Source organism: Clostridium sp. CTA-17 (assembly GCF_054767895.1).
This window is the reverse complement of record NZ_BAAABF010000008.1, coordinates 1-57,671: the sequence shown is the minus strand read 5'-3', so window position 1 is coordinate 57,671 and position 57,671 is coordinate 1. Positions and strand designations below refer to the sequence as shown.

The window sequence follows — 57,671 nt, the reverse complement described above, 5'->3', positions numbered from 1 at the left end:
TAATTCATCTCTTCTTGTGTATCCAACATCAAACTTTACTCTTCCAGGATAATCTATAAATATCCCAAAAGTTTTTTCTCCATATATCATTAAGAAGTTATGAGCTCCATAAAGGCTTTTTTTCTCTGGAGTATGTGAAAAATCATCTGTACAAAAACTTTCATATCTCCATCCTCTTTTATTTAATCCTCTTACATTTTCACCTAGTCCATAAACTATATCTTCCTCTTTAAGTTTTAATGTAAAAGTGTTATTCTCAAAATTTAAATACTTTAATCCTTGGTTCTCTATTTCTGAACCTTCTTTTAAAACAACTGACTCAGTATTAAAAGGAGTTCCAAAAGTATATTTAGTTATGTGATTATTAATACAATTAATTCTCATAATATCTCCCCCAATTATAATTACTATACTACTTCCTTACATGACTCTCTTTCTATTATCTTTGTTTCAAAAATTATATGCTTATGATCTTCTTTTTTAGCTAAAAGAGCTAATAGTAAATCTATGCTATTATTAGCCATATTTTTCTTAGGCTGCTTTACAGTTGTAATTCCTGGATTATAATATTTACTTATATCCATTCCATCAAATCCCATAATAGAAATATCTTCTCCTACCTGCAATCCTTGATCTATAACTGATTTTGCTGCCCCTACAGCCATAATATCTGATATTGAAAATATAGCTGTTATATCTTTTCTATTATTAATAATTTCCTTTGTAACTCTATAAGCTCCACTATAATCATAATCACCTATAAATACATTTTCTTCTGAATAAGGTATATTATTTTCCTCTAAAGCTTTTTTATAGCCTTCAAGTCTTAATCCACTTATTCCAACGTCATTTTTTTCTCCTAATAAAATTCCTATGTTTCTATGACCTTTATCTATAAGATATTGAATTGAGGCCTTAGCTGCTAATACGTTATCTATTCCTATTGATGAAAACTTACTTTTACTTTCTTTAGAAAGTGTATTAACAGAGGTTAAAACTACTGGAATATCTAAGAATTGAAAACTTTCATCATTTATATTTAAAAAGTTTCCTCCTAAGCAGATAATACCTTGAAGTCTTTTCTCTTTAACAAAAGCTATTAAATTATCCACATCATCCTCTGTGGCATAGTCATTTTGCTGTAATATCATTGTGTAGCCAGCTTCATTTATTCTATTACCTATAATGTTTATCATCTCAGCAAAGAATGGGTTAAATACCCCCTTTACTAAAACTCCTATGTTATTTGTATTATTTTTCTTAAGAATCCTAGCACTATTATTAGGTATGTAATTACTTTCTTTTATTATCTTTAAGATTTTTTCTCTCGTTTCATCCTTTACATCTGGATGATCATTTATAACTCTTGATACTGTACTAACACCAACGCCAGCAAGTCTTGCTATGTCTCTTATATTCATATAACTCCTCCTGATTTCCCCTATAATTTTTAAAAACTTGGAAATTGTTTCGGTAACGATACCAGTTTAATTATAAACCGCTTTGAAAACATTAGCAATAATACTTACAAGAGTTTAGATAAATATACTAATTTTTTATATTTTTAATTTAATAATCTTAGATACCTTTATATTTTGATGGATTGTGGAAGGCACTTTTTCTTCCACAAAATCCATCAATATATTTTATCTTATAAGAAGTATTTATTAAATTTAAGGTATTTAAGATTTATTCCACATAAAATTTCTATTATCTTAGCCTTTAACTGATCCAGCAGTTAATCCTTTAGCCATATATTTTTGTGCAATAGTAGCAAATGCAACTATTGGAATTGAAGCCATTATTGCAGCTGCTGAATATTGAGTCCAGTTAGCTGAGAAGTTATTTGTAATAAATTGTTGCATACCTACAGCAAGTGTTAAACTTTCTGGGCTCTTTAATAAGGCAGATGCAAAAATAAATTCACTATATGCCCCTATGAATGTAAATAAGAATATTACTAAAAGCATATTTCTTAATAAAGGTAGTATTATCATTGTGAAAGTTTGGAAAGTTGATGCTCCATCAACATAAGCTGCTTCTGTAAGCTCTTTTGGAATACCATCTATAGCTCCTTTAAGTAACCAAACATTAAATGCACCAGCACCAGCTTGTATTATTATCAATGTAATTATATGATCCATACCATCTAGTCTATAAGCAAGTGCTAATATTGCTGGTAATGACATAGCTGCTGGGAACATTTGAAGTAATAATAACATCATTAATCCATTCTTTCTTCCCCAGAATTTTAATCTTGAGAAAGCAAAAGCCATAGGTACTGTTAATAAAAGTTGTATTACTGATACAACTACACATATTATTAATGAGTTTTTAACCCATATTAAGAAATTTGTTTCTGTTAAAACTTTTGCGTAATTTTCTAATGTCCATGCTGATGGAATTAAAGTTGTTTGAGTAAAAACTTCTCCTTTAGCCATAGATGCAGAAACTACTGCAAATACAGGGAATAATACTACAAGTAACATGAACCATATAAATATTCTTGATATCCATACCATTCTTCTTTCAGCAGGTCTTAGTTTTCTTTCATATTTAAGTTCTGAGGTAGTTACTATTCCGCTCTTTTTTTGTACTTTACTTTGCATTCTATTCTACCTCCTCGAATTGTCCACTTAATTTCATTTGATAGTATGATATAGTTCCTAAAATTAAGAATATTATTATACTAATTGCAGATGCTATTTCAAATCTACCAAACTGTGTTGATAATTTATAGTTTACAGATGCAAGAATATCTGTATAACCAGCAAATTGAGTAGCCATTCTTGGTGGACCACCCTTAGTGATTAAGAATGCTGATCCAAAGTTATTAAAGTTAAATGCAAATGATGAAATTAATAGTGGATAAGATATTTGAGCTAATGATGGTAATGTTATTTTTCTAAATTGAAGCCATTTACTAGCACCATCAACATCTGCCGCTTCATAATAACTATCAGGAATTGCTCCTAAAGCTCCTAAACAAACATTCATCATATAAGGGAATCCTAACCATATATTAACTATTATAAGTGCTACCCTTGCCCATGTTGGATCTGTTAACCATGGAATTGGGTTTGATATTAAATGTAAATTTAATAATAAATTATTTATCGCTCCATAACTTCCGTTTAAAAGACCTTGCCATGAAAGTATTGCTACTGTAGCTGGTAAAGCCCATGGAATTATAAGTATTGCTCTATAAACTGATTTTTCTTTTATATTAGGGTTATTTACTGCCATGGCAACTATTAATCCTAAGAAAAATGTACCTGCTGTAGATACTACTGCAAAGATTATATTCCATCCAAAAACAGGTAAGAATACTTCTTTAAATGGACCTGTTAAAACTTCTATAAAATTTGCAAACCCTACAAACTTAATATTTCCTTGTGAATACATTGTGTAATCAGTAAATGCTATTACTATAGTGTAAACTATAGGAATAATAGTAAATATAATTATTGATATTACTGCTGGTAACAAATATGGCATTGCTTTTATTGTATCTTTTAATCTTTTATGCTTTTTATCTGCCCTTCTATCACTCGCAACTTGCATTATGTCTCGCCTCCTCAAATACCTCTTTTTAATATAAACTTCTATAAATAAGGGGGAATTTACATCCCCCTATTAAAACTTCTTAATTATTTTTGTTGAGCTATACCTTGTTTAATTTGTTCTACTGTCATTTCAGCACATTTTTCTGGTGTAACTTGTCCTGAAGTTAATAATTGTAAGTTAGCTCCAGCAGGTCCCCACATAGCTTGAATTTCTGGTATGTTAGGCATTGGTGTAGCGAATTTAGCTTGTTCTGCGAAAGCACTCATATACTCATTATTTTTGAAATCTGCACTATCTAAGTATTTATTTAATACTGGAATTCTGTTACCTTTATTTAATAATACATCACCTGAATTTTCTGATAAGTATTTAACTAATTTCCATGCTAAATCTTTATTTTGAGATTTTTCACTTACGAAAGCAGTTTGAACACCTAAGAAAGTTGGTACTTGTTTTCCAAATAATGTTGGCATTGGAGCTACTCCAAAGTTTACTCCTCCATCTTTAAATGCCGCTACATCCCAAGGTCCTGAAATATAAAATCCTGATTTCTTAGATAAGAAATCTCCTTTTGCTATATCTCCAGTTATATCAGCTGGCATTAATTTATCTTTTTGAACTAAATCTTGAACAAATTGATATCCTTTTATAGCTCCTGGTGTTCCTAATCCAATATCAGTTGGGTCAAGAGTTCCATTATTATCTTTATAAACATATCCTCCATCTGCTGCTATAAATCCATAAGTAGCATAGAAATTATTGATATCATATTCAAACCCAGCTCCATCTTTTGCAACCTTAACTAAATCTTCCATGCTCTTTGGAACTTCTTTAACTTTATCCTTGTTATAGAAAAGAGCTGAAGTTTCTTGTGCTATTGGAACTGCATATCTTTTTCCACCTATTGTTACAGCATCTAAAACTTGATGTGATGCATAATCAGAATCATTTATAATTCCTTCTGGAACTTCTGCTAAAAGTCCTGCCTTTTGGAATGTTCCTAAATTATCATGAGCTAGTCCAAACATTATATCTGGTCCCTTTGAACTATTTGCAGCTTGTATGTAAGCTTGCATTTCTGATTTATCTTCTACAACCTTAACTTTAACTCCATTTTCTTCTCCCCATTTTGAAGCTATTTTATTTAATTCCTCTACTTCCGGAGTTGTTAAGTGTGACCATACGGTAAGTTCTTTTCCTGAACCGTCAGCGCTACCTGAATCAGTCTTTCCTCCACATCCTACTAATGATCCTGCAAATAACATTGTTGCAGCCATTACAGTTGCTAGAATTTTTGTACGTTTTCCCATTATAAAATCCCCCTCATAACTTTTAATTAGCTAAAAAGCTATAAATTTACATTCTCATTTTCGGAAACGATACCAAAACATTCTAAAAAAATATCTTATAATAACTAATTATTAAAAATCTTTTTAAAAGCACTTCGGTATCGTTTCCAACATTATTATACAATATTAAGAAAACATTTTCAATATTTTTTTTGTAATTTATTATTATTTTGTATAAAATTTATCCATTAATTTTTTTACCATTTTTGTTATAACATTTACAAATCGTATTAAATAAAAATATATTGCAGCAAAATTTCTATTTAATATGCTAAAATACCTAATTAAACAATTTAATTTCAACTTAAAACTAGATATATAATAGAAATTAACCATAAAATAAAAACCATATCAAAGTTAATTTAATCATTTCCTTTGATATGGTTTTCTACTATCATAAATATACTTTTAATTATATTACTTACTTATTTCTTTGCCACGCCATATTAAAAAAGCTATTTTAAAGATTACAGCTTCATTAAAATTCCTTATATCATAAGATGTACACTTCTGAATTTTATCTAATCTGTAGATGAGAGTATTTCTATGTACATATAATTCCTTAGATGCATCACTTATATTAAGTCCACACTTAAAAAATGTTTCTATAGTCTTTATCATCTCTCTATCTAGCTTAGAGAATCCTAACCCAAAATCTTCATACATCTTCATCTTTAACTCCTCATCTATGGAATCAACTAAAGTTTCAAAAAGCAAATCTCTTTCTCCATAAATGACTTCGTCCAAATCATATTTTATTGCAAGATTTATCTTAGACATATTTATCTCATAAGCCTCTTTTATTTCATTTATATTATTTAATTTCATATAGCTTATATAACATTTCACATAAAGGTTTGAATCAATAGAATCCTTTATACTATTAACATGATCATCAACATCTTCTAAAGCACCAATAATTACTATGTTATCATCTTTTAAAATGCTAACTATATTTTTATTACCATAGCATTCATTGACAAGCTCTAACCCTTCTTGAATGCTTGAAGCTAAATAAACATTAATTATGTAGAAATCGTCCTTTAAAAATCCTAATTCCTTATCAATAATATTTTTTTCTATAGTAACTCCATTTAATGCCTTCCTAATAAGTTTTTCCTTGTTACTTGAAACTTCTTTAATCTTATTCTCAATTAAATATCTTAATAAAGAAGTACAGCTTTCATATTTCTTTTGAGTTATTATTTTTCCTTTTTTACCATTAACTTCGAATTCTAAAGAAACTTTATCACAATTATCAAAATCTGATAGTATAAATTCCTTATCATCAAAAATAACCATAAAAGGTATTTTAGTATTTAAATATAACTCTTCTAAGAACTTATGAAAACTGTACATATTAATTACCCCTCTATATTAAAGCTATTGTTGATTAAACTAATTTTAATTCAGTTTCTTTATCGAATATATGAATCTTATTAGCATCAACGTAGAACTTAGCTTCTTGACCATTTTGTAACTTAGTGCTTCCATTTACTCTAACTGTTATGTTTTGATCTCCAAGTTTAGTATAAATATAACTTTCTGCTCCCATTAACTCTGTAACTTCAACTTTTGATTTTATTACTGTTGTTGGATTTGCTGCAACTAATTCTTGGTCATCATCTAAATGTTCAGGTCTTACACCTATTATAACATTTTTTCCTATATATCCTTTTTCTTTTAATAATCTAGCTTTATCCATTGGCATTTCAATTTTTTCGCTTTGGAAGCAAGCAAAATATTTTCCGCCTTCTTCTTTTATAGTACCATCTATAAAGTTCATTTGTGGACTTCCTATGAATCCTGCAACGAATATATTAGCTGGGTTATTGTATATTTCTTGTGGTGAGTCAACTTGTTGAACTATACCATCTTTCATAACAACTATTCTTGTACCCATTGTCATAGCTTCAACTTGGTCATGTGTAACATATATGAATGTTGTTTGTAATCTTTGATGTAATTTAGAAATCTCAGTTCTCATTTGAACTCTTAATTTAGCATCTAAGTTTGATAAAGGCTCGTCCATTAAGAATACTTTAGGTTCTCTTACTATAGCTCTTCCTAATGCAACCCTTTGTCTTTGACCTCCTGATAAAGCCTTTGGTTTTCTATCTAATAAATGCTCTATATCAAGTATTTTAGCAGCATCCTTAACTTTTTTATCTATTTCGTCCTTTGGAACTTTTCTTAACTTAAGTCCAAATGCCATGTTATCATATACAGTCATATGTGGATATAGTGCGTAACTTTGGAAAACCATTGCTATATCTCTTTCTTTTGGTTCAACTTCGTTAACTAATCTATCTCCAATATATAATTCACCTTTTGATATTTCTTCTAATCCAGCAATCATTCTTAAAGTAGTAGACTTACCACAACCTGATGGTCCAACGAATACAATGAACTCTTTATCAGCGATTTCTAAGTTAAAGTCTTTAACTGCTGTAACATCTCCTGGATAAACTTTATAAATATGTTTAAGTGATAAATTTGCCATATTAATATTCCCCCATAAATTCCAATTATTTTCTCGAATTTCTTTTATGATTTTATTTTATACCAATTAACCGTTTTCATCTATGAGCATTATTTACAAAAGAATTCATTGTTTTTTGTATGATAATCTAAATAGAGTGTACAAATTTTATTTTTATTGTGATATTTTTAAATATAAAAAAACAGGATGTATTAAACATCCTGTCTATATTTTAAATATTATTTTTTATATTTCATGTGTAATAACTCATGAGCTCTTCCATGACCTGGTTTACCCATGTAGTTTTCATACATTTTTAATAAAGCTGAGTTTTGATGTGATTTTCTCTTCTCTAAATTCTTATCTTGATTGTAAAGAACAGAAGCTCTTACTTCTCTAATATCCATTTTATCACTATCTTCAGCTGAGATATGTGGTTGTCCTCCACCATTAACACATCCACCTGGACATGCCATTACTTCGATGAAGTGGTAGTCATTTATTTTACCAGACTTAACTAGTTCAAATACATTAGCAGCTCCACTTACAACAGCTAACTTATATTCATTTCCTGCTATTTCTACTTCTGCTTCTTTTATTCCAGCTAATCCTCTAACAGCTTCATAATCTACATTATCTAAGTTGTCATTTTCCATGAAATCTTTAGCTGTTCTCAAAGCAGCTTCCATAACTCCACCAGTAGCTCCAAATATAACGCCTGCTCCAGTGTACTCACCCATAGCTGGATCTACTTCACTGTCTTCTAATTTAGCAAAATCTATTTTAGCAGCTTTTATCATTCTAGCTAGCTCTCTAGTTGTTATAACTGCATCTATGTTTCTTATTCCTTCGTTTTCCATTTCAGGTCTATCAGCCTCGAATTTTTTAGAAGTACAAGGCATTACAGTTACTGTAAATACTTTTTTAGGATCTATATCAGCAACTTGTGGATAATAAGTTTTTGATGCTGCACCAAATATTTGTTGTGGTGACTTAGCTGTTGAAAGATTTTCTACTAATTCTGGGAAGTAGTTTTCAACTTCTCTAACCCATGATGGACAACATGAAGTTAACATTGGGAAAGGTCCGTTATTTTTTATTCTTTCTATAAGCTCAGTAGCTTCTTCCATTATTGTCATATCAGCACCGAAGTTTATATCAAATACTTTATCAAAACCTAATTCTCTTAAAGCAGTATATAATTTTCCAGTAACATCTTGTCCATAACCCATCTTGAATAATTCACCCATTGATGTTCTTACAGCTGGTGCCATAGCAACTATTACGTGCTTTTCTGGATCATTTAATGCATCTTGAACTCTTTCAATATGTGATTTTTCTGATAATGCATCAACTGGACAAGCAGCTATACATTGTCCACATAATAAACAATTTGTATCATCGAAACATTTTAACTCTTCTGGTCCTACTAATCTTACTCCATCAATTCTGTGGAATTTTATTGAGTTAGTAGCAGTTCTTGTTCTACATGCAGCAACACATCTACCACATTTAACACATTTACTTCTATCTAAAACTATTGATTTACTTCTGTCATCTACATATTCTGATTTATCTGCAACTACAAATGGTTTGTGAGCTCTTGCCTTTGTTTTAATTACAAGTTTTAAGAATTCACAATTTTCTCTTCTTTTACATGGTCCACATTTGAACTCATGCTCATCTAAAAGTTCTGCAACTCTCTCTTTTCTAGCCTCTATAACTTTTTCACTATCAGTTTTAATAACCATTCCATCTTTAGCTTTTATTGCACAAGATCTTAATAGTCTATCATTTCCTTCTTGCTCAACAAGACAAACTCCACATTGTCCTTTGTTTCCGCAATTTTTTAACTCACAAAGCACTGGAATGTCGAATCCATTCTCTCTTGCTAAGTCAAGTATCGTCTTGTCACCATCAAATTCGATAGTCTTATCATTGATTATTATTTTATTCATGCTGTTCCTCCAATTTTTGGTTTTTTAATTAATACTAAACCTCAACTCATATATTGTAAAAATCAGTTAATTTAAAAATCGTCGTTATTATTCTAACATAATATTTGTGAAATATAAATATTTCAGACTTTTATGAACACTTTTTTAAGACAAAATTTAAGGGAGAATTACAAAATTCTTCCCTTAATCAATCTAAACTATTAAAATTTATATATATTAATTTAATCTATTTATATATCTTTGCTTCTTCAACACCATCTAAAACTCTTATAGCTCCTTGTGCTAAAGCTAAAAGTTCATCTTCTCCACCATATACAACCATAGGTGCAATCCATTTTACTTTTTTATTTATAGCATTAGTTACATAATCACTATATGCAATTCCACCAGTTAATACTATAGCATCAACGTCTCCATCTAAAACTACAGCCATTGATCCTATTTCTTTTGCTATTTGATATATGAAAGCATTAAATATTAATGAGCCTTTTTCATCACCCTCTTGTGATAGCTTTATTAAATCTCTTGCATCATTTGTGTTAGCATAAGCAACAAATCCGCCTTTTCCAACTAACTTTTTATAAACTTCTTCTTTGCTGTACTTTCCTGAGAAACACATTTCTAATAATTCACCTGAAGGAACTCCACCTGCTCTTTCTGGTGAAAATGGACCATCACCATCTAATGCATTATTTACATCTATAACTCTACCTTTTCTATGTGCTCCTACTGAAACTCCGCCCCCCATATGAACAACTATTAAATTAACATCTTCATATGAAGTATTATGTTCTTTTGCATATCTCTTAGCAACAGCCTTTTGATTTAATGCATGGAATTTACTTTTTCTTGGCAATTCTGGAACTCCTGATAATCTTGCTACATCTTCCATTTCATCAACAACAACTGGATCTACTATAAATGCTCTCTTACCAATTTCTTTTGCTATTTCATTAGATAATATTCCACCTAAGTTTGAAGCATGTGGTCCTTGAACTCCAATTTTTAAATCCTCAACCATAGCATCATTGACTTCATAAGTTCCTCCTTCTATTGGCTTAAGCATTCCACCTCTTCCAACAACAGCATCTAACTCATTTATGTCAATGCCTTTTTCTTTTAATACATTTAAAATAACTTCTTTTCTAAAATCAAGTTGATCGAATATTGTATCATACTTTAATATTTCTTCTGATGAATGTCTTAAAGTTTCTTCTAATACTTCTTTTTCACCTTCATAAACACCAATTTTAGTTGATGTAGATCCTGGATTTATTATTAATAATTTATATGCCATATAACTTTCCTCCCCCAAAATTCTCTACTTTAAATCATGAGCAACTACTGCTGCTATAGCTATTGATTTAACTTTTGTTTCAAAACTATCTGCTCTAGAAGTTAATATAACTGGAGCTGATGTACCAACTAATAATCCACCATTCTTACACTCTGACATGTAAGTTAAAGTCTTGTACATTACATTTGCAACATCTATATTTGGTAATAATAATATATCTGCTTTTCCTGCAACTTCTCCTTTTACTCCTTTATGCTCTGCTGCTTCTTCTGATATAGCATTATCTAAGGCAAATGGTCCATCAACTATACATCCCTTTATTTGTCCTCTATCATTCATCTTAGCTAATAATGCTGCATCTATTGTTGCTGGCATATTAGGATTTACAACCTCTACTGCCCCTATAACGGCTACCTTAGGAACTTTAACTCCACAAGCATGTGCAACCTTAACTGAGTTATTTATCATTGCTGCCTTATCTTTTAACTCTGGATAAGTATTAAAAGCTGCATCTGTTAAGAAAAGTAATCTATCCATTCCTGGTATTTCAAATACAGATACATGTGACATTAATTGACCTGTTCTTAACCCAACTTCTTTATTTAATACACTTCTTAAAAAAGTAGCAGTATCAACTAGACCTTTCATTACCATATCAGTTTTTCCTGTTGATGCTAGTTCTACTGCTAATAATGCTGCTTTTTTATCATTAGGTTCATTTATAATTTCAAAGTCAGCTAAATTCATATCTATTTTATTAGCTATTTCTTTTATTTTTTCTTCATTCCCAACTAAAACAGCATCAGCTATTCCTAATTTTTTTGCTTCTCTTACAGCCTCTAAAACTGGTTCATCTTGAGCTACTGCAACTGAAACTTTCTTCATCCCATTCTCTCTTAGTTTTGAAAACAATTCATTAAAATTTTTAGCCATAATACTCAACCCTCTTCCTTGAATTTTGTTAAATTTATAACAATTGTAAACAAAAAAAAACTGACTATATAAATTTATCAATTCAAAATTAATTCTCCATAACTATATTCTACCAAAAAATATTCTGAAAACATTAGTTTTCAGAATATTCAATTTATTATTTTTTATTAAATTGTTAAATTTTAAACATGATATTCTTTCATTATATTTTCAGCTACTTTTAACCCATCTACAGCAGCTGAAACAATTCCTCCTGCAAAGCCAGCCCCCTCTCCTGCTGGATATAATCCCTCTAAAGATATACTTTGTAACTTTTCATTTCTTTCAATTCTAACTGGAGCTGATGTTCTTGTTTCTATACCGGTTAATACACTATCACTATGTCCAAAACCTTTTATCTTTCTATCAAAATCAGTTATTCCCTCTTTTAAACCATCTATTACGTAAGAAGGTAAACACTTTCTTAAATCTTCAAATCTATATCCATTACTTAATACACTTGGATTAACCTTTCCTAACTTAGTTGTAACTCTATCCTTCATAAAATCTCCAACTAATTGAACTGGAGTGTTATAATTTCCTCCACCTAGTTTAAAGGCAAGTTCTTCATAGTGTCTTTGGAACTTCATTCCCTCTAAAGGATGATCTCCTCCAAAATCATTTGGTCCTACAGTTACAACTAAAGCAGAGTTAGCATTTTCTTTATCTCTAGCATGATAACTCATTCCATTTACGCATAATCTTTTTTCCTCTGAAGAAGCATTTACAACTACTCCCCCTGGACACATACAGAAAGAATATACTGCTCTATCTAAAGTCTTACTTTGATATGCTAATCTATATTCAGCTGCCTTTAATCTTGGATGGTTAGCATATTTTTCTCCATACTGACTTAAATTTATAATTTCTTGTGGATGCTCTATTCTAACTCCTATAGCAAAGGGTTTTTGTTTCATAAATACACCTTCATTAAATAACATTTCATATGTATCCCTAGAACTATGTCCTAAAGCTAAAATTGCTACTTCACAAGGTACTTCTTCTCCATTAACCTTTATTCCTTTTAATTTGTTATCTTTTTTTATTATTCCTTCAAACCTTGAATTGAAATGAACTTCTCCACCATGTCTTTTTATTTCTTCTCTGATATTCTTAACTACATTTTTTAATATATCAGTTCCTACATGAGGTTTTCCTTTATATATTATTTCTTCTGGTGCTCCATTTCTCACAAGAGCATCAAGAACATAATCACATCTTGTATCTTTTATTCTAGTTGTAAGTTTTCCATCTGAAAAGGCTCCCGCTCCACCTTCACCAAACTGTACATTTGACTCTGGATTTAATTCTCCAGTTCTCCAAAATTCCTCTACAGTTTTAGTTCTTGTATCTACATCTTCTCCTCTTTCAAAGACAATTGGATTAAATCCCTTCTTAGCTAATAAAAGAGCTGCAAAAAGCCCTGCTGGCCCTAATCCTACAACTACTGGTCTATGCTGAAGTTTTTTCTCTCCAAAGTTAAAATCAAAATCATAATTTACCTTATCTATCTTTACATCCTTATCATTAAGTCTAGCTACTATTTTTTCTTCATCTTCATGTTCTATATTTATACAGTAATTAAACTTTATAAGATTCTTTTTTCTTGCATCTAAAGATTCTTTTATTATTTTTATATCTCCAATTTCATCCTTGGACATCTTTAATTTTTTAGCTACTTTATTCTTTAAAAGACTTAAGTCTTCATTTATATCTAAACTAATATTATTTATTCTAATAGTCATAAAACTGCCTCCATTTTATTTTCTTTAGTAAATTATTTTACCACAGAATACGCTTAAAGTAATCTGTGGTAAATATTTATTGTTTATTATTTGAATTTTGATTATTACTTCCATTTGAAGCATTATTATTATTTGAATTATCACTTGGTTTTGTAGGATGATTCTCTGTATTTTCTGTTGAATCAGTATTCTTTTTAAAAGTTACCTTAACCTCTGTAGGATTTGTACTAACAACCTTTATATTATCATAAGAGTTTGATATATTAGGTTTTACACTTCCTCCATCAGCTGTAAGCTTTGATATATCTATAGTACATTTAAATTTACTTAAATCAATACTATTTACTGAATCTTCAGGACCATTAATTGTTACTTTTATAGTTTTAGTATCTAATTCTGGAGTATATCCATCTAAAGTTCCTTCTGTAGTTACTGGTACTTCTATTTCCTTTTGAGCATCTTTACTAAAATCTAATTTAACTTTAATTTGAGCTTGGTCATTAGATGCTAAACTTACCCCATCTGGAATTTTTAATACTGTTGATACTTCTGAATCATCTCCATACTGTGAGACATCTATAGGTGATGTCTCAATAGAGTTAATCTTACTTAAAGCATCCTCTGATCCAATTAAACTCACCTTCGCAATACTTGGTGTTATTGATTTTAGTGCTAACCCTTCCTTAGGAGTGCCAGTTGTAATAACACTAACGGGTACTTCCTTAGATTTTTTCACTCCAAAGGATACATCTACTTTATTAGGACTTATATTAACATCCTTGATTTCATTGCCCTCTTCATCTACTGCCACAACAGGTAAATTCATATTAACAGCCTTGCTAACATCATTTATCTCACCTTTTACTTCTAAAGTCTTAACTTTACTTACTAAGGATTGAGCTCCAGATACAGTAGCATTTTGTGGATTTATATTTATTTTATCTGCATAAGTACCATGCTCTGTATTTACCTTTATTTTGCTAACAATAGGCAAACTTTTTTCTTGGTATTTATCAAGAACAACATTCACCCTCAGAAATCCATTGTTTTTTATGTTTATGTTGTTAGGATAACTTTCTATTTGTACTGGTATATTGTTGTCTCCCTCTTTTAAAACATACTCACTTAAATTAACAACTACCTTAAATTGTTCTTTTTTAACCTTATATATTTCAGTAGATGGACCTTCTAAATCTAAATCCACAGTCAGATTTTGATTAGGAACCATTACTAAATCATAATCCTTAAGTACATCATTATTAACAACCTGAACTGGTACATTATTTAATTTAAGCTCTCTCACTGGATTTTCTACATTTATTATATATAGCCAAAGAGAAAAGGATAATAATAAGCATATAAATTTTACTAAGAAATTCTTTCCTTCAATTTTTTTAAGCATATTTTCACCTTCTCTCCATAAGTTTTTCCTCTCTTATCACGTCTATTTCTCATAACTTTTAATAATATACTTTTTAATTTTTTACCATCATAATTTCTTGTTAATCTACCTTTTACAGCTAAAGATATAGCTCCTGTTTCTTCTGAAACAACAATAACTAAAGCATCTGATATTTCAGATAATCCTATAGCAGCTCTATGTCTAGTACCAAGTTTTTTATTTATAGTATTATTATTTGTTAATGGTAAGACACAACCTGCTGAAACGATTCTATCATTTCTAATTATAGTTGCCCCATCATGTAATGGAGTGTTCTTAAAGAATATATTCTCTATTAATGCAGAAGTTATTACTGCATCTAACTGAGTTCCTGTAGAAATTATTTCTGCTAATCCTGTCCCTTGCTCTATAGCTATTAAGGCACCAGTTTTAGTTTCAGCCATATCCTCTACTGCTATTATAAGCTGATCAATAACTTCCTCTAATTTTTGATCATCTTGAATAACATGAAAATCATCAAAGGCAGTACTTCCTATATGTTCTAGTGCTCTTCTTATTTCTGGTTGGAAAATAATAATTATTGATAAAACACCTATTGTCAATGTTTTTGTTAATATAAAATTTAACATTTGAAGTCTTAAAGCATAACTTATAGGAATTAAAATCAATAATAATATTACTCCCTTTAATAATTGCTCTGCCCTTGTTTCTTTTATTAATATATATCCTCTATAAAATATAAAAGCTACTATTAATATATCTATGATGGACCAAATAGATATATCCTTTAAACTATTTGTAAATATCATTATTAATTCTTGCACAAATTTCACCTCCATTACCGTAACAATTAAATTATACAATAAAAATCTAATTATAAGATACATTTTAAATGATTTCTTTTCAGTTTTACATATTCTAGGTAATGTTATTATACATTCTCTCATATATTTTAATAGAAAATTATATAAGGGGGTACTTGCTATGGACTTTAAATATAAAAAATATATTGATAATTCCTTAATATATATAATATTTGCAGTTCTTATATTAATATTTATAATAGGTTTTTTATTTTTCAGATCACATAATGAAAAATCTAAACTTGAAGACCTAGGAAGAACTATTTCTGAAATTAATCTTACTTATGATTTTTCTGAAGATAGTATAACATCTGAAGATTATATTAGTTCTATAAAAAATAAATTAGAGAAACTTCAAGAAACAAATTCGGCTTTAAAATCTTTAAAAGTTTCTCAAAAGCATCAAAATTTATCCTCTCCACTTAAGGATGGATTAGATAAAAATATAGAATTGTTTAATAAATTACTTTCTATATTGAAAACTCCAGATGCTTTAAATATATCTGATGAATACGCTATTGCTTCAAAGCTAAAGAAAGAATGTGAAAATTATTATTCTATGTGTAGATCTAACTTAATTCCTGTATATCTGTATAAAGAGGGTAATAGTTATCTCCAAGATATTTTTTATTATATAAATGAGCTAATAAAAACTAACAGAGATAAAGGCTTTGTTCAAAGCCAAAAGAATGATTTTGTTGTTTCTATGAAATCATTACTTCTTAAACTTTCTTCAATGGATGAAAAACTTTTTGAAACAGCTAACTTAATTAAAGAATCAAATAGAGATTTAAAAGTTTTAGCTACAGATATAGAAAATAAACTTTCTTCTCTTCAAGAGATAAAAAATGACTTATATTCTTTACCTATTCCTGAACAAGCTAACGATTCTTTCTTAGCTCTTGAAAAAGCATTAAAATCTTATGATAAATATATTAATTATTTCTATAAAGGTCTTTTAGATGAAATTGAAAACAAAAAGACACCAGAAGATTATTATGATAAAGCTTCAACTTTATTTGATGAGTTTACCTATTCCTTAGAAGCTGCTGAAAAGTCTTTAGATAACTACACTAAAAATTAAGGCATGGTATTAATTCTATTTTTTTGGTTACAATATACAAAGTAAAATAATTACCTAAAAGGAGGTTCTTATGAAAAAGAGTATTTATACTTACTTTATCTTCACCTTCGCCTTATTAATTATCACTACACTTAATGAGAAAGAAGTTTTAGGGCTTTCTCTATCAAATGAGCATGTAACCGAAAATAATTATATAGAATTAACAGAAATGGCTTCTAATTCGCCAAATCCTGAAGCAGAACAAAGTAGTAATTCAAATAATGAAGTTGTTGCTGTATTCCAAAGTTCAAACTCTACAATTTCACTTACTAAAGATGACATATATTTAATGTCTCAAGTAGTTTATGCTGAAAGTAAAGGTGAACCTTTTGATGGAAAAATAGCCGTTGCATCAGTAATACTTAATAGAACAACGGATTCTCAATTTCCAGATACAATTCATGGAGTAATAACACAAAAAAATGCCTTTTCTTGTGTTAGAAATGGCAAAATTGACGTAGTACCTGATGGTGATAGCTATAATGCCGTTCTAAAAGCCATAGAAGGATATGACCCAACAGATGAGGCATTATATTTTTATAACCCTAAAATCGCTACATGCTCGTGGATGAAAGGCGTCGAAAAGACAGGAGAAAAAAGTATAGGTCAACATGTATTTTTTAATGTTACCTAAAGAAAAAGCTAACACAATGTGTTAGCTTTTTTTATTTCTTACTGTCTAAGTATGCTACTGCACTTAAAGCAGCCACATTTCCTTCACCTGCAGCCTTCATATATTGGTATGGTCTACCAGTACAATCTCCCGCAGCAAAACAGCCTTCTATATTAGTCTTCATTAATCTATCAACTTCTATGTGATCATCAGTTATTTTTAATCCTGGCACTAATTGTCCTGGTGATATGCTATCTCTTAATACAAATATACCATCAGTCTCTATTTCACCATTTTTAGTTACTAATTTAGTAACCTTACTATCCCCTTGTATTTCTACAGGAATATCATTAATAACTTCAATTTCTGAATTTAAATCAAATTCTCCCTTATATCTAGGAATATAGTAAACCTTAGATGCTAATTCACTTACAAAATTAGCTTCCTCTTCAGCTTCTTTATTATAGCCAATTATAGTTACAGTTTTTTCTTTATATAAAGGAGCATCACAAGTAGCACAATATCCTACACCTTTACCTAAGAATTCTTCTTCACCCTTCATAGGTTTTGTGTACTCAATACCTGTTGCTATGATTATTGAAGTCGCTTCATACATCTTTTCATTTACCATAAGAGCGAAATATTCTCCCATAGCATAAATACTATTTATTCTTTCCTCTGTTATCTCTATATCCATCTCTTTTAGATGACCCATAAATTGATTCTTAAGATCCATACCATCTTTTCCAACGAATCCAAGATAGTTATTTACCTTTGGAGCTTTAACAAGCTTTGTACTTAAATCATTATTACCAAAAAGAATAAATTTTTTATTTCTAATTTTTGCATTTAATGCAGCTGAAAGGCCAGCTGGTCCGCTTCCTATTATAGCTATATCATATCTTTCGCTCAAAATTATTCATCTCCTTAAGAAGCTTATTAAACATATTTTTTGATGGCTTCAACTAATGCAGCCTTTGGTCTAAAACCAACTAAAGTATCAACAACTTTTCCATCTTTAAATATTAATAAAGTTGGTATGCTTTGAATTTGATATTTTCCAGCTGAACCTGGGTTTTTATCAACATCAACCTTTACAAACTTAACATTTTCCATTTCATTTGCTAATTCTTCTATAACTGGTGCTATCATTTTACAAGGTCCACACCAAGTTGCCCAGAAATCAACAACAACTACTTCACTTGCTTCTATTACCTCTGTATTAAAATCTTGATCATTTATATGTTTTACCATTATATACGCCTCCCGATATACCCCTAAGGGGTACTTTATTATTTACAATTATATTATATTAAAAAAATTAAGTCAATGTTACAAATAATAATTATTATCTAATTTTTATAATTTTGTTATTCAAAGGTGCCTTTTACTAATAATTTTTTATTATCCATTAAAATATTACCTCTAGATATAACAGAATTTATGTCTAAATTTTTCTTATCTAATAAAATTATATCTGCATCTTTTCCTGTTGATATAAATCCTTTATGAGATAGTTTTAAAACATTGGCAACATTACTAGTTATAACTCTTATTGCTTTCTCTAAAGGTACCCCAAGCTTTATAGCTTCCTTTACTTCATTAAAAAGACTTTCAACAGAACAAATTCCTAATCCTTTAAGCTCTCCATTTCCATCAAATAATGGCATACTTCCATTACCATCTGAAGAAAAAGTTATTCTTTCTATATCTACTCCAGCATCTAAAAGCTTTTTAAGCCCTTCACCTGCTCTTAGTTCTCCTTCTTCTAAATGTTGAGGATCTGAAGATGTAGTTAAATCAATTTGCCCTCCAGCCTTAGCATGATTTATTCCTGCTTCAAAAAGTTCTCTACTTCTTCCCATATGAGTAGGAATTATTTGATTTGCTGGAATCTCTGTTTCCTTTATAAGTCTAGTTATATATTCAATCATTCTTTTCCCATTGCCTAAATGAACATTTACTATTCCAGCCTTTCCTGATAAAAGACCTCCAACTCTTGCTTGAGCTACTATATTAACGAATTGCTCATATGTTGGTTGGGAACTTCTATGGTCTGATAGTGCTATTTCACCTACACCTATAACTTTATCTATTAATAATAAATCACTTTTTATAGTCTTAGTTATGGTATTTACAGGTACATCATAAGATCCAGTATAACAGTAACAAGTTACTCCCTCTTCACAAAGAGCATGAGCTTTTGCAACTAGTCCTTTCATATCTCTACAAACACCGTCAGTTCCTATACACCCTACTATGGTAGTTATTCCACCTTTTACTATACTACTTAATTGTAATTCTGGAGTTCTGGTTCTAAAACCACCTTCACCACCTCCACCAATTATATGGACATGGCAATCTATAAAGCCTGGTACAGCTATCATCCCTTCTCCATCAATCACTTGTATGTTTATAAAATCCTTAGGTATATTCACAGAATCATATAATCCTTCGATTTTATCACTTAATATAACAATATCCTTTTTTCCTAAATACTCTGGGTCATAAACCTCAATATTTTTTATTACTTTTAACAAAAAATACACCTCCTTATTTAAATTATTATTATTTTTACCTAAAACTTAATAATAAATAATTTAATTTCATAAAAACTTATTTTTTTATAAAAAAAGGCACGAATTAATTCGTGCCAAAACTTAGGGTTTTGAGTGTTCTATATTAATTTTTAATATTATTGACTATTCTTGTTCCATTATTATTTTCTTAGCAGTTAGGATTGATGTAGCACTCATTGAGAATTCATCTAAACCATATTCAACTAATGTTGGTATAGCCCTTTCATCTCCTGCCATCTCTCCACACATTCCTACCCACTTACCATGTTTGTGAGCTCCATCTATTGTCATTTTGATTAATCTTAATACAGCTGGATGCATTGGATTGTAAAGGTATGATACCTTTTCACTCATTCTGTCAGCAGCTAATGTATATTGGATTAAATCGTTAGTTCCTATTGAGAAGAAATCAACATGCTTAGCTAATTCATCAGCATAAACTGCTGCAGCTGGGATTTCAACCATGATACCCCATTGAATTGAATCTGAGTATTCTATACCTTCTGCTTTTAATTCTGCTTTGCATTCTTCAACAAATGCTTTAGCTTGTTGGAATTCTTCTAATCCTGAAATCATTGGGAACATTACTGCAAGATTTCCATAAACAGAAGCTCTTAATAAAGCTCTTATTTGAACTCTAAAGATATCTTTTCTGTCTAAGCATAATCTTATAGCTCTGTATCCTAAGAATGGATTCATCTCTTCTGGTAATGGTAAGTATGGAAGAGTTTTATCTCCACCGATATCTAATGTTCTGATAACAACTTGCTTACCATCTGCTTTTTCTAAAACATATTTGTATGCTTCAAATTGTTCATCTTCAGTTGGAGCTTCATCTCTGTCCATGTATAAGAACTCAGTTCTAAATAGTCCAACTCCGTCTCCACCATTTGCTAAAACTTGATCTATATCTTCTGGTTTACCTATGTTTCCGCAAACCTCTATTCTTCTACCTGATTTAGTAGTTGTTTTAACATCTATTAATTTCTTTAATTCTTCTTGTTCTGCTTTAAATTTTTCTAATCTAGCTTTATATTCATTTATAGTAGCTTCATCTGGGTTGATTATAGCTACACCCTCAATACCATCAACTATTACAGTGTCCCCATTTTTAACTGAAGTTGTTATATCACCTAATCCAACAACAGCTGGTATTTCTAAAGTTCTAGCCATTATAGCTGAGTGAGAAGTTCTTCCCCCGATGTTAGTTAAGAAACCAACAACTTTACTTCTATCTAATTGAGCAGTATCTGAAGGTGTTAAGTCATGAGCTACAACAACAGTGTTAGCTCCTACATTTTCCATTCCGTTTCCACCCTTGCCAGCTAGGTTAGCTATTATTCTCTTAGAAACGTCTTTTATATCTGCTGCCCTTTCTCTCATGTAAGGGTCATCCATAGAATCAAATATCATAACGAAAGTATCTGTAACATTTTGAACAGCCTTCATAGCGTTTAATTGGTCATTTTCTATAGTCATTTCCATTTGACCAGTAAACTCTACATCATCTAATAACATTAAATGAGCTTCAAAAACTTGAGCTTCATGTTCTCCAATTTCATTAGCTGTTTTTTCTTTTATTGCTTCTAATTGCTCTTTTGATTGAGCTAAAGCTTTAGATAATTTTTCTTTTTCAGCTGCTATATCTGAAACCTTCGCATCAGATATTATTATTTCCTCATGTTCTTGTATAAATACAGTTCCTATTGCATATCCTTTTGAAGCAGCAATACCTTTTTTCATTATGTAGTCCTCCTTTAAGTTCGTACTCAACTAAATACAACATTAAATATCAATCACAATTCAACTAAATTCACTTTTCAAATTCACTGCTTATATATAACAGCAATTTACGTGCCAAGTTTTTAATTTTTAATATTTTTCAAAATATATTATACTCATAAACCCTAGTAAAAATGCCTATAAATCTTATAAAAATATTTTATTTATTAAAAACTTACGTTAAAATAATCAGTCATATTAGTTGTTTTTATTATACTAAATGTGATAAAAAATATCAAACTAATTTTACCATTGATATTTTTTATCAATTTTTCTTTTAAAAACAATCTTTTTATTAAGATATATATACATAAAGCCTTTAAAATAGTACTTTTTTCTGATAATATATTATTAACACTTGATAAAAAATATCAACCTTATTCACTTTTTATATAAATTCATAAAAAATAAAACTTTGGACGGTGATTTACTTAATGTATTCAAGAGAATTAATTATAAAGACGCCCTTAGGATTACATACTAGATACTCTGCTATGATTGTTAATAAGGCTTCTGAAATAGAGTCTAAGTATAAAGTTAAACTCTACATAAAAAAGGAATCTTATACTGATTGGCTTGGAATAAGTATGCTTGCAATACTTTCTCTTAAGGTATTGCCTAATGAAAGTATATTAATTGGATCTAAAAATGAAGGAATGATTGAAAAGTTAGCTGTTCAATCTCTTCTTGAGTTTATTGATAAAAATATAAATAATCCCATTGAATCTGAAGATAGTGAAATAGATGAAATAATAGATGCTAGCATAGTAGCCAATGAACAGGTTCTTGAAAGTTTGCCAATTGGTATTGTTGTTATAGATATAGATCAAAATATAATAACAATGAATCAATATGCTTTAAGATTTATTGGATGCAATAAAAAAGATGTTAAAGGGAAAAAAATTAATGAAGTTATTCCATCATCTCAGCTTCCTCATGTTATGCTTAGTAATTTAAAAAAGTATGGGTCGACTCTTCATATAAATAACAGAGTTGGCTTAGTAAATAGCTCCCCTCTTTTCATAAACGATAAGATTATAGGGGCTGTAAGTGTTATTCAAGATGTATCTGATATTATAGGTATGAAAGAAATAAATGAGAAATTTACTAAGATACTTGAAAACTCACAGGATATGATTTGCTTTGTAGATGAGAATGGCATAATAAATTATTTAAATCCTGCATATATTAAAAACTTTTCTAAAGTTAGTTCTGATGTTATAGGAAAAAGTATTTTTGATATTGCTCCTACTGGACTTAGAGCTAAAGTGTTTAAAGAAAAAACTTTATTAAAAGATGTAATTCATAAGAAAAATGGTATAAATGTTATAAGTACTATTGACCCTTTATTTATTGATGGACAATTTAAAGGAGTTATTTCAACTTCTAGACCAGTTAGTTTAATTAAAGAACTTATGTCAAAACTAAATAAATCTGAACAAGAGTTAGATTATTATAAAAATGAGTTTTTAAGACAGTTATCTAAAAATTCTTCTTTTAAGAATATTATAGGTTCAACTAGAACTCTAAAGGACATAATGTATATGTGTCAAAAGGCTTCAGAAACTACATCAACTGTTCTTATTCGTGGTGAAAGTGGTACAGGTAAGGAACTCATTGCAAAGGCTATACACAATAATAGCAATAGAAAAAATAAGCCTTTTGTACGGGTTAACTGTGCTTCAATTCCTGAAAATCTCTTAGAAAGTGAATTATTCGGATATGAAAAGGGAGCTTTTACAGGAGCAGTTCAAAGCAAACCTGGTAAATTTGCCATTGCTGATACAGGTACTATATTCTTAGATGAAATAGGTGATATGCCCTTATCAATGCAAGTTAAACTCCTTAGAGTTTTACAAGAAAGAGAGATTGAAAGTGTTGGAGGTATAACTCCTAAAAACATTGATGTAAGGGTTATTGCTGCAACTAATAGAAATTTAGAAGAAATGATTGAAGATGGTTCCTTTAGAGAGGATCTTTATTACAGACTTAATGTCTTAGGTATTAATCTTCCTCCACTTAGAGAACGTAAAGAAGATATTCCTGAACTCGCCGAACATTTTATAACTAAGCTAAATAAAAAGTTACATAAAACTATATTAGGAATAAAACAAGATGCCCTTAATCTACTAATTGAATATTCTTGGCCTGGAAATATACGTGAGCTTGAAAATATAATGGAAAGAGCTATAAATCTTTGCGATGGAGATTATATAGATAGTTCTTATCTGCCTTCATACTTGAAGCCAGTTGAATCAAAGTCTTTTAATTTAAATATTGATATTGATCATATACTTCCCTTTGAAGAATATGAAAAACAAATAATAGAAGCAGCTATGAAAAAGTACAAATCTTTTAATAAGGCTGGAAAAGCTTTAGGGTTAACTCATAGAACAATTTCTTTGAAATGTAAAAAGTATAATATAGATGTAAAAAAATAATAAAGAAAAAAGCACTTGGAGACCAGCACATCTCCAAGTGTTTTTTTATTAGTAAGAGTTTAGTAACATTCTGAAGTATAATTATGACAAGACTTTTTTAGTTTTAACTACGGGAACAGCTAATAATTAAAACTAAAATTAATATTAAACAAGTTGTACAGTATTTCTATTATTTAGAATAGAATTCAACTATTAATTGCTCTTGTATTGTTATTGGAATTTCTTCTCTCTTAGGCTTTCTAGTGAAAATCCCCTTAAAGTTATCTTCTTCTTTACTTACGTAAGGAACTTCACTTCCCATGCTATCTTTAAAGTTGTTTACAAACATTTCTGTTTTTCTTGATTTCTCTCTTAAAACAACTTCATCACCTATATTTAATCTGAAAGATGGTATATTAACTTTTTTTCCATTTACTAAGAAATGTCCATGGTTAACCATTTGTCTTGCTTGTCTTATTGAGCTAGCAAAACCCATTCTATATACCATATTATCAAGTCTTGATTCTAAAATCATAAGTAAAGCCTCACCAGGTTGTTCTTTACTATTGAAAGCTTGATCTACGTATCTAGTAAATTGTCTTTCCATAACACCATAGTAAGCTCTTAATCTTTGCTTTTCTAATAATTGAATACCGTAATCAGATAATTTCTTATCTGCTCTACTTGTTCCTCTATCAGCTCGTTTCATTGCCTTTGGATGTCCAACTACATTCAATCCAAGTCTTCTGCACATTTTGAAACGAGGTCCCATCATCTTAGCCATACTTAACCTCCAAATGTTTTTTTGTTTTCTATGATGCTATATTAACATAAAATCTTACTTATTGAAAATGATTATCATTATTGTATAACTCATTTAATTAAAATTATCTTATTAAACCTTTAAAATACTAACTTATTCTTATAAATTTACACTTATTTATTCTATAAAATAAATTCATTTATAATAAACTCTAATTTTAGTAACTAGATTCAATTAGCTATCAATCTATTCCACTTAAATCACTCTTATTTATATATGAATTTTAGTATAGGCATAAAAAAGCTATATCAAACTCTTAACTTATAAGAATTCATAAATTTTTATATTTATAAATTCTCTCATAAATAGTATTGATATAGCTTCCTCTATAATTTATTCAATTAAATATTAAATTCTATTTTTTATAGATCGTCTATTAAAGCCCCCGCTTTAGCATATGCTGTTGATTTTGCCTCAAAGAAGTCTGTTTTTACTTGGTTTGCATCAGCATAATAATCTACCCATGGTGCTGGATTCTCATTATATCCTTCAAATAAAGGCTCTAAACCTATAGCTTTAACTCTTAAGTTTCCTATGTATTTTATATATCTTTCTATAAGATTTTTATTTATTCCAGTAACATTATCACCTATAACATAGTGACCCCATGCGATTTCATGTTCAACACCAGTTCTCACCATTTCTCTTAATTCTTCTTTTAACTCTTTAGTGAATACTTCTGGTATTTCTTCTTTTAATTCTTTTATTATACTTCTAAATAACCATAAATGAGTATTTTCATCTCTGTTTATATATCTAATCTCTTGAGCTGAACCAGGCATTTTTCCATTTCTCTCTAAATTATAGAAAAACATAAATCCTGAATAGAAATAAACACCCTCTAAAATATAGTTAGCCATTACTGATTTTATAAAGTTTTCCATACTTGAATCTTCTAAGAAGTTATTATATAGGTCTCCTATAAACTTATTTCTTTGAAGTAATATAGCATCGTCCTTCCATTGGAATAATATTTCATTTCTCTCCTCTGGTGAACAAATACTATCTAGCATATAACTATAGCTTTGTGAGTGAACCGCTTCTTGGAAAGCTTGTATAGTTAAACATAAGTTAACTTCTGAAGCAGTAATATAACTATTTATATTTCCTAGGTTAGCTGTTTGTATTGAATCTAAAAATATTAAGAAAGATAAGATTTTATCATATGCTGTTTTTTCTTCCTTGGTTAACTTTTTATAGTCTTTTAAGTCTTGAGCTAAGTTTATTTCCTCTGGTATCCAGAAATTATTCATTGCTTGTCTGTACCATTCTGAAACCCAAGTATATTTCATATTATTAAAGTCATTTAAATTAGTTGTATTACCGTTTATCATTTTCTTTTTATTAGTTTCAATATCTCCAAACTCATTAAAAAGCGGTCTTTTATTTATTTCCATTTTACGTCACCTTTCATCTCTTTATTTCTCTATCTATAATTAATAGATACTCACCTAAGCCTAGATGAGTATCTTTAAGTTTCTTAATTTATATTCTAAGCTGAACAGCTCTCACATTCGTCAACACTTAGAGATTTACTTCTTACATAATAAATACTTTTAACTCCATTTTTACAAGCTGAAATATAAAGATTCATTATTTGTCTCATAGTATAATCTGTAGTTATATAAAGGTTAAATGATTGTCCTTGGTCTATATGTCTTTGTCTTACTCCGTTTGCTCTAACTGTAAATTCTTGATTTACATTGTAAGCTGAAACATAGTACCAAAAATTTTCTTGACATAATCCAGGTGCTACCTTTGGAGTTATGCTTCCTTTTTTCTCTTCTAACCAGAATCTATTCATAACAGGGTCTACTCCCTCTGAAGTTCCAGCTAAAGTTGCAGTTGAACCATTTGGAGCTACTGCAAATAGGTATCCATTTCTCATACCATATTTACTAACCTCTTCTTTTAGTTCTTTCCACTGTGGTGAATTATATTCTCTTAGTTCAAAATAATCACCATTACTCCAATCTGATCCTTCAAATAATGGATAGCTTCCTTTTTCCTTTGCTATCTTTAAACTAGCTTTTATAGCATAGAAGTTTATTCTCTCATAAACTTTATCTACAAAGTTTAAGTGTTCCTCTGAATCCCATACAATCTTATTATTTACAAGCATATGATGGTATCCTGATGTCCCTAATCCAACAGCTCTATATTTCTTGTTTGTTATTTCAGCAAATGGAACTGAATAATAATTTAAGTCTATTACATTGTCCATAGCTCTTATTTGAGTTTCAACAACGTATTCCACTTCTTCATCTGATGTAACATCAACATTTCCTAATACTACTGAAGAAAGGTTACATACAACAAAGTCTCCTGGCTTAGTTTTTTCAATAACTACTAAATCACCATTTTCGTCTTTAATTTCTGTTTGTTCTATCTCCATAGCACTCATGTTTTGCATTATTTCAGTACAAAGATTTGATGAATATATCATTCCTTTGTGTTTATTAGGATTAAATTTATTTACTGTATCTCTATAGAAAGCAAATGGTGTTCCTGTTTCTGCAGCACTTTTTATGATAAGTCTTACAATATCTTTAACACTCATAACTCTCTTTTCTATTCTATCATCTTCTACACACTCATAATATTTCTTTTCCCATTCTTCCCCATAAAAATCTTCTAAAGAATATCCTTTAACAGTCTTTATTTCATGAGGACACATCATATACCAGTTAGCATCTATATCATTTTCTGCTAACTTCCAGAATAAATCTGGATAACAAAGGCCTGGGAATATATCATGAGCTTTCTTTCTATCGTCTCCGTTGTTTGTTCTTATTTGAAGAAACTCTGGTAAATCTTTATGCCATGCATCTAACCAAATAGCAACTGATCCGTTTCTAACTCCTAATTGGTCAACAGCTATGGCTGTATCATTGAATAATTTTATCCAAGGTATAATTCCACCTGATGCACCTTTAAAACCTCTTATAGCTGAACCTAGGGCTCTTACTTTACCCATATAGATTCCCATTCCGCCACCAAACTTAGAAACCTTAGAGAAATTATCTAATGATTTATATATACCAGCTAAACTATCATCTACAGTATCTATAAAACATGAACTTAATTGGTAGAATGGCTTTCTAGCATTAGACATAGTTGGAGTAGCCATTGTAGCCTTTATAGAACTTAAAACATCATAAAATCTTTTTGCCCAATAAAGTCTTTTTTCCTTCTTCTCAGGAATAGCAAGGTGCATAGCAATTCCCATAAACATTTGTTGAGGAAGTTCTAATGGTAATCTATTAAAATCTTGAACTAAATATCTTTTTGCTAATAAATTTATTCCACTGTATGTAAATAAAAAGTCTCTCTCTCTTTTTATTTCTTTTTCTAATTCTTCTATATCTTCCTTAGAGTAATTATCTAAAATATATTTTCCGTATAATCCTTTATCAGTAAGTTCCTTTATAAACCCATAGAAATTATCATATGGATTTGCCCCTTCTTCTAATCCTCTATTAACTCTTACTTCTTCATATAAATTTTTAACATATAACTTCGCCGCAATTTCTTGCCATCTTGGTTCTACTTGAGAAGTTAACTCTAATGAAACTTGTATGAAAGATTTTATTATCTCTTTTTCTCCCATTTTTGATGTAACTATATTATCTAACGCAACCATTAACTTTTCTTCAGTATATAATCCTGTTTCATCATTCAGTTCTTCTATAGACCATGTACAATATCTCTTTAATAGTGTCATCAACTAGCCCTCCACAATATATAGTAATTATTTTTAAATTTCGCACAATATCTTGACAACTTATTATAATAATTTAAAGTTGTTTTGTAAAACTCAGATTTCTTGAAAAAGTTAGCTTATCCTATCAATAACCCTTATTATATAAGTCATATTTTCTTTTTTTAGTCTTATTCGACTAATAATTATTATTGACATTTTAAAGTTACTTCTACAATAAGAATAATAAAGCTTTTAAGTAGGTATATAGGTATAAAGGAAAAGACTACAGATATTTACTCTGTAGTCTTTTTATTATTTTAAATTTTCAGCCCATTCTTCTTCCTTAAATCCTATAAGAACTAAGTCCTCTTTTATAAGTAAAGGTCTTTTTACTAACATGCCATTGCTTGATAAGATGTCTAAAAGTTCATCTTCACTAGCTGTTTTTACTTTATCCTTAAGATTCATCTCTCTATAAAGTTTACCTGAAGTGTTAAAGAACTTATTTAGTTTCACTCCACTCTTCTCATACCAAGCCTTTAATTCTTCTTTAGTAGGATTTTCTTCAACAATCATTCTATCTGTAAAATCTATATTGTTTTCTTCTAACCATTTCTTAGCTTTTCTACAAGTACTACATTTAGGATATTCTAAAAATAAATAACTCATTTTTTACACCTTCTTTAAAATCATTGTATTTATACAATAAAAATTATTATATAGTAATTATACTCTTTATAACTTTATTTTTAAATATGTTAATTAGAAACTTTCATAAATTTTTACAGTTATAAATTTTATAAAATTTATTGAAATTAACTTAAATATACTCTATTTACTGTTCTTCATTATTATCATCTTTATTTTTAGGAATTATTACAAAAGCTTTAAATAAATCACCTTCACATTCAACCCTAAACTTTCCATTATGAAGTTCTACAATAGTTTTAGCTATTGCTAAGCCTAATCCAGATCCTTCTATGGTTGAATTTCTTGATTCATCTCCTCTTGCAAATCTTTCTAAAATATCCTTCTCATCAAAATCTAAAGCATATGAAGAAATATTTTTAAATGATATTTCCACATAATTTTCTAAATCTTTTATTTCCACATAGACCCTAGTTTTTTCTAAGCTATATTTTAAAGCATTAGTAGTTAGGTTTTGGAATACCCTAGACATTCTTTGAGGATCTATCTTAACCATGCATTCCTCTGGACCATTTATTTTAAATTCAATTTCCTTTTCTGAATATACATCTTCTACCTCAGCTATACATTGATATACAAGTTGAATTATATCTATATTGTATTTAAATAATTCTACCTTTCCTGAAGACATCTTAGAAACCTCAAACAAATCATCTATAAGTTTCTTTAAAGTTTGAGATTTTTTATCTAGTATTTCTATATATTCTTTTCTTTCATCTTCAGTTATATTATTTAATTGAAGTATATTTACATAATTTATTATGGATGTTAATGGAGTTTTTAAATCATGTGAAACATTTGATATAAGTTCTGTCTTTAACTTTTCATTCTTTATGCCTTCCTCAACAAGTTCCTTATAACCTAATCTTAAATCATTAACATCATCAGCTAGTTCTCTTATTTGTCTATCATCATTATCTTTTATTTCTATATCTGTATCACCTTTTTTAACTTTTTCTATTCCTTTTATTACAGTATCTAACCCATCATATTTTCTTATAAACTTTACTATAAAATGAATAACTAAAACACCCGGTATTATCCATAGATACCTAGTGTCTGTTAAAACATAATGATATTGCTTCCATACAAATTCTATATTTCTCATAAATCCATTTATAAGAATATATATTATAGTAAATGAAATAACAAATATAACAACTTTATCTTTTAAAAATTCTTCTATAAACATCTTCTTTGTTATTAAGACATTTAAACTATCTAAAAATCTATAAAAGTACCCTCTTTTCCAACTTTCCTTATAAGCTCTTATTCCCATATTTTTAATCATAACTAATTTCTTTATAATTAAAAGTAACATTAAAAGAGTTGTGGTCATAGTTGCTATAAAAGCAATCCTAATTGAATTTATTTCAGAGTCATAAAGTTCTCCTCTTGAGAAATATATTTCTTCATAATTATCTGAAGAATTTATTTCTTTAAAGACCACATTATCATTTTTAGATAAACTTTCTAAAACTTCTTTAGGTGTTGAAAGATTATATGGTTTTTCATAAAACCATACTCTGTTAGAATAATATTCTCCTGTTTTCTTATTTATAAGAACTACGCCAGAATAACTAGTTGCCCTTTCTTGGAGTTTTGCAATAAATGCTTGTTTTTCCTCTTTTGTCTCTAAGCTATCTAATTTACTTAAATAGTTAGTTTCATTATAAAGAAAATCTGATATATCTACAGATTGTGCTAATAACCTACACTCTTTATACTTATGTGGATTTATTAATGCATCTCTATACAAAACTCTATTGCATATATCAGGATTTGCCTTAGCATTTAATTTTGCTATGTTATCAAAGAAATATCCTCCAAATAAGATAGTATATAAAACAGGTATAAATACTGCAAATATGATTATGAACATATTTTCTATACTTCTTACTGAAAGGTTATAGTTTTTCCACCATCTTGAAAAACTATTTGTCAATTTTATACCCAAGTCCCCACACCACCTTTATATACTCAGGTTCTTTCGAATTTATTTCTATTTTTTCTCTCATTCTTCTTATGTGAACTGTTACTGTATTCTCACTTTTATAAAAAGGTTCTTCCCAAACTCTTTCGTAAATTTCTTTAATTGAAAATATTCTTCCTGGATGTGATGCTAAAAGTGTTAATATTTTATACTCAGTTGCAGTTAATTTTATATTTTCTCCTCTTAAAGAAACCTGCTTATTTACAGTATCTATAGTTAAATCTTTTATTACTATTAAATCTTGAGTATTCTCCCTATTTAAAGGATAATCATACCTTCTTAATTGAGATTTTACTCTTGCAACAAGTTCTAAATGATTAAAAGGTTTTGTGACATAATCATCTGCCCCTATATTTAATCCTAATATTTTATCACTATCTTCTGATTTTGCTGATAGTAATATTATTGGTATATTTCTGCTTTCTCTTATCTTTAAACAAGTTCTCATCCCATCTAACTTAGGCATCATTATATCTAAAACCACAAGATGTATGTCTTCCTTATCTAAAATTTCTAAGGCCTCAAATCCATCTCCAGCTTTTATTACATTTATTCCTTCCCCTCTTAAATATATATCTATTGCATCTCTTATTTCTTTTTCATCATCTACAACTAAAACATTAAACTTTTCTTTTTCCATAATAAAGCACTCCTTAAACTTATGCCTCCTCTAAATAGTAAAGGAGGAAAATTAAAATTAACCTATTTATTTATTACGATTTTCTTAAGATATACCTTCTACTATTAATTTAATGAAATTCTTAGTATATACAATGTATTTTACCATAAAAACACATTAGTTGCTTTTTCAATGTATTTATTAGCTTTACTTTACAAAAAAAAGCATTATAATTACCTATGAAATTATTTATTGTAAATTTAGGAGAATCCCAATGAATTACATCAAAGAGAAAAAAGAATTACTAATTGATAATGCATTTATTATCATAGGTTGCTTTATTGCATCTTTAGGAGTTAACCTATTTTTATCAAATGCAAAACTTCTTAGTGGTGGAGCAACAGGTATTGCACTTATCTTTCAATACTTAATGGGAGTTAACTCAGGTATTGTTGTTTTACTTATAAATATTCCATTATTTATACTTAGTTATTTTAAACTATCAAAACAGTTTACATTTAACTCAGCTATAGGAATGCTAGCTTTATCAGTTTCATTAATGATAACAGCACCAGTATCACATCTTGTTACCTTAGATGACAAATTACTATATTGTGTTTTTGGTGGTGCTATCTGTGGTTTTGGTTACGGTCTAGTATTTTCTAAAGGTGGATCAACTGGCGGAACAGATATAGTTACTATGGTTATACGTAAAAAATATTCAAATTTTAATATAGGTTCATTAAGCTTTGTATTAAATATGTGTATCGTTGGTGTAGGAGCAATTTTCTTTGGACTAGAAACAGCCCTTTATACTCTTATATCTATATTTGTACAAACAGTATTAGTTGATAAAGTTATTAAAGGGATACATTCAAAACAATTATTGCTTATAATAACTGATAAGGAACAACAAGTTATAAATTATATAATAGAAGATCTTCATAGAGGAGTAACTTCTCTTTTAGCTGAAGGAGAATATACTCATGACAGAAAGAAAATGCTTTACTGTCTAGTTACTACAAGACAAATGATTGAATTAAAAAATACAATACATTATATAGATCCAAATGCCTTTATAACTATAATGGATGTTTCAGAAGTTAAAGGAAAAGGCTTTAAAAATATATAAAAGCAAATAAAGCTATGCTCATAAGGCATAGCTTTTTTAATGTCATAATAACTAAATATACTAAAGTATATATAATAGTGTAATGATTTTTAGGAGCTTTTATGAATAAGTTTAAGTTAGTCAATTTCTTAATATGTTTTTTATTTATTATATTATTTTTCTTAATTCTAAACCTTATATTTTCATCTTATAAATTTAACTCAATTACACCTAATGATATGGAAGTTAAATTACCATTACTAATTTTTCTTTAAATAATCTTATTTAAAATATTCATCTATAGCATTTACTAAGGTATTTGCAATTTTATTTTGATAATCCTCTTTACCTAATAGTTCACATTCTTCTGGATTAGATAAAAAACCACATTCAACTATTACAGAAGCTCCTTCATATCCATCATTTAAAATTTTATATTCTTTTTTGGCAACTTTTGCTTCTCTCTTATTATTTTGATCAACTTCTTCTTTAAATTTTTGTTGTATTATTCTGCCTAGTTTTTGACTCGGTTCATTATTAGCGCTCCACACCTGAGCACCTTTGCAATTCTTTTGAGGAAACATATTTTGATGTATGCTTATAAAAGCATCACACTTATTTTCTTTTTTAATTTTTACTCTATTTCCTAAGTCTTCTATTTTCTTTTCTCTAACTTTTTTACCCTCAGTATATAGTCCTACATCCTCACTTCTAGTCATTATCACTTTATATCCCTTGCTCTCTAAAGCAGCTTTTGTTTTAAGTGATATTGATAAATTAATATCCTTCTCAATTACTCCACTTTCACTCTTTGCTCCCCCATCTATGCCTCCATGTCCTGGATCAATAACTATTACCTTATTATTTCCCTCTGCATTAACCTTTAAGAAGCTAATATTTAATACTAAAAAAGAGAGCATCATAATTGACGCTATTTTCATTATTTTCTTCATTAAGAATACCTCCTATTTAAATCTAAATTATTATAATCCTAAACTCTAAAAATAATATATTTACTACTAAATCCTTCAAAATATTATCTCTTTTAGAATTATGAAACTCAATTTATTTTTTCCTATATATAAAGAAATATTCTAAGGAAAATAAAAAAGAATACCTAAAGTTAGGTATTCTCTAATATAATTAATAAACTTCCATAACACTTTCAGCTATGTTAGTAGCATGATCACCAATTCTTTCAAAATTGCTTAATAAGTCCATAAATATTGCACCATCATAAGCATTACAAGAACCTTGGCTTAATCTCTTAATATGATTTTCTCTAAATTCTTTTTGAGAAGCATCTATCTTTCTTTCTATTTCATAGATAGTTCCAGCTTCCTCTATATTTTCATTTGCATAAGAATCAATTGTTATGTCTAGTGCTTTAATTGTTTGATCATATATATAATCTATTTCATTTAAAGCATCTTCGCTATATTTTAATTTTCTTCCTACCTTTTCTAAAGTTAAATCAGCTATATTCTCAACATGATCACCTATTCTCTCAATATCAGTTACAATATGGAAAGTTGATGCTACTAAATTACTTTCTTTAGCAGATAAATCACATTTAGATAATTTAACTAGGTAAGCAGTTATTTCTTCTTCTAAAATATTTATAAGTTTTTCATTTTCATATACTTTTTTAACTAAACTGTCATTATTTTCTCTAAAAGCCTTCATACTTAATTCTAAGTTTTCTTTAGCTTTATTAGCCATTCTTAAAGTTTCTTTTTGAACTTGCCCAGCAGCTATTACTGGTGTTTCTAATAGTCTTTCATCAAGATACTTAGGTCCAAAAAGTTCAATTTCATCTTCACCTTTTATTAATTTGTTAACTATCATAATCATGTACTTACTTAATGGTACAAGTATTATAGTAGCAGTTATATTGAATATTGTATGAGCATTGGCTATTTGTCTTTGAACATCTCCAGGGCTCATTTCTTGAACAATATGTGCTAAAGGCTTTAAGAACGGTATAAATATAAGTGTACCTAATATATTAAACATTAAATGTATGGCAGCAGCCTTATGAGCTGTTTTATTTGCTCCAATACTTGATATTAAAGCAGTTACACACGTTCCTATATTACATCCAAATAATATTGGTAAAACTATATTTATAGTTATAGAACCAGTTGATGCTAAGGCAATTAATATACTTGTTGTAGCTGATGAACTTTGTAATATAGCTGTAAGAGCTAAACCTGTAAAGATTCCTAATAGCCAGTTATCACCTATAGCCATTATAAGTTGTGAGAACATTGGTGAATCCGCTAATGGTTTTAAAGCTGAACTCATTATTCCCATACCCATAAACAAGATACCAAAACCTAATATTATATCAGCAATATCTTTTCTCTTCTTTTGTTTTGCTGACATTAATAAAACAACACCTACTATAACAAACAATGGTGCAATTTCATCTAATTTAAAGGCAACAAGCTGAGCCGTAATAGTTGTACCTACATTTGCTCCCATGATTACTCCAGCAGCTTGTGCAAGATTCATAAGACCGGCATTAACAAATCCAACTACCATTACTGTAGTAGCACTTGAACTTTGTATTACCATTGTAACAAAGGCGCCAACTAAAACTGCTGATATTGGATTTTTAGTAACTTTCTCTAATATACTTTTTAATTTATCACCTGCAGCATTCTCTAATCCTTCTCCCATTAACTTCATTCCAAAAAGGAATAGACCTAATCCGCCGGCAACTTCCATTAAGGTAAAAATTGCATCTTTCAAGATACTTCTCCTCCACTTTGCTTAATTTGTAAAATACAAAATTATTTTATTTTTAATTTTAAAATATCAATCCTATAACATTTTACAATATAATAACTGCTTTGTTAAGTTTTAAAGTTTCTTTTTAACCTAAACTTAATACAGTATCCAATTAATTGAAATTTTCTACAAATAATATCCAAATTATTAAAACAAACTCAAATAATATATAACTACGTGTTAGTTATAAAGCCATTTCTAATAATTTTTAATATTTATTGTCAAACCATATATTTCACTATATTTGTTTCAAATTTGTTAATAATTAAAGTGCAAATAAAAATAATTCCCTTAAAATATATAAATATATAAAAAAAGAAGGAGGTATTCCTCCTTCTTTCTGATAAAAGCAATATATTATCTCTTTGAGAATTGTGGAGATCTTCTTGCTTTCTTTAAACCGCATTTCTTTCTTTCAACCATTCTTGGGTCTCTAGTTAAGAATCCAGCTTTCTTTAATTCTGGTCTTAAGTTTTCGTCAGCTTTTAATAAAGCTCTTGATATACCATGTCTTATAGCTCCTGCTTGACCTGATAATCCACCACCATGAACGTTAACTAAAACGTCATATTTGTCTTTAGTTTCAGTTAAAACTAATGGTTGGTTAACTACAACTCTTAAAGTTTCTAATCCGAAATATGTTTCGATTTCTCTATTATTTACTATAACTCTACCTTCACCTGGTACAAGTCTTACTCTTGCAACTGATTTCTTTCTTCTTCCAGTTCCCATGTATTGAACTTTTGCCATTTGAACTCCTCCTCCCGAGCTTATAATTAGTATCTTAACTCAAGTACTTCTGGTTTTTGAGCAGCGTGGTTGTGCTCAGCTCCTCTGTACACGTTTAATTTCTTTAACATTTTTCTTCCTAAAACGCCTGTTGGAAGCATTCTTCTAACTGCTTCTTCGAAAGCAAATTCAGGTTTCTTTTCTAAAACTTCTCTGTATGGAGTTTCTTTTAATCCACCAGCGTATAAGCTGTGTTTTCTTAACATTTTTTGGTCTAATTTCTTACCAGTTAAAACAACTTTCTCAGCGTTTATAACGATAACGAAATCTCCACAGTCAACATTTGGTGTAAATGTTGGCTTGTTCTTTCCTCTTAATATTGAAGCAACTTGGCTAGCAACTCTTCCTAGTGGCTTTCCAGCAGCGTCAACAACATACCATTTTCTTTCAACTTCTTGTGCTTTTGCAATGTATGATTTCATCGTTTTCCCTCCCTAGAATTTTAAAATAGGTTTTATATGTCCTCGTACTTTATGTTAAGATTCATATTGAATCCCGTACATCTCTCTTACAAACAAATACAATTATAATACACGCTTACGGGCGTGTCAATACATTTCATCTACTTTTAGTAAAAAACTTTTTCTAAGCATAGTCCTGTTGGAGGAACACAAATTCCAGCTTTTTTTCTATCACCAGAATCTATGACTTCCTTTATATATTCTGGCTTCTCTTTTCCTCTTCCTACTTTAAGTAATGTTCCTACAATTAATCTTACCATATTATATAAAAAGCCATCTGCTGATACATATATTTTAATTTTATTTCCTTCTGTTTCAATATGAATATCAGTTATTGTTCTTACAGAAGTCTTAACTGTCCCACCGGGTCTTTGAAAGGCCTTAAAGTCATGTTTTCCTAAAAAGTATTTACATGCTTCCTTCATAGATTCAACATCTAATTGCTTTTTAACATGATATACATAATTTCTCTCTAATGCTGGTGGCTCTTCTCTATTTAGTATTGTGTAACAATAAGTTTTACCAGTAGTCATATACCTAGCATGAAAATCCTCAGCTACCTCTTCTGAATTCATTATTACTATATCCTTTGGTAACTTTGAATTTAATGCAGCCTTAAAATTTTTCCCTGGTATATTAGAATTAGTTTTAAAATTAGCCACATAGGCCTTAGCATGGACTCCTGAATCCGTTCTACTGCTTCCTAGTATTTCTATCTCTTCTTTAGTAACCTTCTTTATAGCCTCTTCTACCTTCTGCTGAATAGTATTTCCTATAGGCTGTTTTTGCCATCCAAAATAAGATGTTCCATCATATTCTATAGTTAATTTTATATTCCTCATATAATCATTCCTTTATTTTTTTATAAAACAATATTTTAAATCATAAATAATTAATTCTTCAAACAAAGAAAGACCACAAATTTGCAGTCTTTCTTTTATATTATCAATATTTAATTCATATTAAAAGTCTAAATGTAAAAACAAAATTTAATTTATATTAGAAAACTCTCACTACTATTGATAAAACTAAAAGTACTCCAGCCATTCCAAAAGAAATAAAATCATTTTTAGAATACTTTAATATCTTCATTCTAGTTCTTCCATCGCCACCTCTATAGCATCTAGCTTCCATAGCCATAGCTAACTCATCAGCTCTTCTAAAAGAGCTAATAAATAAAGGAATTAATAGTGGTATTAAACTTTTAGCTTTTTGTATTATGTTTCCTGATTCAAAATCTGCACCTCTAGCTTTTTGTGCTTTCATTATTTTATCAGTTTCATCAATTAAAGTTGGTATAAATCTTAAAGCAATTGTCATCATCATTGCTAATTCATGAGCTGGCACTCCTATTTTCTTAAATGGTTTTAGTAAACTTTCAATACCATCAGTTAGTTCTATTGGTGATGTTGTAAGTGTTAATACTGAAGTTCCCATTATAAGCAAGATAAGTCTTAATGCCATAAATATAGCTGTTCTTATTCCTTCTTTATAAATATATAAGAATTTCCAATGCCATATAAGAGTATCTTCTGTACCTTTTATCATAAAAATATTAAGTGCTGCTGTTATAGCTATTAATAGAAATACAGGTTTAAGTCCTTTATATAAATATTTAAATTGTAATTTAGATATTAATACTGTTGCCCCTAAAAAGGCAATTATAAATATATATCCCCAAAACTTATCTACTATAAATAATGAAGCAATAAAAATAAATGATATTAATATCTTAGTCCTTGGATCTAATTTATGTACAAAAGAATCCCCAGGAATATATTGACCTATAGTAATGTCCTTTAACATAATTTCTTATCCTTCCTAATTATTATTCCTTATTATTTCTAAAAGAGCTTCCTTAGCTTGAGAAATTGTAAATATCTCTTCTGATATATTAAAGCCCTTATTTCTTAACTCTCTTATTAGATAAGTTACTTGAGGAACAGCCAATCCTATTTTTTCTAAAGTTTCAACCTCTTTAAATACCTCTGCAATCTTTCCATCTAAAACTATTTCTCCACTATTCATAACAATTACTCTATCAGCAATCTTAGCTACATCTTCCATACTGTGACTAACCATTATTATAGTCATTCCATACTCTTTATGAAGAAGTCTTATTTGAGCAAGTATGTCTTCTCTTCCCTTTGGATCTAAACCAGCTGTTGGTTCATCTAATATAAGAATCTTAGGCTCCATAGCTATAACCCCAGCTATAGCAACCCTTCTTTTTTGACCTCCACTTAAATCAAAAGGAGATTTATCTTTATATGTTTCATAGTCAAGTCCAACCATCTTCATGGATTTTTTAACTCTTTTACTTATTTCTTCTTCACTGATTCCTAAATTTCTTGGACCATACTCAATATCTTTTTCAATAGTCTCTTCAAATAATTGATACTCTGGATATTGAAATACTAATCCAACCTTTTTTCTAATATCGCTTAATTTAACTTTTTTATCTGCTATATTAACACCATCAACTATTATATTCCCACTAGTAGGACTTAATAATCCATTTAAATGCTGTATAAATGTTGATTTTCCTGAGCCAGTATGCCCAATTAGTGCTATAAATTCTCCATCTTCTATTTCACAGTTTATATTATTTAATGCTATTTTTTCAAAAGGTGTTTTAGGCATATATATGTGATTTAAATTTTCTATTTTAATTGACATAAAGCATTCACCATCTCATCTATATTTAATATTTCTGTTGATATATCTACTCCATCTTTTTGAAGCTCATAAGCTAATTCAGTAACTTGAGGAACATCTAATCCAATTGATTTTATTTTTTCTACTTGAGAAAAAATTTCCCTAGGAACACCTTCCATTACCTTTTCACCTTTATCCATAACTATTATTCTATCAGCCTGTGCAGCTTCATCCATATAGTGAGTTATAAGTATTATAGTAATTCCAAACTTTTTGTTTACTTCCTTTATAGTTTTCATTACTTCATTTCTACCTGAAGGATCTAGCATTGCTGTAGGTTCATCTAAGACTATGCATTTAGGTCTCATTGCTAATATACCAGCGATAGCAATTCTCTGCTTCTGCCCTCCTGATAATAAATGTGGTGCATGTTTTCTGTACTCATACATACCTACTGCTTTTAATGAATCATCTACTCTTTCTCTTATCTCCTTTGGATCAACACCTAAATTCTCTGGTCCAAAAGCAACATCTTCTTCGACTATTGTTGCTACTAATTGATTATCTGGATTTTGAAAAACCATCCCAGCTCTTCTTCTAACTTCCCAAAGATTTTCTATATCAGAAGTATCTAACCCATCTACATACATCTTTCCACCACTAGGAAGTAATAAAGCATTCATATGCTTTGCCATAGTTGATTTTCCTGAACCGTTATGTCCTAATATAACTAAAAATTCTCCCTTTTTAACTTCCATAGAAACGTGATTTATTGCAACCTTTTCAGTTTGATCTTCAGCATTTACATATTTAAAAACTAAGTCTTCACTTTTAATCATATTTTCTCCCATACTAGCCTCCTATAAAGCTACCTTTAACTACTTTAGAGTTGAAACACTTAACTCTTTTTCTCAATATGTATTGAGTTTAATAATTTTTTTATGTATAAAAAAAATACCTACTTATAAAATAATACTATTAATAATTTTATTTTGTAAATAGATATTTCCTTATTTTAACCTTTTATATAAAATTATCTTCCTTAAAATATGTTTATTAAAAAATTTCTTTAAACACATAATATACCTTTAGATTCAAAACTATTATAGGTTAAATCTAAAATTTTATACTAGTAGTAAAAATAATATATAATATTTTATATGACAAAAGAGGATTAAGTAAAAACTTAATCCTCTCTAAAGAAATATATTATACTAATTCAAGTATAACAACTTCAGCTCCGTCTCCTCTTCTAGGACCAACTTTGTACATTCTAGTGTATCCACCGTTTCTTTCAGCGTACTTTGGAGCTATGTTGTCAAATAAGTTTTTAACAACTTCTTCTTCTGTAACAAATGCTAACACTTGTCTTCTTGCGTGTAAATCTCCTCTTTTTGCAAGAGTGATCATTTTTTCTGCAAGGCTTCTAGTTTCCTTAGCTCTTGTTTCAGTAGTTTCTATTTTACCATGCTTTAAGAAGCTTGTAACAAGATTTCTAAGCATAGCTTTTCTTTGATCAGTAGGACGACCTAACTTACGATATCCTGCCATGGCTTTACCTCCTCACCTACTCGTCATTTAGTCTTAAATTTAAGCCTAACTCGTTTAACTTTCTTTCTACTTCTTCTAGAGATTTCTTACCTAAGTTTCTAACCTTCATCATATCATCCATGCTCTTGCCCGCAAGCTCTTGAACAGTGTTTATACCTGCTCTCTTTAAGCAATTGTATGATCTTACTGATAAGTCAAGCTCTTCTATAGTCATCTCTAAAGCTTTTTCTTTTTTATCTTCTTCTTTTTCAATCATTATCTCAACATCATTAGCGTTGTCAGTTAAAGTCATGAATAATTTGAAGTGCTCTATAAGAATTTTAGCTGATAATGAAATCGCTTCTTCTATTCTTATAGTTCCATTAGTCCAAATTTCTAATGTAAGTTTATCATAGTCAGTAATTTGACCAACTCTTGTATTTTGAACAGAGAAATTAACTCTCTTTACAGGAGTGTATATAGAATCTATAGCAATAGCTGATAATGGAAGATCTTCTGTTTTATTTTTGTTTTGAGTAACATATCCTCTTCCTCTATTAACTACGATTTCCATATATAACTTACCATCGTTGTCTAATGTAGCGATATGTAGATCTTTGTTTACAACTTCTACATCACCATCTGTTTTTATATCTGCTCCAGTAACAACACCTGGTCCTTGAGCATCAATATAAATAGTTTTTGGTCCTTCACCTTCCATAGTAAGTGCTAACATTTTAAGATTTAAGATTATCTCTGTAACATCTTCTTTAACACCTGTTATTGTTGAAAACTCATGAAGAACTGAATCTATTTTAACTGAAGTTGGAGCCACTCCAGGTAAAGAAGAAAGTAATATTCTTCTTAATGCATTACCAAGAGTTATTCCATAACCTCTTTCTAATGGTTCTATCTCAAACTTACCATATGTTCCGTTATCGTTTGATTCAACACATTGAATTACTGGCTTTTCTATTTCTAACATTTAAAAACCCTCCTTAATATTAAAATGGCAACCTTATGAGGGCAACTGATCCAATTGTAAAAGTACTCTTAAGATCAATAATTATTATTTGCTGTATAACTCGACGATTAGAGTCTCGTTAACTGGTACGTCGATATCTTCTCTTGCAGGCTCAGCAACAACTTTACCTTCGAAGTTTTCAACGTTAGCTTCTAACCATTTTGGTAAAGCTTTTGGATTTTCAGCAAACATTTTGAATCTTTCTGATCCTCTGCTCTTTTCACAAACTGTTATAACATCGTTAACTGATACTTTGAATGATGCTATATCAACTTTTTTACCATTTACTAAGAAATGACCGTGGTTTACTAATTGTCTAGCTTCTGTTCTTGAAGCACCATATCCTAATCTGTAAACAACGTTATCTAATCTCATTTCTAATAATTTAAGTAAGTTTTCACCGGCAATTCCTCTCATTTTTTCAGCTCTTTCATATGTGTTTCTGAACTGACCTTCAAGAACTCCGTATATTCTCTTAGCTTTTTGCTTCTCTCTTAATTGTGTTCCGTAGTTAGATAATTTCTTTCTGCTTGCTCCGTGTTGTCCTGGTGCATAACTTCTTCTAACGAAAGCACATTTATCTGTATAACATCTATCCCCTTTTAGGAATAATTTCATACCTTCTCTTCTACATAACTTACATGTAGCTCCAGTATATCTTGCCATTCATTACACCTCCCGTGACGTTACTAAACTCTTCTTCTTTTTGGTGGTCTACATCCATTGTGTGGGATTGGAGTTACATCTTTTATTAAAGTAACTTCTAATCCAGCTGCTTGTAAGCTTCTTATAGCTGCTTCTCTTCCAGCACCTGGTCCTTTTACGTAAACCTCAACGCTTTTTAATCCGTGTTCCATAGCTGCTTTAGCTGCTGTTTCAGCTGCCATTTGAGCTGCAAATGGTGTGCTCTTTCTTGAACCTTTGAATCCAAGGCCACCAGCACTTGCCCATGCTAATGCATTTCCTTTTGCATCAGTTAAAGTAACTATTGAGTTATTGAATGTTGATTGGATGTGTGCTGCACCATGCTCAACATTTTTTCTTTCTTTTCTTCTTCTAGTTTTTTTAACTTTTTGAGCTGCCATTGTCTTCCCTCCTTAACTATTTCTTCTTATTAGCTATTGTCTTCTTAGGACCTTTTCTAGTTCTAGCATTAGTCTTAGTTTTTTGTCCTCTAAGTGGAAGACCTTTTCTATGTCTGATTCCTCTATATGAACCAATCTCAACTAATCTCTTTATGTTTAAAGCAACTTCTCTTCTTAAGTCACCTTCAACTGTTAAATCTTTAATGTAGTTTCTTATTGAGTTTACTTCGTCCTCAGTAAGATCTTTAACTCTTGTATCAGGATTAACTCCAGTTACTTCAAGAATTTTTTGTGATGTAGGTAATCCTATACCATATATATAAGTTAGACCTATTTCAACTCTTTTTTCTCTTGGTAGGTCGATACCTGCTATTCTTGCCATTAATGTTACACCTCCTGGTAATTAAAATACGAAATTGATTTACATTAAATAAGTAACTCAATTGCTCTATTGTTTATTTATATTTAAAATTTTAGGTTGATGGTTTTACCCATCACAGCCGCACCTAAAATTTATTTGCTATTATTTAAATGCCTATATAATCATATTTTACTTTTAAATAAAAGTCAATAAGAATTCGCTCCCAATTGACCTTTTTATTATGTTTTATTTACCTATTAGCCTTGTTTTTGTTTGTGCTTAGGATTTTCACAGATTACCATTACTCTTCCTTTTCTTCTTATAACTTTGCACTTTTCGCAAATAGGCTTAACTGATGGTCTTACTTTCATCGCTAACCCTCCTTATTTTGCTCTCCATGTAATTCTACCTCTTGTAAGATCATATGGTGAAAGTTCCACAGTAACCTTATCTCCTGGTAAAATTCTTATGAAGTTCATTCTTAACTTTCCTGAGATATGAGCTAATATTTTGTGCCCACTCTCTAATTCAACTTCAAACATTGCATTTGGTAAAGCTTCTAAAACTGTACCTTGCATTTCAATTATATCACTTTTTGACATAAGGTAATCAAACCTCCTTGTTAGTGCTATTAAGCTTTAAAAATCTTTTTATTTTAAGATTTGTATTCTTATCCTTTGATATTATACATGATTTTAACTCATCATCCAATATCTCAGTAAGCACTACATGTTTTATTTTTTTCTTTTTTGGCATTTCAATAGTCTTAGTTGCTCCATTTGCTAATAGTAGATCATCATCTACCAATCCAACCACAATATATGATTTTCCTGTATCTCTTCCAGCATTTGAAGTAACTAATCTACCGATTAAATCAGTTTCTTGCAACTTATCCACCTCAAAGATTACCTTAGTCATAAACTACAAATTCCTTATAGGCAAATGTTAATTTATAACTAAGCAATATATATTAAAACTATTTTATAAGTGTTAATATTTCAGGACCATTAGGTAAAATTGCAACTGTGTTTTCATAGTGTGCAGAAAGTTTCCCATCTGCTGTTACTACTGTCCAGCCATCATCTAAAGTCTTGACTCTATATGATCCCATGTTTACCATCGGTTCAATAGCTAATACCATTCCTGCCATTAACTTTGGACCTCTGCCTGGTCTACCGAAATTAGGAACTTCAGGATCTTCATGGACTTTTCGGCCAATTCCATGTCCTACAAAGTCTCTAACAACAGAAAATCCATTGGCTTCAACATATTGCTGTATCTCATTAGAAATATCCGTTAATCTATTGTCTACATATGCCTTCTCTATTCCTTTAAAAAAGGACTCTTCAGTAATTCTAATAAGCTTTTCTGCCTCTTCTGATATATTACCTACACCAAAAGTTCTGGCAGCATCACTGTGAAATCCATTTAGACAAACTCCACAATCAATAGAAACAATGTCTCCATCCTTTAATTCATAACTTCCTGGGAAACCATGAATTACTTGATTATTAACAGATATACATAATGAAGCTGGGAAACCATACAATCCTTTAAAGGATGGTGTAGCTCCATGCTTAGTTATAAACTCTTCAGCTATTCTATCTAATTCCGTAGTAGTAATACCAGGTCTTACTTTCTCCTTAAGCAGGTTAAGTGTTTCTCCAAGAATCTTTCCTGCTTTCCTCATTAGGTCGATTTCATTCTCATTCTTAAGAATTATCATTACTTGTCGCTCCCTAATATTTTACAGATACTCTCAAAGACCTCGTTTATTGCTTGTGTTCCATCTACTACTGAAAGTTGCTTTTTGTTTTTATAAAAATCAATTAATGGTTGTGTTTGATTTTCATACACATCAAGTCTTTCCTTAACTGTTTCTTCAGTGTCATCTTTTCTTTGGATAACATCTGATCCACAAAGATCACATTTTCCATCATTAGCTGGTGGATTAAACTTTATGTGATAACTTGCTCCACATGAAGGACAAACTCTTCTTCCTGTCATTCTTTCAAGTATAAATTCTTTAGGTACTTCTATTAAAAGAGCTGTGTCTATTGACTCTTCTCTTTCAGTTAAAAAGTTATCTAAAGCTTCTGCTTGATGAACTGTTCTTGGGAAACCATCTAATAAATATCCGTTCTTACAATCATCTTGTTGAAGTCTATCTTTTACCATATTGATAGTTACTTCATCTGGAACTAACTGTCCATTATCCATGTATGATTTAGCCTCAATACCTAAAGGAGTATTCTCTGAAATATTCTTTCTAAAGATATCTCCTGTAGATATGTGAGGAATTGAATATCTATTACTAATTGATTTTGCCTGTGTTCCTTTTCCTGCTCCAGGAGGACCTAATAAAACTATCTTCACGGGCATCATCTCCATAACTTGTATTTCTATTTTAAGAATCCTTGGTAATGTCTCATTGTTAATTGAGATTCTAATTGTCTCATTATTTCTAATGAAACTGAAACTAGAATTAACAGTGATGTTCCTCCAAACTGTATTCCTTGGAAAGGAGTATAGTTTGCAACTAAAATAGGAACTACTGCTATAATAGCAGCAAAACATCCACCAAACATTGAAATTCTATTTAATACTTTCTCTAAATAAATCTCTGTTGGTTTTCCAGGTCTTATTCCAGGAATGAAACCTGATGATTTATGCATATTCTCAGCCATTTCATCTGGCTTAAATGTTATTTGAGTATAGAACCAAGTAAAGAATATAGTCAGTAATGCATATAATACTGGATACATCCAAGTCTTTGCATTGAAAGGACTGTAAGAAGATCCTGTAATCCATTGTGACCATCCATCTTCTGGGAAGAATTGAGCTATAGTTGTTGGGAAACTCATAACAGACATAGCAAAGATTATTGCTATAACAGTTGTTCCAATAATACTTAGTGGAATATGAGTTGATTGTCCCTTCATCATTTTATTACCTACGGCCTTACCTGCATATTGTACAGTAATCCTTCTTTCAGCTAGTGATAAGTAAATTACACCTGCTAATAAAGCTAATGTAAAGAAAATAAATAATGCTACTTCAACAATATTTATTCTACCTATCTTACTTAAGTTATATATTTGATAACCAGTCATTGGTAAGCTTGATAATATATTTGCAAATATTATCAAAGAAGTACCATTTCCTACTCCTTTAACTGTAATTTGATCACCTAACCACATTAAGAAAGTTGATCCAACTACTAGTGTTAGTAATATTAAAAACATACTAACTGGAGAATTGCTCTTAAGTGCGCCAACATTGTGAATTATCACATAACTTCCATAAGCAGTGATTGCTCCAATAACAATTGAAGCATATCTAGTTATCTTTTGGATTTTCTTTCTTCCGTCATCTCCCTCTTTAGACAATTGTTCTAATTTAGGAATTGCAACTGTTAAAAGTTGCATAATGATTGAAGCATTGATGTATGGTACAACACCTAAAGCGAATATACTAAATCTACTAAAAGAACCACCAGAAATTAAATCATAGAAGCTTACTAAGCTTCCTGATTGTGTTAAAGCTTTTAGACTATCTGTATCAATTCCAGGAACAGGAATATAACTTCCCATCCTGAAAATTGCTATTAAGAATACAGTCCAAATTATTTTTTTTCTTAAATCTTGAACCTTCCAGGCATTACGTAGGGTTGATAGCACGATTATTTCACCTCAACTTTTCCTCCAGCTGCAACTATTTTTTCAGCTGCTTGCTTTGATAACTTGCAACCTGCGATAGTTAAGCTCTTTTCTATGTTTCCATTTCCTAAGATCTTAACTCCGTCCATTAGTTTACTTACTACTCTTCTTTCTAATAGTAATTCTGGAGTAACTTCTGTTCTATTATCGAATATGTTTAATCTATCAACATTGATTGTTACAAAATGTTTTGTAAATGGGTTAGTGAATCCTCTTTTAGGAAGTCTTCTGTATAATGGCATTTGACCACCTTCGAATCCAGGTCTAACTCCACCACCTGATCTAGCATTTTGACCTTTTTCACCTTTTCCGGCATTTCTTCCTAAGCCTGAACCAGTACCTCTACCAACTCTTTTTGGAGCTGATTTACTACCAGCTGCTGGTCTTAATTCATGAAGTTTCATATGTTATTACACCTCCTCTAACGCTCTATTTAATTATGCTTCTTCAACTTTTAGTAGATAACTTATTTTGTTTATCATACCTTTTATTTGAGGAGTTCCCTCATGCTCTACTGTTTTACCTATTTTTCTAAGTCCAAGGGCATGTGCAGTAGCGATATGGTCTTTCTTTCTACCAATTAAGCTTTTAACTAATGTTACCTTTAGCATCGCTATCCCTCCTAACCTATTATCTCTTCAACAGATTTTCCTCTTAATTTAGCTATATCTTCAGCTGTTCTTAAGTTAGCTAATCCGTTGATAGTTGCTTTTACCATGTTTCTTGGGTTGTTTGAACCTAATGATTTAGCTCTAACATCCTTTAATCCTGCTAATTCAAGAACTGATCTTGCAGGACCTCCAGCTATAACTCCTGTACCTTCAGTAGCTGGCATTATAAGTACATCTCCTGTACCGAATTTTCCGTGTATTTCATGAGGAACAGTAGTTCCAACTATTGAAACTTCTACTAAGTTTTTCTTAGCATCTTCTATTCCTTTTCTTATTGCTTCAGGGATTTCGATAGATTTACCAGTTCCAACACCAACGTGTCCGTTCTCGTCTCCAACAACAACTAACGCACTGAATCTGAAGTTTCTACCACCCTTAACAACCTTAGTAACTCTGCTTATACTAACAACCTTTTCTTTAAGGTCTAGTGTGCTAGGATCGATTCTCATGTATTTCCCCTCCTTGTAGATTAGAATTTTAATCCGGCTTCTCTTGCTCCGCTAGCTAAAGCCTCAACTCTTCCGTGATATACGTATCCACCTCTGTCGAATACTACATCATTTATTCCTTTTTCTATAGCTCTTTTAGCAACTAATTCTCCAACTAATTTAGCAGCTTCTTTGTTGCTTCCTTTAACTTCGATAGCTTTATCTAAGCTTGAAGCAGCTACTAAAGTAACAGCATTAACGTCGTCTATTATTTGAGCATATATGTTCTTTTCACTTCTATATACAGATAATCTTGGTCTTTCTGGAGTTCCGAATACCTTCTTACGAACTCTTAGGTGACGTCTTTCTCTTGCTTCTTTTCTGTCTGCCTTTTTGAACATAAGGTTCACTCCTTTCTATATTAGTATTTATTATTTACCAGTTTTACCTTCTTTTCTTCTTATAACTTCATCAGAGTACTTAATTCCTTTACCTTTGTATGGTTCAGGTTTTCTCCATGATCTGATGTTAGCAGCAACTGCTCCAACTTTTTCTTTATCGATACCTTCAACGATAACTTTAGTTGTTCCGTCTAATTTGAAGTCTACTCCATCAACTGGTTCAACTTCTACTGGATGTGAATATCCTAAGTTCATAACAAGTTTCTTTCCTTGTAATTGAGCTCTGTATCCAACTCCGTTTAACTCTAAAGTTTTTGAAAAACCTTGACTTACTCCAACAACCATGTTGTTAAGTAAAGCTCTAGTTAATCCGTGAAGTGCTCTGTGTTCTTTAACGTCACTTGGTCTAGTAACAACTACTTGAGCATCTTCTACAGCTATATTAATGTCTTTGTGCATAGCTTTAACTAACTCACCCTTAGGGCCTTTTACTGTAACAACGTTCTCTGGTGTTACAGTAACAGTTACTCCAGCAGGGATAGCTATAGGCATTTTACCTACTCTTGACATAATGCGCACCTCCTGTGAATTTGGTCCTTATATTTTTTTAAATCATCTCTTTGCTTCAATCTATTTAAATCTATGTTATTTTCTCACTCTAAAAAATTACCAAACGTAGCAGATAACTTCTCCGCCTAATCCTAATTTTCTAGCTTCTCTGTCAACTACTAATCCTTTTGAAGTTGATATTAAAGCGATACCTAATCCGTTTAATACTCTAGGAACTTCATCTTTCTTGCAGTAAACTCTTAAACCTGGTTTTGATATTCTCTTTAAACCAGTTATAACTCTTTCATTGTTTGCTCCGTACTTTAAAGTTAATCTCATCATAGGAACTACACCATCGTTGTACTCCTCTACTCCTTTAAGATAACCTTCTTGTAATAATATATTTACGATAGCCTTCTTAACACTTGAAGAAGGTACTTCAACAACTTCGTGTCTTACTGAGTTCGCGTTTCTCACACGAGTTAGTAAGTCTGCGATAGGATCTGTCATAACCATTATATTGTGCCTCCTTTCATTCTACTAGTTATATTACCAGCTTGCCTTTCTACATCCAGGAATTTCACCTTTGTAAGCTAATTCTCTGAAGCAGATACGGCAAATTCCGAATTTCTTTAATACAGAATGTGGTCTTCCACATAATCTACATCTAGTATACGCTCTAGTTTTGTATTTAGGTTCTTTTTTCCATTTTTCGATCATTGCCTTACGAGCCATGCGTATCCCCTCCTTATTATTGAGCGAATGGCATTCCAAGGAATCTTAATAATTCTCTTGCTTCTTCGTCTGTGTTAGCACTAGTAACGAAGATTATATCCATTCCTCTTACTTTATCTACTTTATCATACTCGATTTCTGGGAATATTAATTGTTCCTTAATTCCTAATGAGTAGTTTCCTCTTCCATCAAATGCTTTAGCTGAAACTCCTCTGAAGTCTCTTACTCTTGGTAAAGCTATTGAAACTAATTTATCTACGAATTCGTACATATTAGTCTTTCTTAAAGTAACTTTACATCCTAAAGCCATGTTCTCTCTTATTTTAAAGTTAGCAACTGACTTTTTAGCTCTTGTTAATACAGGCTTTTGTCCAGCGATTATTTGTAAATCACTAACAGCTGATTCTAGAACCTTAGGATTGTCTTTAGCTTCTCCTACTCCCATGTTTATAACAACTTTTTCTATTTTAGGAACTTGCATTATGTTTTTGTATCCGAACTTTTCCATCATAGCTGGAACTACTTCTTTTTCATATCTTTCTTGAAGTCTATTCACGTAAAGTACCTCCTTTCAAATTTTAGAATGTTTCTCCACACTTCTTACATACTCTTACTTTTGCACCGTCTTCTAATAACTTATGGCTTATTCTTGTAGCCTTTTTGCATTTTTCACAGAATAACATAACTTTTGAGCTGTTTATTGCAGCTTCCATTTCTATTATTCCACCTTGCATGTTTTGTCTATTAGGTTTTTGATGCTTTTTAACTAAGTTAACTCCTTTAACTACTACTTTACCAGTCTTAGGAATTACTCTTAAAACTTCACCAGTTTTTCCTTTATCTTTACCTGATATAACTACTACTGTGTCGTTCTTTCTAACATGTACCTTCATCTTAGCCACCTCCTAATCGTTTATTATAGAACTTCTGGTGCTAATGATAAGATTTTATTGAACTCATTATCTCTTAGCTCTCTTGCAACTGGTCCAAAGATACGAGTTCCTCTTGGTTGCTTATCATCTTTTATTATTACAGCTGCATTTTCATCAAATTTGATGTATGAACCGTCAGCTCTTCTTAGTCCTCTTACTGATCTTACAATAACTGCTTTAACTACTTCGCCTTTTTTAACAACTCCGCCTGGTGTTGCACTTTTAACGCTAGCAACTATTACATCTCCGATATTTCCGAATTTTCTTTTAGATCCGCCTAAAACTCTTATGCACATTATTTCTTTTGCACCTGAGTTATCAGCAACCTTTAGTAAGGTTTGTTGTTGTATCATGAAATTAACCTCCTTTCAGACTTTAGAAAACTATTTTGCTTTCTCTACTATCTCAACAAGTCTCCATCTCTTATCTTTTGATAATGGTCTAGTTTCCATTATAAGAACTCTATCTCCGAATCTAGCCTCATTATTTTCATCATGAGCTTTGAACTTAGTTGTTCTGTTAACAGTTTTTCCGTATAGTGGATGTCTAACCTTTGTTTCAACCGCAACAACGATAGTCTTATCCATTTTATCAGAAACAACTCTACCTAATCTCTTTTTTCTTAAATTTCTTTCCACAGCGGTTACCTCCTTTCAGGATTACTGCTCAATCTTTAACTCTTCTTCTCTTATGATTGTTTTGATTTGAGCTATTGATTTTTTTACTTCTCTGATTCTCATTGGGTTTTCTAATTGACCTGTAGCTAATTGGAATCTTAAATTGAATAACTCAGCTTTAAGGTCTCCTAATTTCTTTATTAAATCTTGAGGATTGCTTGTTCTTAGTTCTTTTAACTCTCTAGCTTTCATTATTCTTCACCACCCATTTCCTCAAAATCTCTTCTTGTAACGAACTTAGTCTTTACAGGAAGTTTGTGTGAAGCAAGTCTCATAGCTTCTCTTGCTTTCTCTTCATCAACTCCAGATAACTCGAATAAAACTCTACCTGGTTTAACTACTGCTACCCAGTATTCAACTGAACCTTTACCTGAACCCATTCTTGTTTCAGCTGGTTTCTCAGTTACAGGTTTGTCTGGGAATATTTTTATCCAAAGCTTTCCGCCTCTTCTTATATATCTATTGATAGCTATTCTCGCAGCTTCTATTTGGTTACTAGTGATCCATCCACAAGTTGTAGCTTGGATTCCGAAATCTCCGTAAGCTAGAAAGTTTCCTCTAGTTGCCTTACCTTTCATTCTACCACGTTGTACCTTACGATGTTTAACTCTTTTAGGCATTAACATGTTATATTCCTCCTTTCTTAGTGCATCCTATTATGCGTTAGCTTCTTCCTTTTTTTCAACTTTTTTAGTTGGAAGAACTTCTCCATTGTAAACCCACACTTTAACACCGATTTTACCGTAAGTTGTATCAGCTTCAGCAAATCCATAGTCGATGTCAGCTCTTATTGTTTGTAGTGGGATTGTTCCTTCATTGTATTGCTCAGTTCTTGCTATTTCAGCTCCACCTAATCTTCCTGAACAAGCAGTTTTAACACCTAATGTGCCAGCTTTCATTGCTCTTTGGATAGTTTGCTTCATAGCTCTTCTGAATGATATTCTCTTTTCTAATTGAGCAGCAATGTTTTCAGCCATTAATTGAGCGTTAGTTTCAGCGTTCTTAACCTCAACAATGTTTATTAAAACATTTTTCTCAGCTATTATATTTTTTAAGCTAGCTTTTAATCTTTCGATTCCTGAACCACCTTTTCCGATGATTACACCTGGCTTAGCTGTGTGTATGTTTAACTTAACTCTTTTAGCTGATCTTTCGATTTCAATCTTAGCAATTCCAGCTGAGAAAAGTTCTTTCTTTATGAATTTTCTTATTTGTTGGTCTTCGATTAAGTTATCAGCAAAATTTTTCTTATCAGCATACCATTTTGCATCCCAATCTTTAATTACACCAACTCTTAGTCCGTGAGGATGTACTTTTTGTCCCATGCTTTTCCCTCCTTACCTTATTAAGCTCTTTCTTTAACAACAAGTGTTATGTTACTTGTTCTCTTGTTTATTCTGAATGCTTTACCATGATCCATTGGTCTGAATCTTTTTAATGTTGGTCCGTGACCTACATGTGCTTCTGCAACGAATAATCTGTTAGCATCTAATTCGTGATTGTTCTCCGCATTAGCTACCGCTGATTTTAAAACTTTGCTTATAACCTCAGCAGCATCTCTTGGAGTATATTTTAAAATTGCGAAAGCTTCGTTTACGTTCTTTCCTCTTATTAAATCAAGAACAACTCCTACTTTAGTTGGAGACATTCTTACATATTTAGCTATAGCTTTAGCTTCCATCTAAAGATCCTCCTTTCCCGGATACTATTATTTTCTCTTTGATGTTTTTTCGTTTTTAATATGACCTTTGAAAGTTCTTGTTAAAACGAATTCTCCTAATTTATGTCCAACCATATCTTCTGTAACATAAACTGGGATATGTTTTCTTCCATCATGAACAGCTATTGTATGGCCTATCATTTGTGGGAATATAGTTGAGCTTCTTGACCAAGTTTTGATAACTTTCTTATCTCCATTTTGGTTCATTTCTTCTATTTTCTTTAAAAGACCTGCATGCACGAAAGGTCCTTTCTTAATTGATCTACTCACTAGAATTTCCTCCCTTCATAAACTTAATTATGCCGCCAAACTGTGAAGAGAATATTGAATTCTCTCCAAACTATTTAGCGTTTCTTCTCTTAATGATGAATCTATCTGAGTATTTTTTGTTCTTTCTAGTTTTGTATCCAAGTGCTGGTTTACCCCATGGAGTAACTGGACTTGGTCTACCGATAGGAGATCTACCTTCTCCACCACCGTGAGGGTGATCGCAAGGGTTCATTACAGAACCTCTAACTGTTGGTCTCCATCCCATGTGTCTCTTTCTACCAGCTTTACCGATATTTACAATCTCATGAGTTGTGTTTGATACTGTTCCAACAGTAGCTTTACATTCGATTCTTACGTATCTCATTTCACCTGATGGTAATCTTAATGTAGCATAGTTTCCTTCTTTAGCCATTAACTGAGCTGAAGTACCTGCTGATCTTACCATTTGGCCACCTTTTCCAGCTTGTAACTCTATGTTATGAACAAAAGTACCTACTGGCATGTGTTTTAATTGAAGAGCGTTACCTGGCTTGATATCAGCCTCTGGTCCTGATACTACTGTATCTCCTACTTTTAAACCTACAGGAGCAAGTATGTATCTCTTCTCTCCATCAGCATAAACAACAAGTGCTATGTAAGCTGATCTGTTTGGATCGTACTCTACTGTAGCAACTTTTGCTGGGATTCCATCCTTATTTCTTTTGAAATCTATTATTCTATATTTTCTCTTAGCTCCACCACCATGGTGTCTAACAGTTATTTTACCTTGTGCGTTTCTACCACCAGTTTTCTTTAAAGAAACAAGAAGTGACTTCTCTGGTGCATTTGTAGTAACTTCTTCAAATGTTGGCATAGTCATTTGTCTTCTTGATGGTGTAGTTGGGTTAAACTTTTTAAGTGCCATTATTGTCCCTCCTTCTTATAGCTTATCTGGCCTTCAACCAATACCTGCTTTTTATTATTGCATTCCTTCGAAGAATTCGATGCTGCTACCTTCTGCTAAAGTTATAACAGCTTTTTTGAAGTCAGCTCTTTTTCCGATGTGAACTCCAACTCTCTTAGTTTTTCCTTCGAATCTCATAGTCTTAACGTCAGCAACTTTTACGTTGAAAACTTCTTCTACAGCTCTCTTTATTTGTACTTTGTTAGCTGCCATATGAACTATGAAGGTGTATTTATTTTCAGCCATAGCTGCCATACTCTTTTCAGTTATAACTGGTTTTCTGATTATATCATGGCTTGTTAACTTCATTATGCGTACACCTCCTCAATTTTGTTTACAGCTTCTTTAGTTATCATTAATGTTTTGCAGTTTAATAAATCATAAACATTGATGTTGTTAACAGGCATAACTGTTACACCTTCTATGTTTCTTGCTGATTTATATACATTTTCATTAACTTCAGCTGTTATTATTAATGTCTTCTTAGCTTCGAAAGCATTTAACATTTTAACTGCTTCCTTAGTTTTTGGAGCTTCGAAAGTTAAGTCTTCTAAAACAACCATATCTGCAACTTTGCTAGTTAAAGCAGAAGTCATAGCTACTTTTCTCATGCTCTTTGGTATTGACATTCTGTAATCTCTTGGTTTTGGTGCAAATACAACTCCACCTTTGATCCATTGAGGCGCTCTGATAGAACCTTGTCTTGCTCTACCTGTTCCTTTTTGTCTCCAAGGCTTGATTCCGCCTCCTCTTACCTCAGATCTTGTTTTAGCTGATTGAGTACCTTGTCTCTTGTTAGCTAATTGAGCTACTACTACTTGGTGTAAAGCATATTTGTTTACTTCTACTCCGAATACTTGCTCATTTAATTGGATATCTCCAACTTGTTGTCCTTCTTTATTAAATAAACCTACTTTAGGCATTACGCTTCCTCCTTTCTACAGAAATTAAGCCTTAACGCTGTTTCTTATAACTACTGTGCCTTTATTTGGACCTGGGATTCCACCCTTGATTAAGATGATGTTCTTTTCAGGCATTATCTTAACAACTTCTAAGTTAAGAACAGTTGTGTTCTTAGCTCCCATATGTCCAGGCATTCTTTTGTTTTTGAAAGTTCTTGATGGGTCTGAAGCAGCTCCCATTGAACCTGGTGCTCTGTGGAATTTAGAACCGTGAGACATTGGTCCTCTACTAGCATTCCATCTTTTGATTGTACCTTGGAATCCCTTACCTTTAGAAACTCCTGATACGTCTACTTTGTCTCCAATTTCAAATGTGTCAACCTTTATTTCGTCTCCAACATTGTAATTAGCAACATCTTCCATTCTGAACTCTTTTAAAGTTCTTCTTAAAGAAACACCTGCTTTAGCGAAATGTCCTTTTCTTGGTTTGTTAACTAATTTTTCTCTTAATTCACCGAATCCAACTTGTATTGCGTCATATCCATCAGTTTCAACTGTTTTCTTTTGAACTACAACACATGGACCAGCTTCAACTACAGTTACAGGGATTACTCTACCATTCTCATCGAATATTTGAGTCATTCCAACTTTTTTACCTATTATAGCTTTTTTCATGTGGTTACACCTCCTAAACATATTAGCGGATTGCCTCTGCAATCATAACAGTTCAATCTCTTAATTCAATCTAAATAAACTATTAAAGTTTTATTTCGATATCAACACCTGCTGGTAAGTTTAATCTCATTAATGCATCAACAGTTTTTGGTGATGGATTAACGATGTCTATTAATCTCTTATGAGTTCTTACTTCGAACTGCTCTCTTGAGTCTTTGTACTTATGTACAGCTCTTAAGATTGTTATAACGTCTTTTTCAGTTGGTAGTGGAACTGGTCCAACAACCTTTGCTCCTGTAGACTTAGCAGTTTCAACAATTTTCTCAGCTGATTGATCTAATATTGTATGATCAAATGCTTTTAATCTTATTCTTATTTTTTGTTTTGACATTTGGTTTCCCTCCTTTTCATGTACGCTTTACTTCTAACGCACAACAGTAAGCATTGTGTAAACTGTCCCTGGTGTTTCACACTTTAGACATGCACACGTAACCCCTGTCGTCGGATTCTAGATCCTAACATGCTCATCAAGAATTACCCGGAAGTCCGGCAACCTCCTGATTCATCGCTGTTCGCTTTACAACTTCTTCATTATACTATGTATATTATGTTTTTTCAAGTATTTTTTTAGAAGTTTTAACATATACATTTATGTACTATCTTTACCCCAAAACCGTTCAAAAAAATAAAGCACTAATATTAATAATATACTATTTTTTTAATTTTTCAACAAGAATTTTATTCCTAAAAAAATTTTATATTATTATTCTTACCAAAAATATTTTTCCTAAATTATATTATATTTATTTTTTCTATAAAATCAACAAAAAAATAAAAGAGAGGATATATTATCCTCTCTTTTATTTTAAAGGCCTATTTAATGAACACTCTTTTAAATTAAAAACTATTGCGCGTTAATTTTAGATTTTAAAGAGTTTTCTAATATATACGTCTATATATTAGAAACTTTTCTTAGTTAAACCTCAGCTTATAAACTTTTGCGCTAAGTATATAAGTGAGTTTTAACTAAGCATAAATTCCCGTTGTTCATCGGTACTAATAAAAAATTTATTTAAAAAGTTAAAATTACTCGATTATTGAAGTAACAACTCCTGAACCTACAGTTCTTCCACCTTCTCTGATAGCGAATCTTAATCCTTCATCCATAGCGATTTCTGTGATTAATTCAACTTCCATGTCGATGTGGTCTCCAGGCATAACCATTTCCATTCCTTC

At 30.6% G+C, this 57,671-nt stretch carries 68 protein-coding genes (1 of these 68 running past the window's edge); 4 read left to right on the top strand and 64 right to left on the bottom strand.

From position 1 onward, the window contains the following. The 13 genes from ACYUCG_RS12440 to cdaA all read right to left on the bottom strand — a co-directional run. Positions 1–384 carry the 5' portion of a TIM-barrel domain-containing protein gene (locus ACYUCG_RS12440; protein ID WP_460268708.1) on the bottom strand. The gene continues 1,764 nt to the left of window position 1, outside the view, so only the first 384 of its 2,148 coding nucleotides appear in the window; it begins with the start codon at positions 382–384; its stop codon lies off the left edge, out of view. A 23-nt stretch (positions 385–407) separates the two neighbouring features. Then, positions 408–1,421 carry a LacI family DNA-binding transcriptional regulator gene (locus tag ACYUCG_RS12435; RefSeq protein ID WP_003457851.1) on the bottom strand — a complete coding sequence of 338 codons (1,014 nt, stop codon included), beginning with the start codon at positions 1,419–1,421 and terminating at the stop codon, positions 408–410. Between the two features lie 294 nt (positions 1,422–1,715). Then, complete coding sequence (locus ACYUCG_RS12430; protein ID WP_460268707.1) at positions 1,716–2,609, bottom strand: sugar ABC transporter permease; 894 nt, start codon at positions 2,607–2,609, stop codon at positions 1,716–1,718. Between the two features lies 1 nt (position 2,610). Continuing rightward, positions 2,611–3,564: an ABC transporter permease subunit gene (locus tag ACYUCG_RS12425; protein ID WP_003457841.1), complete on the bottom strand. Its 954-nt coding sequence runs from the start codon at positions 3,562–3,564 to the stop codon at positions 2,611–2,613. 86 nt (positions 3,565–3,650) lie between these two features. After that, positions 3,651–4,877 (bottom strand): sugar ABC transporter substrate-binding protein, encoded by a 1,227-nt coding sequence (locus ACYUCG_RS12420; RefSeq protein ID WP_060796795.1) that lies wholly within the window; start codon positions 4,875–4,877, stop codon positions 3,651–3,653. A 456-nt stretch (positions 4,878–5,333) separates the two neighbouring features. Beyond that, positions 5,334–6,275: a PucR family transcriptional regulator gene (locus ACYUCG_RS12415; RefSeq protein ID WP_060796794.1), complete on the bottom strand. Its 942-nt coding sequence runs from the start codon at positions 6,273–6,275 to the stop codon at positions 5,334–5,336. Positions 6,276–6,309: 34 nt separating this feature from the next. Next, complete coding sequence (locus ACYUCG_RS12410) at positions 6,310–7,419, bottom strand: ABC transporter ATP-binding protein (RefSeq protein WP_003454369.1); 1,110 nt, start codon at positions 7,417–7,419, stop codon at positions 6,310–6,312. Positions 7,420–7,637: 218 nt separating this feature from the next. Further along, a complete protein-coding gene (locus tag ACYUCG_RS12405) occupies positions 7,638–9,356 on the bottom strand; it encodes a ferredoxin hydrogenase (RefSeq protein WP_060796793.1) in 1,719 nt (572 codons plus the stop codon). Between the two features lie 226 nt (positions 9,357–9,582). Next, positions 9,583–10,653 (bottom strand): butyrate kinase, encoded by a 1,071-nt coding sequence (gene buk, locus ACYUCG_RS12400; protein WP_283681584.1) that lies wholly within the window; start codon positions 10,651–10,653, stop codon positions 9,583–9,585. Positions 10,654–10,677: 24 nt separating this feature from the next. After that, positions 10,678–11,586, bottom strand: coding sequence for a phosphate butyryltransferase (ptb, locus tag ACYUCG_RS12395; RefSeq protein ID WP_060796791.1), 909 nt, complete (start codon positions 11,584–11,586; stop codon positions 10,678–10,680). Between the two features lie 182 nt (positions 11,587–11,768). Further along, positions 11,769–13,370: an NAD(P)/FAD-dependent oxidoreductase gene (locus tag ACYUCG_RS12390; RefSeq protein WP_460268706.1), complete on the bottom strand. Its 1,602-nt coding sequence runs from the start codon at positions 13,368–13,370 to the stop codon at positions 11,769–11,771. Between the two features lie 76 nt (positions 13,371–13,446). Continuing rightward, positions 13,447–14,772, bottom strand: a complete 1,326-nt coding sequence (locus ACYUCG_RS12385) for a CdaR family protein (RefSeq protein ID WP_460268705.1) — start codon at positions 14,770–14,772, stop codon at positions 13,447–13,449. Continuing rightward, positions 14,739–15,596 carry a diadenylate cyclase CdaA gene (gene cdaA, locus ACYUCG_RS12380; RefSeq protein ID WP_060796788.1) on the bottom strand — a complete coding sequence of 286 codons (858 nt, stop codon included), beginning with the start codon at positions 15,594–15,596 and terminating at the stop codon, positions 14,739–14,741. The genes ACYUCG_RS12385 and cdaA overlap by 34 nt, the downstream gene beginning before the upstream one ends. 160 nt (positions 15,597–15,756) lie before the next feature. On the opposite strand from cdaA, the gene ACYUCG_RS12375 reads away from it, so the two are divergent. Together ACYUCG_RS12375 and ACYUCG_RS12370 are read left to right on the top strand one after the other, a co-directional pair. Then, complete coding sequence (locus ACYUCG_RS12375; RefSeq protein WP_460268704.1) at positions 15,757–16,719, top strand: hypothetical protein; 963 nt, start codon at positions 15,757–15,759, stop codon at positions 16,717–16,719. 70 nt (positions 16,720–16,789) lie between these two features. Further along, complete coding sequence (locus ACYUCG_RS12370; RefSeq protein WP_460268703.1) at positions 16,790–17,392, top strand: cell wall hydrolase; 603 nt, start codon at positions 16,790–16,792, stop codon at positions 17,390–17,392. A gap of 31 nt (positions 17,393–17,423) precedes the next feature. Here ACYUCG_RS12370 and ACYUCG_RS12365 read toward each other — a convergent pair whose 3' ends face one another. The 4 genes from ACYUCG_RS12365 to ptsP form a co-directional block, all read right to left on the bottom strand. Next, a complete protein-coding gene (locus ACYUCG_RS12365; protein ID WP_060671123.1) occupies positions 17,424–18,284 on the bottom strand; it encodes an NAD(P)/FAD-dependent oxidoreductase in 861 nt (286 codons plus the stop codon). A gap of 26 nt (positions 18,285–18,310) precedes the next feature. After that, positions 18,311–18,625 (bottom strand): thioredoxin, encoded by a 315-nt coding sequence (gene trxA / locus ACYUCG_RS12360; protein ID WP_003457895.1) that lies wholly within the window; start codon positions 18,623–18,625, stop codon positions 18,311–18,313. A 116-nt stretch (positions 18,626–18,741) separates the two neighbouring features. Next, entirely contained in the window at positions 18,742–19,911 is a 1,170-nt protein-coding gene (gene iadA / locus ACYUCG_RS12355) for a beta-aspartyl-peptidase (RefSeq protein ID WP_460268702.1), read from the bottom strand. A gap of 162 nt (positions 19,912–20,073) precedes the next feature. Further along, positions 20,074–21,693 (bottom strand): phosphoenolpyruvate--protein phosphotransferase, encoded by a 1,620-nt coding sequence (gene ptsP / locus ACYUCG_RS12350; protein WP_110071652.1) that lies wholly within the window; start codon positions 21,691–21,693, stop codon positions 20,074–20,076. 473 nt (positions 21,694–22,166) lie between these two features. On the opposite strand from ptsP, the gene ACYUCG_RS12345 reads away from it, so the two are divergent. Continuing rightward, positions 22,167–24,173 carry a sigma 54-interacting transcriptional regulator gene (locus ACYUCG_RS12345; protein WP_460268701.1) on the top strand — a complete coding sequence of 669 codons (2,007 nt, stop codon included), beginning with the start codon at positions 22,167–22,169 and terminating at the stop codon, positions 24,171–24,173. Positions 24,174–24,342: 169 nt separating this feature from the next. Here the strand turns inward: ACYUCG_RS12345 and rpsD (ACYUCG_RS12340) are convergent, their stop codons facing one another. The 6 genes from rpsD (ACYUCG_RS12340) to ACYUCG_RS12315 all read right to left on the bottom strand — a co-directional run bounded on the left by rpsD (ACYUCG_RS12340) (position 24,343) and on the right by ACYUCG_RS12315 (position 32,019). Next, positions 24,343–24,936 (bottom strand): 30S ribosomal protein S4, encoded by a 594-nt coding sequence (rpsD, locus tag ACYUCG_RS12340; protein ID WP_060796781.1) that lies wholly within the window; start codon positions 24,934–24,936, stop codon positions 24,343–24,345. A 401-nt stretch (positions 24,937–25,337) separates the two neighbouring features. Beyond that, positions 25,338–26,372 (bottom strand): ribonucleotide-diphosphate reductase subunit beta, encoded by a 1,035-nt coding sequence (locus ACYUCG_RS12335; protein ID WP_003454288.1) that lies wholly within the window; start codon positions 26,370–26,372, stop codon positions 25,338–25,340. A 95-nt stretch (positions 26,373–26,467) separates the two neighbouring features. After that, positions 26,468–28,699 (bottom strand): ribonucleoside-diphosphate reductase subunit alpha, encoded by a 2,232-nt coding sequence (locus ACYUCG_RS12330; protein ID WP_283681576.1) that lies wholly within the window; start codon positions 28,697–28,699, stop codon positions 26,468–26,470. A gap of 291 nt (positions 28,700–28,990) precedes the next feature. Next, positions 28,991–29,347: an arsenate reductase family protein gene (locus ACYUCG_RS12325; protein ID WP_003454465.1), complete on the bottom strand. Its 357-nt coding sequence runs from the start codon at positions 29,345–29,347 to the stop codon at positions 28,991–28,993. Positions 29,348–29,513: 166 nt separating this feature from the next. Further along, positions 29,514–31,343 carry a sensor histidine kinase gene (locus ACYUCG_RS12320; RefSeq protein WP_060795087.1) on the bottom strand — a complete coding sequence of 610 codons (1,830 nt, stop codon included), beginning with the start codon at positions 31,341–31,343 and terminating at the stop codon, positions 29,514–29,516. Next, the gene (locus ACYUCG_RS12315; RefSeq protein ID WP_003454428.1) at positions 31,321–32,019 is read right to left on the bottom strand and encodes a response regulator transcription factor; all 699 of its coding nucleotides are present in this window, start codon (positions 32,017–32,019) and stop codon (positions 31,321–31,323) included. Before ACYUCG_RS12315 ends, ACYUCG_RS12320 begins: the two co-directional genes overlap by 23 nt. A 253-nt stretch (positions 32,020–32,272) precedes the next feature. On the opposite strand from ACYUCG_RS12315, the gene ACYUCG_RS12310 reads away from it, so the two are divergent. Continuing rightward, on the top strand, positions 32,273–33,130 hold the full coding sequence (locus tag ACYUCG_RS12310; protein WP_283681573.1) for a YitT family protein: 858 nt from the start codon (positions 32,273–32,275) through the stop codon (positions 33,128–33,130). Between the two features lie 260 nt (positions 33,131–33,390). Here ACYUCG_RS12310 and cwlD read toward each other — a convergent pair whose 3' ends face one another. The 41 genes from cwlD to ACYUCG_RS12105 form a co-directional block, all read right to left on the bottom strand. After that, on the bottom strand, positions 33,391–34,062 hold the full coding sequence (cwlD, locus tag ACYUCG_RS12305) for an N-acetylmuramoyl-L-alanine amidase CwlD (protein WP_060795083.1): 672 nt from the start codon (positions 34,060–34,062) through the stop codon (positions 33,391–33,393). A 190-nt stretch (positions 34,063–34,252) separates the two neighbouring features. Beyond that, positions 34,253–35,866, bottom strand: a complete 1,614-nt coding sequence (locus tag ACYUCG_RS12300; RefSeq protein WP_081092146.1) for a Na/Pi cotransporter family protein — start codon at positions 35,864–35,866, stop codon at positions 34,253–34,255. A 396-nt stretch (positions 35,867–36,262) separates the two neighbouring features. After that, the gene (gene rpsI, locus ACYUCG_RS12295; RefSeq protein WP_003454434.1) at positions 36,263–36,655 is read right to left on the bottom strand and encodes a 30S ribosomal protein S9; all 393 of its coding nucleotides are present in this window, start codon (positions 36,653–36,655) and stop codon (positions 36,263–36,265) included. Positions 36,656–36,681: 26 nt separating this feature from the next. Beyond that, the gene (rplM, locus tag ACYUCG_RS12290) at positions 36,682–37,116 is read right to left on the bottom strand and encodes a 50S ribosomal protein L13 (protein ID WP_011010899.1); all 435 of its coding nucleotides are present in this window, start codon (positions 37,114–37,116) and stop codon (positions 36,682–36,684) included. Positions 37,117–37,262: 146 nt separating this feature from the next. Then, positions 37,263–37,997, bottom strand: coding sequence for a tRNA pseudouridine(38-40) synthase TruA (gene truA / locus ACYUCG_RS12285; RefSeq protein WP_139934144.1), 735 nt, complete (start codon positions 37,995–37,997; stop codon positions 37,263–37,265). 157 nt (positions 37,998–38,154) lie between these two features. Beyond that, the gene (locus tag ACYUCG_RS12280) at positions 38,155–38,961 is read right to left on the bottom strand and encodes an energy-coupling factor transporter transmembrane component T family protein (protein WP_003454368.1); all 807 of its coding nucleotides are present in this window, start codon (positions 38,959–38,961) and stop codon (positions 38,155–38,157) included. Between the two features lie 15 nt (positions 38,962–38,976). Beyond that, positions 38,977–39,834, bottom strand: coding sequence for an energy-coupling factor transporter ATPase (locus ACYUCG_RS12275; RefSeq protein ID WP_060795079.1), 858 nt, complete (start codon positions 39,832–39,834; stop codon positions 38,977–38,979). Continuing rightward, complete coding sequence (locus ACYUCG_RS12270) at positions 39,819–40,664, bottom strand: energy-coupling factor transporter ATPase (RefSeq protein WP_460268700.1); 846 nt, start codon at positions 40,662–40,664, stop codon at positions 39,819–39,821. Before ACYUCG_RS12270 ends, ACYUCG_RS12275 begins: the two co-directional genes overlap by 16 nt. Positions 40,665–41,022: 358 nt before the next feature. Continuing rightward, on the bottom strand, positions 41,023–41,364 hold the full coding sequence (rplQ, locus tag ACYUCG_RS12265; protein ID WP_003454231.1) for a 50S ribosomal protein L17: 342 nt from the start codon (positions 41,362–41,364) through the stop codon (positions 41,023–41,025). A 16-nt stretch (positions 41,365–41,380) separates the two neighbouring features. Further along, positions 41,381–42,328: a DNA-directed RNA polymerase subunit alpha gene (locus tag ACYUCG_RS12260; protein WP_003454404.1), complete on the bottom strand. Its 948-nt coding sequence runs from the start codon at positions 42,326–42,328 to the stop codon at positions 41,381–41,383. A gap of 84 nt (positions 42,329–42,412) precedes the next feature. Next, a complete protein-coding gene (rpsD, locus tag ACYUCG_RS12255; protein WP_003470276.1) occupies positions 42,413–43,033 on the bottom strand; it encodes a 30S ribosomal protein S4 in 621 nt (206 codons plus the stop codon). Positions 43,034–43,056: 23 nt separating this feature from the next. After that, positions 43,057–43,452 (bottom strand): 30S ribosomal protein S11, encoded by a 396-nt coding sequence (gene rpsK, locus ACYUCG_RS12250; protein ID WP_003454436.1) that lies wholly within the window; start codon positions 43,450–43,452, stop codon positions 43,057–43,059. 16 nt (positions 43,453–43,468) lie between these two features. Continuing rightward, positions 43,469–43,834 carry a 30S ribosomal protein S13 gene (rpsM, locus tag ACYUCG_RS12245; protein WP_060795076.1) on the bottom strand — a complete coding sequence of 122 codons (366 nt, stop codon included), beginning with the start codon at positions 43,832–43,834 and terminating at the stop codon, positions 43,469–43,471. A 236-nt stretch (positions 43,835–44,070) separates the two neighbouring features. Continuing rightward, positions 44,071–44,184: a 50S ribosomal protein L36 gene (gene rpmJ, locus ACYUCG_RS12240; RefSeq protein ID WP_039312872.1), complete on the bottom strand. Its 114-nt coding sequence runs from the start codon at positions 44,182–44,184 to the stop codon at positions 44,071–44,073. Between the two features lie 12 nt (positions 44,185–44,196). Next, positions 44,197–44,415 (bottom strand): translation initiation factor IF-1, encoded by a 219-nt coding sequence (gene infA / locus ACYUCG_RS12235; RefSeq protein WP_003454491.1) that lies wholly within the window; start codon positions 44,413–44,415, stop codon positions 44,197–44,199. 7 nt (positions 44,416–44,422) lie between these two features. Next, positions 44,423–44,701, bottom strand: a complete 279-nt coding sequence (locus ACYUCG_RS12230) for a KOW domain-containing RNA-binding protein (RefSeq protein ID WP_139934325.1) — start codon at positions 44,699–44,701, stop codon at positions 44,423–44,425. 88 nt (positions 44,702–44,789) lie between these two features. Beyond that, the gene (map, locus tag ACYUCG_RS12225) at positions 44,790–45,539 is read right to left on the bottom strand and encodes a type I methionyl aminopeptidase (RefSeq protein WP_003454388.1); all 750 of its coding nucleotides are present in this window, start codon (positions 45,537–45,539) and stop codon (positions 44,790–44,792) included. Then, positions 45,539–46,189, bottom strand: a complete 651-nt coding sequence (locus ACYUCG_RS12220) for an adenylate kinase (RefSeq protein ID WP_060795073.1) — start codon at positions 46,187–46,189, stop codon at positions 45,539–45,541. Before ACYUCG_RS12220 ends, map begins: the two co-directional genes overlap by 1 nt. Before the next feature lie 26 nt (positions 46,190–46,215). Next, positions 46,216–47,493: a preprotein translocase subunit SecY gene (secY, locus tag ACYUCG_RS12215; protein WP_460268699.1), complete on the bottom strand. Its 1,278-nt coding sequence runs from the start codon at positions 47,491–47,493 to the stop codon at positions 46,216–46,218. A 2-nt stretch (positions 47,494–47,495) separates the two neighbouring features. Next, entirely contained in the window at positions 47,496–47,936 is a 441-nt protein-coding gene (gene rplO, locus ACYUCG_RS12210; RefSeq protein ID WP_460268698.1) for a 50S ribosomal protein L15, read from the bottom strand. 33 nt (positions 47,937–47,969) lie between these two features. After that, entirely contained in the window at positions 47,970–48,149 is a 180-nt protein-coding gene (gene rpmD, locus ACYUCG_RS12205; protein ID WP_034824315.1) for a 50S ribosomal protein L30, read from the bottom strand. A 5-nt stretch (positions 48,150–48,154) separates the two neighbouring features. After that, positions 48,155–48,652, bottom strand: a complete 498-nt coding sequence (rpsE, locus tag ACYUCG_RS12200) for a 30S ribosomal protein S5 (protein ID WP_003454272.1) — start codon at positions 48,650–48,652, stop codon at positions 48,155–48,157. 20 nt (positions 48,653–48,672) lie between these two features. Continuing rightward, positions 48,673–49,032, bottom strand: coding sequence for a 50S ribosomal protein L18 (gene rplR, locus ACYUCG_RS12195; protein WP_003454424.1), 360 nt, complete (start codon positions 49,030–49,032; stop codon positions 48,673–48,675). A 30-nt stretch (positions 49,033–49,062) separates the two neighbouring features. Continuing rightward, a complete protein-coding gene (rplF, locus tag ACYUCG_RS12190) occupies positions 49,063–49,602 on the bottom strand; it encodes a 50S ribosomal protein L6 (protein WP_060795071.1) in 540 nt (179 codons plus the stop codon). Positions 49,603–49,698: 96 nt separating this feature from the next. Further along, entirely contained in the window at positions 49,699–50,097 is a 399-nt protein-coding gene (gene rpsH, locus ACYUCG_RS12185; RefSeq protein ID WP_003454446.1) for a 30S ribosomal protein S8, read from the bottom strand. 33 nt (positions 50,098–50,130) lie between these two features. Next, positions 50,131–50,316 (bottom strand): type Z 30S ribosomal protein S14, encoded by a 186-nt coding sequence (locus ACYUCG_RS12180; protein WP_003470274.1) that lies wholly within the window; start codon positions 50,314–50,316, stop codon positions 50,131–50,133. A 16-nt stretch (positions 50,317–50,332) separates the two neighbouring features. Further along, entirely contained in the window at positions 50,333–50,872 is a 540-nt protein-coding gene (gene rplE, locus ACYUCG_RS12175) for a 50S ribosomal protein L5 (RefSeq protein ID WP_003454431.1), read from the bottom strand. A gap of 22 nt (positions 50,873–50,894) precedes the next feature. Beyond that, positions 50,895–51,209, bottom strand: coding sequence for a 50S ribosomal protein L24 (rplX, locus tag ACYUCG_RS12170; RefSeq protein ID WP_003454257.1), 315 nt, complete (start codon positions 51,207–51,209; stop codon positions 50,895–50,897). Between the two features lie 23 nt (positions 51,210–51,232). Next, positions 51,233–51,601, bottom strand: a complete 369-nt coding sequence (gene rplN, locus ACYUCG_RS12165; RefSeq protein ID WP_003454425.1) for a 50S ribosomal protein L14 — start codon at positions 51,599–51,601, stop codon at positions 51,233–51,235. A 30-nt stretch (positions 51,602–51,631) separates the two neighbouring features. After that, positions 51,632–51,886, bottom strand: coding sequence for a 30S ribosomal protein S17 (gene rpsQ / locus ACYUCG_RS12160; RefSeq protein WP_003454312.1), 255 nt, complete (start codon positions 51,884–51,886; stop codon positions 51,632–51,634). 21 nt (positions 51,887–51,907) lie between these two features. Beyond that, positions 51,908–52,117, bottom strand: coding sequence for a 50S ribosomal protein L29 (gene rpmC, locus ACYUCG_RS12155; RefSeq protein WP_003454396.1), 210 nt, complete (start codon positions 52,115–52,117; stop codon positions 51,908–51,910). Beyond that, positions 52,117–52,551 carry a 50S ribosomal protein L16 gene (gene rplP / locus ACYUCG_RS12150; protein WP_003454381.1) on the bottom strand — a complete coding sequence of 145 codons (435 nt, stop codon included), beginning with the start codon at positions 52,549–52,551 and terminating at the stop codon, positions 52,117–52,119. The genes rpmC and rplP overlap by 1 nt, the downstream gene beginning before the upstream one ends. A 30-nt stretch (positions 52,552–52,581) precedes the next feature. Further along, positions 52,582–53,250 (bottom strand): 30S ribosomal protein S3, encoded by a 669-nt coding sequence (gene rpsC, locus ACYUCG_RS12145; protein ID WP_003454406.1) that lies wholly within the window; start codon positions 53,248–53,250, stop codon positions 52,582–52,584. A 20-nt stretch (positions 53,251–53,270) separates the two neighbouring features. Further along, a complete protein-coding gene (gene rplV, locus ACYUCG_RS12140) occupies positions 53,271–53,606 on the bottom strand; it encodes a 50S ribosomal protein L22 (protein ID WP_003454177.1) in 336 nt (111 codons plus the stop codon). Between the two features lie 27 nt (positions 53,607–53,633). Beyond that, positions 53,634–53,915, bottom strand: a complete 282-nt coding sequence (gene rpsS, locus ACYUCG_RS12135; RefSeq protein ID WP_003454422.1) for a 30S ribosomal protein S19 — start codon at positions 53,913–53,915, stop codon at positions 53,634–53,636. 70 nt (positions 53,916–53,985) lie between these two features. Continuing rightward, on the bottom strand, positions 53,986–54,819 hold the full coding sequence (gene rplB, locus ACYUCG_RS12130; protein ID WP_003460473.1) for a 50S ribosomal protein L2: 834 nt from the start codon (positions 54,817–54,819) through the stop codon (positions 53,986–53,988). A 54-nt stretch (positions 54,820–54,873) separates the two neighbouring features. Then, the gene (gene rplW, locus ACYUCG_RS12125) at positions 54,874–55,167 is read right to left on the bottom strand and encodes a 50S ribosomal protein L23 (RefSeq protein ID WP_003454311.1); all 294 of its coding nucleotides are present in this window, start codon (positions 55,165–55,167) and stop codon (positions 54,874–54,876) included. After that, entirely contained in the window at positions 55,167–55,781 is a 615-nt protein-coding gene (gene rplD, locus ACYUCG_RS12120; RefSeq protein ID WP_003454270.1) for a 50S ribosomal protein L4, read from the bottom strand. The genes rplW and rplD overlap by 1 nt, the downstream gene beginning before the upstream one ends. A 24-nt stretch (positions 55,782–55,805) precedes the next feature. Beyond that, positions 55,806–56,435, bottom strand: coding sequence for a 50S ribosomal protein L3 (gene rplC, locus ACYUCG_RS12115; RefSeq protein ID WP_003476250.1), 630 nt, complete (start codon positions 56,433–56,435; stop codon positions 55,806–55,808). A gap of 82 nt (positions 56,436–56,517) precedes the next feature. Beyond that, positions 56,518–56,826, bottom strand: a complete 309-nt coding sequence (gene rpsJ, locus ACYUCG_RS12110) for a 30S ribosomal protein S10 (protein ID WP_003479233.1) — start codon at positions 56,824–56,826, stop codon at positions 56,518–56,520. A 695-nt stretch (positions 56,827–57,521) separates the two neighbouring features. Continuing rightward, positions 57,522–57,671 (bottom strand): EF-Tu C-terminal domain-related protein (locus tag ACYUCG_RS12105; protein WP_460268739.1); only part of this gene is annotated, 150 nt, incomplete at its 5' end.

Coding starts and splice junctions, on each gene's coding strand:
- ACYUCG_RS12435 (WP_003457851.1), bottom strand. CDS start 1,421: ATGAATATAAGAGACATAGCAAGACTTGCTGGCGTTGGTGTTAGTACA.
- ACYUCG_RS12430 (WP_460268707.1), bottom strand. CDS start 2,609: ATGCAAAGTAAAGTACAAAAAAAGAGCGGAATAGTAACTACCTCAGAA.
- ACYUCG_RS12425 (WP_003457841.1), bottom strand. CDS start 3,564: ATGCAAGTTGCGAGTGATAGAAGGGCAGATAAAAAGCATAAAAGATTA.
- ACYUCG_RS12420 (WP_060796795.1), bottom strand. CDS start 4,877: ATGGGAAAACGTACAAAAATTCTAGCAACTGTAATGGCTGCAACAATG.
- ACYUCG_RS12415 (WP_060796794.1), bottom strand. CDS start 6,275: ATGTACAGTTTTCATAAGTTCTTAGAAGAGTTATATTTAAATACTAAA.
- ACYUCG_RS12410 (WP_003454369.1), bottom strand. CDS start 7,419: ATGGCAAATTTATCACTTAAACATATTTATAAAGTTTATCCAGGAGAT.
- ACYUCG_RS12405 (WP_060796793.1), bottom strand. CDS start 9,356: ATGAATAAAATAATAATCAATGATAAGACTATCGAATTTGATGGTGAC.
- buk (WP_283681584.1), bottom strand. CDS start 10,653: ATGGCATATAAATTATTAATAATAAATCCAGGATCTACATCAACTAAA.
- ptb (WP_060796791.1), bottom strand. CDS start 11,586: ATGGCTAAAAATTTTAATGAATTGTTTTCAAAACTAAGAGAGAATGGG.
- ACYUCG_RS12390 (WP_460268706.1), bottom strand. CDS start 13,370: ATGACTATTAGAATAAATAATATTAGTTTAGATATAAATGAAGACTTA.
- ACYUCG_RS12385 (WP_460268705.1), bottom strand. CDS start 14,772: ATGCTTAAAAAAATTGAAGGAAAGAATTTCTTAGTAAAATTTATATGC.
- ACYUCG_RS12375 (WP_460268704.1), top strand. CDS start 15,757: ATGGACTTTAAATATAAAAAATATATTGATAATTCCTTAATATATATA.
- ACYUCG_RS12370 (WP_460268703.1), top strand. CDS start 16,790: ATGAAAAAGAGTATTTATACTTACTTTATCTTCACCTTCGCCTTATTA.
- trxA (WP_003457895.1), bottom strand. CDS start 18,625: ATGGTAAAACATATAAATGATCAAGATTTTAATACAGAGGTAATAGAA.
- ptsP (WP_110071652.1), bottom strand. CDS start 21,693: ATGAAAAAAGGTATTGCTGCTTCAAAAGGATATGCAATAGGAACTGTA.
- ACYUCG_RS12345 (WP_460268701.1), top strand. CDS start 22,167: ATGTATTCAAGAGAATTAATTATAAAGACGCCCTTAGGATTACATACT.
- rpsD (WP_060796781.1), bottom strand. CDS start 24,936: ATGGCTAAGATGATGGGACCTCGTTTCAAAATGTGCAGAAGACTTGGA.
- ACYUCG_RS12335 (WP_003454288.1), bottom strand. CDS start 26,372: ATGGAAATAAATAAAAGACCGCTTTTTAATGAGTTTGGAGATATTGAA.
- ACYUCG_RS12330 (WP_283681576.1), bottom strand. CDS start 28,699: ATGACACTATTAAAGAGATATTGTACATGGTCTATAGAAGAACTGAAT.
- ACYUCG_RS12325 (WP_003454465.1), bottom strand. CDS start 29,347: ATGAGTTATTTATTTTTAGAATATCCTAAATGTAGTACTTGTAGAAAA.
- ACYUCG_RS12315 (WP_003454428.1), bottom strand. CDS start 32,019: ATGGAAAAAGAAAAGTTTAATGTTTTAGTTGTAGATGATGAAAAAGAA.
- ACYUCG_RS12310 (WP_283681573.1), top strand. CDS start 32,273: ATGAATTACATCAAAGAGAAAAAAGAATTACTAATTGATAATGCATTT.
- cwlD (WP_060795083.1), bottom strand. CDS start 34,062: ATGAAGAAAATAATGAAAATAGCGTCAATTATGATGCTCTCTTTTTTA.
- rpsI (WP_003454434.1), bottom strand. CDS start 36,655: ATGGCAAAAGTTCAATACATGGGAACTGGAAGAAGAAAGAAATCAGTT.
- rplM (WP_011010899.1), bottom strand. CDS start 37,116: ATGAAATCATACATTGCAAAAGCACAAGAAGTTGAAAGAAAATGGTAT.
- truA (WP_139934144.1), bottom strand. CDS start 37,997: ATGAGGAATATAAAATTAACTATAGAATATGATGGAACATCTTATTTT.
- ACYUCG_RS12280 (WP_003454368.1), bottom strand. CDS start 38,961: ATGTTAAAGGACATTACTATAGGTCAATATATTCCTGGGGATTCTTTT.
- ACYUCG_RS12275 (WP_060795079.1), bottom strand. CDS start 39,834: ATGTCAATTAAAATAGAAAATTTAAATCACATATATATGCCTAAAACA.
- ACYUCG_RS12270 (WP_460268700.1), bottom strand. CDS start 40,664: ATGGGAGAAAATATGATTAAAAGTGAAGACTTAGTTTTTAAATATGTA.
- rplQ (WP_003454231.1), bottom strand. CDS start 41,364: ATGGCAGGATATCGTAAGTTAGGTCGTCCTACTGATCAAAGAAAAGCT.
- ACYUCG_RS12260 (WP_003454404.1), bottom strand. CDS start 42,328: ATGTTAGAAATAGAAAAGCCAGTAATTCAATGTGTTGAATCAAACGAT.
- rpsD (WP_003470276.1), bottom strand. CDS start 43,033: ATGGCAAGATATACTGGAGCTACATGTAAGTTATGTAGAAGAGAAGGT.
- rpsK (WP_003454436.1), bottom strand. CDS start 43,452: ATGGCAGCTCAAAAAGTTAAAAAAACTAGAAGAAGAAAAGAAAGAAAA.
- rpsM (WP_060795076.1), bottom strand. CDS start 43,834: ATGGCAAGAATAGCAGGTATCGACCTACCAAGAGAAAAAAGAGTTGAA.
- rpmJ (WP_039312872.1), bottom strand. CDS start 44,184: ATGAAAGTAAGACCATCAGTTAAGCCTATTTGCGAAAAGTGCAAAGTT.
- infA (WP_003454491.1), bottom strand. CDS start 44,415: ATGTCAAAAAGTGATATAATTGAAATGCAAGGTACAGTTTTAGAAGCT.
- map (WP_003454388.1), bottom strand. CDS start 45,539: ATGATAATTCTTAAGAATGAGAATGAAATCGACCTAATGAGGAAAGCA.
- rplO (WP_460268698.1), bottom strand. CDS start 47,936: ATGAAACTTCATGAATTAAGACCAGCAGCTGGTAGTAAATCAGCTCCA.
- rpsE (WP_003454272.1), bottom strand. CDS start 48,652: ATGAGAATCGATCCTAGCACACTAGACCTTAAAGAAAAGGTTGTTAGT.
- rplR (WP_003454424.1), bottom strand. CDS start 49,032: ATGTTCAAAAAGGCAGACAGAAAAGAAGCAAGAGAAAGACGTCACCTA.
- rplF (WP_060795071.1), bottom strand. CDS start 49,602: ATGTCAAGAGTAGGTAAAATGCCTATAGCTATCCCTGCTGGAGTAACT.
- rpsH (WP_003454446.1), bottom strand. CDS start 50,097: ATGGTTATGACAGATCCTATCGCAGACTTACTAACTCGTGTGAGAAAC.
- ACYUCG_RS12180 (WP_003470274.1), bottom strand. CDS start 50,316: ATGGCTCGTAAGGCAATGATCGAAAAATGGAAAAAAGAACCTAAATAC.
- rplX (WP_003454257.1), bottom strand. CDS start 51,209: ATGAAGGTACATGTTAGAAAGAACGACACAGTAGTAGTTATATCAGGT.
- rplN (WP_003454425.1), bottom strand. CDS start 51,601: ATGATACAACAACAAACCTTACTAAAGGTTGCTGATAACTCAGGTGCA.
- rpmC (WP_003454396.1), bottom strand. CDS start 52,117: ATGAAAGCTAGAGAGTTAAAAGAACTAAGAACAAGCAATCCTCAAGAT.
- rplP (WP_003454381.1), bottom strand. CDS start 52,551: ATGTTAATGCCTAAAAGAGTTAAACATCGTAAGGTACAACGTGGTAGA.
- rpsC (WP_003454406.1), bottom strand. CDS start 53,250: ATGGGACAAAAAGTACATCCTCACGGACTAAGAGTTGGTGTAATTAAA.
- rplV (WP_003454177.1), bottom strand. CDS start 53,606: ATGGAAGCTAAAGCTATAGCTAAATATGTAAGAATGTCTCCAACTAAA.
- rplB (WP_003460473.1), bottom strand. CDS start 54,819: ATGGCACTTAAAAAGTTTAACCCAACTACACCATCAAGAAGACAAATG.
- rplW (WP_003454311.1), bottom strand. CDS start 55,167: ATGAAGTTAACAAGCCATGATATAATCAGAAAACCAGTTATAACTGAA.
- rplD (WP_003454270.1), bottom strand. CDS start 55,781: ATGCCTAAAGTAGGTTTATTTAATAAAGAAGGACAACAAGTTGGAGAT.
- rplC (WP_003476250.1), bottom strand. CDS start 56,435: ATGAAAAAAGCTATAATAGGTAAAAAAGTTGGAATGACTCAAATATTC.
- rpsJ (WP_003479233.1), bottom strand. CDS start 56,826: ATGTCAAAACAAAAAATAAGAATAAGATTAAAAGCATTTGATCATACA.